The organism is Streptomyces mesophilus (assembly GCF_040300965.1).
GTDB lineage: Bacteria > Actinomycetota > Actinomycetes > Streptomycetales > Streptomycetaceae > Streptomyces > Streptomyces mesophilus_A.
In genome coordinates this window covers 1-49,713 of record NZ_JBEPEW010000052.1, presented here as the reverse complement: position 1 = coordinate 49,713, position 49,713 = coordinate 1, and the positions used below count along the sequence as shown (strand labels likewise).

The following is a 49,713-nucleotide window of genomic DNA, read 5'->3' as shown; positions in this document are numbered from 1 at the left end:
GCTCCGCCCCTGCGCCCCGGCGGGGGCTGCGCCCCCTGCACCCCGCTAGTGCGCTCGCGTGTCCCGTTCACCCGTCGCGGTCCGTTGGCGGTCCCGCGCGTTCGCCGCACCCCGTTGGTGGCCCCACGTGCCTGGCGCGCTCGCCGCACCCAATCGCCGGCCCCGCCTATCCCGCGCGCTCGCCGCACCCAATCGGCGGCCCCACCTACCTCGCGCGCTCGTCGCGCCCCGTCCATAGCCCCTTCCCCGCGTGGCCGACACCGCGGGTGGCGGGCTTATCCCCTTACGAACATCACTGAGGAGCACGGAAGATGAGCACCCCCAAGCACAGGCCCGCACCCGTCGGAGCCGCCCGATGAGGGTGTTGCTGCTCGGCGCCAATGGATATCTGGGCCGTTTCGTCGCCGACCGGCTGCTCGCCGATCCGGCCGTCCAGCTCACGGCGCTCGGCCGCGGTGATGACGCGGATGTGCGGTTCGACCTCGCGAACGGCAGCCCCGGCGCCCTGACCAGGTTCCTGGACGCGGTGCACCCCGGCGTGGTGATCAACTGCGCGGGGGCGACCCGGGGCGGAGCCCGCGACCTCGTGCGGCACAACACGATCGCCGTCGCCACGGTCTGCGAGGCGCTCAGAAGGAGCGGCTGCGGAGCCCGGCTCGTGCAGCTCGGCTGCGGGGCGGAGTACGGACCCAGCCAGCCCGGCTCGTCCACGTCGGAGGACGCGGTGCCGAGGCCCGGCGGCCCGTACGGAGTGAGCAAGCTCGCCGCGACCGAGCTCGTGCTCGGATCGGGGCTCGACGCCGTCGTGCTGCGGGTGTTCTCGCCCGCGGGCCCGGGCACCCCGGCCGGCTCCCCGCTCGGCCGCCTCGCCGAGGCGATGCGCCGCGCGATGCAGGCGGGCGACGGCGAGCTCAAGCTCGGCGGACTCGGCGTACAGCGGGACTTCGTGGATGTGAGGGATGTCGCGCGTGCTGTGCATGCCGCCTCTCTGTCCGCCGCTCAGGGCGTGGTCAACATCGGCTCGGGTCGCGCGGTGAAGCTCCGCGACGCCGCCGCCGTGCTCGCCCGCGTCGCCGGATACGGGGGCGCGCTCCACGAGTTGGACGGCGGTGGACGGCCATCCATCGGCCACCCTCGTACCGAATCCGACGCAGCACCCGCCGCCTACCCCTACCCGGACGGCTGCGGCAGCTGGCAGCAGGCCGATGTGCGCACCGCGCGCGACCGGCTCGGCTGGCGGCCCCGGATCAACCTCGAAGAGTCCCTCGCCGACATCTGGATGGAGGCGGCATGCCGCATCTGATCACCCCCACCGGAGCACAGCAGCAAGCGGCAGAGGCCACCATGGGCCTCGGCGTGCCCGGATACGCCCACCCCTTGGTCGCCCCCATGGAGTGGGCGGAGCTGACGCGACCCGGTGCACCTTTGCACTGGACTGTCCTGAATGTCGCGAACGGGCCCGGCGCCCGCCCCGACCCGCACTGCCTCGAAGCGTCCGGAAAGCTGCGCAACGCAGGCACCCGTGTCCTCGGTCACCTCGACCTCGCGTACGGGGCCCGGAGCTTCGGCGAGCTGGTCTCGGACGCGCACCGCTATCTGGACTGGTATCAGGTCGACGGCTTCTACGCGGACCGCGCCCCCACCGAGCGCGAAGCCCTCCCCGAGGTGCGGCGGATCTCCGCCACCCTCAAAGCGCTGCTCCCCGACGGCCATCTGGTCTTCGGGCACGGCACCCACCCCTACCCCGGATACGCCGAATCCGCCGACCAGTTGGTGACGTTCAGCGGCGCGTGGAGCGACTACCGCTGGTCGCAGGTGGCGGAGTGGACCGCCGACTATCCGCCCGAGAAGTTCTGCCATCTGGTCCACGGCGTACCGCTCGGCCACCTCGAAGAGGCCCTGCGCATCGCCCGCTGGCAGGGCGCGGCCACGATCTGGTTCACGGACCGTACGGACAAGCACCGCACGGTCGATCCTTTCGAGGCGCTGCCCGGTTACTGGGACGAAATCGTCTCGCGTATCGGACGGGGTGTCTCGGAATGAAGAAGGCTGTGGCAGCGTTACGGGAAGAACCACTGTTCGTATACCGATCTACGGAGTTCCCGTGTCGCTGCCACCCCTGGTCGAGCCTGCCGCAGAGCTCACCGTCGACGAGGTCCGCAGGTACTCCCGCCACCTGATCATCCCGGACGTCGGGATGGACGGGCAGAAGCGGCTGAAGAACGCCAAGGTGCTGTGTGTCGGCGCCGGCGGACTCGGGTCCCCGGCGCTGATGTACCTGGCCGCGGCCGGTGTCGGCACGCTCGGCATCGTGGAGTTCGACGAGGTCGACGAGTCGAATCTGCAGCGCCAGATCATCCACAGCCAGGCGGACATCGGCCGCTCGAAGGCGGAGTCCGCGAAGGACTCGGTCCTCGGCATCAACCCGTACGTGAACGTGGTCCTGCACGAAGAGCGGCTCGAAGCCGAGAACGTGATGGACATCTTCAGCCAGTACGACCTGATCGTGGACGGCACGGACAACTTCGCCACCCGCTACCTGGTCAACGACGCGTGCGTGCTGCTCAACAAGCCGTACGTCTGGGGCTCCATCTACCGCTTCGACGGTCAGGCGAGCGTGTTCTGGTCCGAGCACGGTCCCTGCTACCGCTGCCTCTACCCGGAGCCCCCGCCGCCGGGCATGGTCCCCTCCTGCGCCGAGGGCGGCGTGCTCGGTGTGCTGTGCGCCTCGATCGGTTCGATCCAGGTCACCGAGGCCATCAAGGTCCTGACCGGGGTCGGCGACCCGCTGGTCGGCCGCCTGATGATCTACGACGCCCTGGAGATGCAGTACCGCCAGGTCAAGGTCCGCAAGGACCCCAACTGCGCGGTCTGCGGCGAGAACCCGACCGTCACCGAGCTCATCGACTACGAGGCCTTCTGCGGTGTCGTGTCGGACGAGGCCCAGGAGGCGGCGCTCGGCTCGACGATCACTCCCAAGCAGCTCAAGGAGTGGATCGACGCGGACGAGAAGATCGAGATCATCGACGTCCGCGAGCAGAACGAGTACGAGATCGTCTCGATCCCCGGCGCGAAGCTGATCCCCAAGAACGAGTTCCTGATGGGCACCGCCCTCCAGGACCTGCCCCAGGACAAGCGCATCGTCCTGCACTGCAAGACGGGTGTCCGCAGTGCGGAGGTCCTCGCGGTCCTCAAGTCCGCGGGCTTCGCGGACGCGGTCCACGTGGGCGGCGGCGTGATCGGCTGGGTCAACCAGATCGAGCCCGAGAAGCCGGTCTACTAGGCCGGGAATCCGGTCCATCAGGCCGAGTCGGCCGTACGGCTCCGAGTGCCGCGCTCCCCGTCGGGGGCGCGGCACTTGTGCGTTGCCGCCCGGGAACGGTCGTGCGGGCGCGGTCCGTTGGACGGGCATGGAGCTGAAGAAGCGAGTGGGGCATCAGGGGACCGGGCCCGGAGCGATCACCCCGGACGGCTGCGCGGTCGAGCTGTACACACGGCTGACCGCCGGGACCGAACCCGAGGTCGTGGCGGCGGCCGTACCGGCGGGTGCGCACATCCTGGAGCTGGGCTGCGGCGCGGGGCGCGTCACCCACCCGCTCCTGGAGCGCGGGTTCACCGTGACCGCCGTGGACGAGTCCCCCGAGATGCTCGAGCGCGTCCGCGGGGCGCGCACGGTGTGCAGCCCGATCGAGGACCTCGACCTCGGCGAGACGTACGACGTGGTGATGCTCGCGTCGTTCCTCGTGCACACCGCGGACGTGGACGTGCGGCGGGGACTGCTGCGGACCTGCGTCCGGCATCTCTCCGCGGACGGCTGTGTGCTGATCCAGCGGGAAGGCGGTGACTGGCACCGGGACCTGCCGCGCGAGCGGATCGACCCCGGCGGCTACACCGTGCGGATCGTGTCGGCGGAGCCGGTCGGGGACGGGGTGAACTCGGTCTACGCGGAGTACGAGTTCCCCGACGCCACCTGGACCCAGACGTTCCGGTCCCGGCCGCTGACGAAGGAACAGTTCGAGGAGGCGCTCGCGGGGGTGGGCCTGCGGGTGGACAAGTACCTGACGGAGGACGGGATCTGGGTGCGGGCCCGCTGGGCGGCGTGACGGAGCAGGTGCTGCCAGGGCGGCGTGCGGGCCCGGGCGGCCCGGCTGCCCGGCGGTCCGACGGCGGGGCAGCCGGCTCAGCCCTTCGTCCGGCACAGAGCGCGGTCGATGAGCTCGCGCATCCTGTCCTCCTGGCGGGCCGCCGTGCCGGGGTCGCCCGGGCGGCTGTGCGCGGTCACGGTGATCGTGCTGCCGCCGTCCGCCGTGGTCGCCCCGCGGATGACGTAGCCGAAGCCGCTCCCGCCGTGCCCGAGGTACTCACCGCCGCAGGACAAGGGCGTGGTGAACAGCCCGAGCCCGTCTCCCGTGCCCGCGGGATGATCCCCGCCCGCCGGTACCGGCACGGTGGTGCGCATCGCGTCCAGGGTGGCCGGTTCCAGGAGCCGGCCGCGGACCAGGGCGGCGAGGAAACGGTTGAGGTCCTGCGCCGTGCCGGTCATCGATCCGTCGGCTCCGGTGTCGAAGGGGCGGTAGGGGATCGTGGTGTCGATCAGCGGTCCCCGCGGCGCGAACTGCTGGTAGTTGAGGGCGTGCGGCCGAGGCAGGTACGGCCGGGTGCCGGGCGTATCGGTGCGGCGCAGGCCGAGGGGCCGCAGGATGCGCTCGTGGACCTGCTGCTCCCACGGCCGGCCGGTCACCTTCTCGATGACCATCCCCGCGAGCACGTAATTCGTGTTGGAGTACGCCCAGTCGGTGCCCGGCGCGAAGTCGGGCTCGTGCCGCATGGCCAGGGCGACCAGCTGCTCCGGGCGGTAGGCGTCCCAGCGCCTGTCGAAGTACGTCCGGGCGCTCGGGTCGGGGAACACCTCGGCCGTGTAGTCGTACAGACCGCTGGTGTGCTGCAGCAGATCGCGCAGGGTGATGCGGTGCCCGTCGTTGCCGTGGCCGGCGACGACCCCGGGCAGCAGTTCCGCCACGGTCCGGTCCAGTGAAAGCCGTCCCTCGTCCACGAGTTGCAGCACCACGGTGGCCCCGTACGTCTTGGTGATGCTGCCGAGCCGCAGATAGCCGTGCTCGGGGACCGGGCGGCCGGTGGCGCGGTCCGCGAGGCCCGAACGGGCCGTGACCGTGCCCCGCGGAGTCTCCAGCCTGACCGATACGCCGGTGACTCCGGCGTCCCGCAGCGCATCGGCGTCCTGCTGCAGAGAGCCGTCCGCGCGCGGCGCCGCCGGCGCGCCCGGCCCCGCCACCGCGGACGGCAGCCCCGCCGCGGCCAACGTCAGCACACCGGCAGCCAACAGCAGACGACGACCGGGGTTCATGCGTCGAAAGAGGTTCATGCGCCGACGCTAGAAAACCTCCCCGCCGCCTGCCCATCCGACGAACCCCCGGCTCTGCAGGGGGATTTCCCCCGATGCACGGAACGGCACGGCACGGCATGACACGGCACGGATCGGAACGGGTCGCGGGTCCGCAGCGGCAGTCGGGTGCGGTTCGCTCAAGCGGGTGGAGCCGCCACCCGGAAGCCGACTCCGATCGCCGTCAGATCCTGCTCGTACGCGCCGTGACGGCGGGCGCAGCGGGCCAGGTCGCGGTCGTGGCGGTAGGCGCCGCCGCGAGTGACGTGGGGGTCGAAGGCCCAGCTCTCGGTGGGGGAGACGTCGGCGGGGGCGCCGGGGTAGGGGGCGTAGAGCGTGGAGGTCCACTCGTCCGCGTTGCCCGCCATGTCAAGGACGCCGAACGGACTGGCTCCGTCCGGGAAGGAGCCGACGGGTGTGGTGGTGCCGACGCCGAGGTCGACCAGATTGGCCAGGCCCGTCCGGTACGTGGAGCCCCAAGGGAACTCACGTGCGTCGTCGCCCCGAGCGGCACGTTCCCACTCGTCCTCGCTGGGCAGGCGCACCTCGATGCCGCCGAGTTGCCGTACGAGCCACTCGCAGTACGCGTTCGCGTCGGCCCAGCTGACGCCGATGACCGGATGGTTGGACGGACCCTGCGGGTCGGGGCGTCCGGTCGACCGGGCGAAGAGCGTCCACTGGCCGGCCGTGACCAGGGTCCGGGCGATCCGGAACGCAGGGACGCGTACCTCCGCACGCGGGGCCTCCTTGCGGTACCACTCCGCCGGAACTCCCGTGTCCGCATAGCGCCCGGCCACCTCGGCGAGTTCCTCGACCGGTGTACCCCGCCGCAGCACACCGGCCGGGACTTCGGCCCAGTCCACCTCTTCCAGCCGCATCCGCCGCCCCTTCGTCCGGTCGACCACCGAGCACCCATGATCGCCTCGGCGGACGACCGTCAGCCTCGGCCAACAGGCCCACCTCACCTGCCCTGTTGGGCCTAGGACCCACCAGGCCGGTGCCTACACCTCCCGCCCGATCCGCCCCCTGCGCCCCCCTGCCTACAGTCCTGCCATGGATACGTCAGGAACGCTGGACGAAGCGCTGGAGCGGCTGCACGGTTCGGGGCCCGAGCGGCTCGGGCGGCTCACCAATCACGCGCCGATGGCGGTCGAGTCGCTCGCCGCCCGTGGTCAGGCGCGGTCGGTGCACCGCTGGCTCGACCTGTACGCGCCCAAACTGGAGGAGTTCCCTGCACGGGTCGAGCCCGTCACGGACGCCGGCTGGCCCGAAGCGCTGGGCGATCCGCGGCGCGTGGCCGACTGGATCGGGTACTTCGAGGCGGAGGTCGCCGAACGTCCGTGGCGCGAGGTGCTCGCCCAGTGGTGGCCCCGGCTGCTCCCCGGCATGTACGGCGGCTCGACACATCCGGTGATCCGGGTGGGCCATGCCGTGCGGACGCTCCTGTCGGCGCAGGGCGAGCCCACAGCCCCGCGCCTCGCCGAACTCGCGCACGGCCTCGGCTACTGGGCCGCCCGCCACCATCCCGTATCGGTCCGGCCGTCGCTGCCCGGTGCGCGGACCGCGGCCGGGGCCCTGGACGCCGTGCCCCGTATCGCCGACCAAAGCGGCGGCTTCCCCACGCTGCTCGGCCGGGTGAGCGCCCTGCCGGTCTGGGCGTACGAGGCAGAGCAACCGGCCGACGTCCACGCCCGCCTCACCGAACTGGTCCGCGCCGCCACCCACCGCTACGCCACCCACGGCCACGGCGAGGAGACGATGCTCGTCCACGCCGCCACCGCACCCAACGCCGTCCTGCGCACCCTGCCCGCACTTCCGCACGAGCTGTGGCCGGAGAGCCTGCGCGCGGCCTGGACGGCCTCCGCCGCGGTCACCGCGATGTACGCACCGCCGACCGGGATCACCTACACCCCGCCCGGCACCTTCACCCCCGAAGAGGTCGCCGAACGGGCCCTGGCCCACGGCGACGAGCACGTCATCAAACTGACGGATACGGCCCTGGACGTCGGAGACGAGCAGGCGCTGGCGGCAGCGCTGCGGGCGATCGAGCTGAGCGCGCCCCTGGTGTGAGGCACCTTCGCGGAAGGGCGGGCCGCGGTGGAGTGTCAGGCCCCAACGGCCCTCCTCCTGCTGCCGGTTCGTCGCGCTCCGGCCCCTGTGCGTCACTCGCGCCGATGCGCATCCCTCCAGGCTTCTCGTACGGCTGCGGGGATGCGTCCCCGCAGTGGGAGCGCGAAGCCGTGGGCGCGGGCCCACTGCCTGATGGCCTCCGTCGGCTCAGGGCCGTCCAGACCGACCAGCACGCGGTGGCACGCATCCTGGAGCTTCTCGTCCGCGGCGACCCCATGGAACGTGACGCTGCGGCGCGGCAGTTCGAGCGCCGCCTCGATACGGGCTCTGGCCGGGGCGGCGGCCGGGCCCATCCGGTCGAGGCAGGACAGGACGAACGGAGCGGTCGCGTCGTTCCCGTCCCAGGCGGTCAGCAAGGTGTGCAGCACCGCTTCCGCCTCCGGCTCGCCCGCGATGTCCCAGATGGCCGCCGCGGCATGCACCCGCGTCCAGTCGTAGCCGGCCTCCAGAAGAGGGCGCAGCTGCGTCAGGGCCGGCGCGGCCGCTGCGCCGATCCGTCCGAGGGCGTCGGCGGCCTCCGCGTTCCGATAGGTGCCGAGCAGGGCCGACAGGTGCGGTACGGCTTCGGCCGCGTCCCGGCCGATGTCCCACAGCGCCGCCGCCGCGGCCGCCCGCAGATCGAGGTCTTCCGTGTCCGTCAGCGGGCGGATCACCGCCGACGCGGGTGCGGCACGGGGACCGAAGGACGCGAGGGCGTCCACGGCGGAGGCGGCTGTACGCCACTGCTCGTGGCGGACCGCCGTGCCGACGGCCTCGGTGAGCGCGGGCGCGGCGGCAGGATCGCCCAGAGCGGCCAGGGCGGATATGACGGCGCCGGTGCTCATGTCCGGGCCCGGCGCGGAGAAGTCGGCCTCGCTGAGGATGCGGCACAGCCTCGGCGTCAACTCGCCTGCGGCAGCAGGGAGATGACCGCAGACCCCAACGGCACGCCAGACGTCGCGGCCGGAGTCGAGACCGGTCAGCAGATCCGGCAGCGCACGCGGATCGCCGAGCCGGGCCAGCGCCATGACGGCTTCCTGGTGGGCCCGCCGCAGCAGCGGCCGCGGCGCCGCCCATACGCCGGGTCCGTGCGCGGCGCGCTGTCCGGCGACGTAGGAGGCGAGAGCTTCGCGGGCCGGTTCGCACAGGGGTGTCAGACGCCCGAGGCTCTCGGCCGCCGCGGCGGCGGTGTACGGGTCGTCGGGCAGCAGACAGCCCGCGAGGAGCGTGACGAGCCCGGTGTGGTCGCCCCGCCACGTGGTGATCAGGTCCTGGGCCGTGCGGATCGCGTCGTACCGCGTACCGGCGTCGGGGCTGCGCAACTGTTCGGCGAGGAGCAGCCGGCGCTCCGGCAGCCGCCCGTCGAGCACGGCGTGGAACGTGCGCAGCAGTGAAGTGGTGGGCGCGTGCACCCGGTTGTACCGGTCGAGGTCGGCGAACGCGGCGGCGATCTGCGGCGGGACGTCCGTCGCCTCGCCTTCGTCCGTGCAGGTGCAGGTCCCGGAGCAGCCCGTGTCCGCCGGGGCCGTCGCCGTTGCGGGGGTGAGGTCGCGCAGCAGGCCGATCGCCGTGGTGACGGTCCCCTCGTCGATCTCCTCGGGCGCACAGCGGGCGCGGTGCACCAGGGCCGCGAGGCGGATGCCGGGGTCCTCGGCGTCCTCGGCCCAGGCGTACAGGAGCGTTCTGGCCGCGTCGCCCCCGTACGGCAGCCGGAGCGCCAGGTCGGCCGTCGTACGGACGATCAGGAGCCGTTCCGTGATGCCGTCCTCGGCCGCGAGCCGCTCCCGCAGCAGCCTGACCGCCCGCTCGGCGTCGTCCAGGAAGAGCCCGACCCCCTCGATGCCCGCCCTGCGGACGCGCGGATCGGGGTCCGTGGTGAAGGCGGCCAGGGCGTCGACGCGCTCACGCATCAGCGCGCAACTGTCCCTGCCGGCCGTCGACTCGGTGCCGTCCGGATCCACGAAGACCTGGTCGCCGCGCTCGGCGGCCTCGCGTCCGATGCTCAGGAGCAGCTCGGCGACCGCCGCGCGGTCCGGCGTGGCGCTGTCCGTCGCCAAGGCGAACAGGTACGGCACGCACAGCGCCGTACAGGGGTAGACATCACCTTGGTGATGGGCAGCCCCGTAGAAGTCCCCGAACGCCCGCTCCCGCACCTGCGGATCGGGCGAGGACATGGCCCGCAGCCATCCGGGGACGTCGTCCGCCGGACCGTAGGCATGGCTCATGGCTGCCCAGTCGATGCCGTCCAAGTCGTCGATCATGCCCGCACTATGCCGCAGGGCACTGACAACCGGTCCCGGCAGCGGAGCGGAGCCGCCCGGCAGCCGAGCGGAGCGCCCGGCCCCCGAGCGGAGCCGCCCGCGCCGCGAACCGGACTCCCGTCCTGCGAGCGGAACTCCCGCACTGCGCGAGCGGAACTCCCGCCCTACGAACAGGTCTTCCCGTCCTGCGGCACCTTCCCGTCCAGGAGATACGCGTCCACCGTCTCGGTCGCGCAGTCGTTCACGCCGTACGTGCCGTGGCCCTCGCCGTCCACCGTGACGTTCACGCCGACACCGTCGCCCAGCGCCTCGGCCATCTTCTTGGCGCCCTCGACCGGGGTGGCCGGGTCGCCCGTGTTGCCGATGACCAGGATCGGGGAGGCGCCGGGGGCAGAGACCTCAGGGGTCTTGCGTTCGCCGTCGACCGGCCAGTCCGTACAGGCCATCAGGCCCCAGACCATGGACTCGCCGAAGACCGGGGAGGCCTTCTTGTACGCGGGGAGCTGGCGCTTGACGTCGGCGTAGCCGAAGCGTTCGGTGGAGTCGGCGCAGCGGATCGCGGCGTTGGCCTGGGACATGTTGTTGTAGCGGCCTGTCTGCGGGTCGCGGCCGCTGTAGGCGTCGGCCATGAGGAGCAGGATCGAGCCCGAGCCGGCGTTCTCGACCTCCTGGAGGCCCTGGGTGAGGTACGGCCAGGTCTCCTCGCTGTACAGGGCCGCCGCGATCCCCGTCTCCGCCAGGCCCCGGGTGAGCTTGCGCGGGCCGGAGGTCGGCAGCGGGGAGGCTTCGGCGCGCTCCAGCAGCGCCGTGATCTCCGCCGAACCCTCGGCGGGGTCCTTGCCGACGTCCTTCAGGTAGTTCTCCAGAGCCAGTTGGAAGCCCTCGGCCTGCGCGAGGCCGCCCTCGATCTGGCCCTCCGTCGGATCGACCACCGCGTCGAAGACGGTCCGCCCGACGTTCTTCGGGAACAAGTGGGCGTAGACACCGCCCAGTTCCGTGCCGTACGAGATGCCGAAGTAGTTGAGCTTCTTCTCGCCCAGCGCCTCGCGGATCAGGTCCATGTCGCGAGCCGTGTCGGAGGTGCCCACGTGGGGCAGCAGCCTGCCCGCCTTCGTCTCGCAGGCCTCGATCTGCCGGCGCGACTCGGCCGTGTCCTCGGCCTGTTCGGCCGGGGTCTCGGGCGGACCGTCGTCCTCCTGCGACAGCCGGTCCATCTCCTTGTCGTCCACACAGCGCACCGTGGCCGTCTCGCCCACCGCGCGCGGGTCGAAACTCACCAGGTCGTAGCGCTCGTTGAGGTCCTCGTAGTCCACGGCCGCCTGCGGCAGCGTGGAGACACCCGAGCCGCCGGGGCCGCCGAAGTTGTAGAGCAGGGAGCCGATGCGGCGGTCCGGTTCGGTGGCCGGCTTGCGGATCAACGCGATCTTGATCTTCTCGCCGTCGGGCTTGTCATGGTCGAGCGGCGCTTCGAGCGTGCCGCACTGCCACTTGCCGCCCGGCGCCTTGCCCGTCCCCTGGTTCGCGGTGGGCGCCTTGCAGCGGGTCCAGTCGACGGTGCTCGTGTCCGGTACGCCCTTGCCGCTCCCCTTCGACGAGGAGGAGTCGGAGCCCTTCGTACCGGAACCCTTCGTATCGGAGGGAGAAGACGAAGAGGTGCAGCCGGCGATGAGCAGGGCGGCCGCCAGGAGGGAGGGCGCGAGAGCCGCGGAAGGGACGGATATGGAACGGGACTTGCGGGGCATTACGAGCAGACCTTTCCGTCTTCCGGAACCTTGTGGTCGAGCAGATAGTCCTCGACGGTCGAGTCGACGCACGCGTTGCCGCCGCCGTACGCGCCATGGCCCTCGCCCTTGAAGGTGAGGTGCACCCCGACGCCCTTGCCGAGTTCGTCGGCCATCTTGCGGGCGCCCTCGAACGGCGTGGCCGAGTCGCCGGTCGTGCCGATCACGAGGATCGGCTCCGCGCCCGGCGCGCTCACCTCGGGGGTCTTGTGCTCACCGGCCACCGGCCACTGGTGGCACCAGCCGGCCGCGTCCCAGCCGAGGTAGCCGCCGAACACCGGAGAGATCTTCAGGAACTGCGGCAGCAGCTTCCTGGCCTCGGCGGGCGTCGGCCTGACCGAGGTGTCGGCGCAGGAGATCGAACGCTGGGAGTGCATCGCCGTGCTGTAACGCCCGGACGCGTCACGGTTGTTGTACTCGTCCGCGAGCGCGAGTAGCGGCGAACCGTCACCGTCCTCGGCGGCCGCCAGCGCGGCCGTCAGCTGCGGCCAGCTGCTCTCCGAGTACAGGGCCTGAGTGATCCCGGTCGTGCCGAGCGTCTCGTTCAGCTCGCGGCCGCCCGCCGCCGGCAGCGGCTTCCTGTCGAGCGCCTTCAGGAGCGCGGCGATCTTCGCCGTGCCGTCCTTCGGATCCTCGCCCGTCGACTTCAGATAGTTCTCCAGGGCCCGCTGGAAGCCCCGGGTCTGGTTCTTCGCGTGCCCGACCATGTCCGCGCTCGGGTCGACCACCGCGTCGAGGACGAGCCGGCCGACCTTAGACGGGAACAAGTGGGCGTAGGTGCCGCCCAGTTCGGTGCCGTACGAGTAGCCGAGATAGTGCAGCTTCTCGTCGCCGAGCACGATGCGCATCAGATCCATGTCGCGCGCGGCATTCGACGTCGAGACATACGGCAGGATGTCGCCGGACTGCTGCTTGCAGCCCGCGCCGAAGTCCGCGGCGTCCTCGAAGTACGCCTTCTCCTCGGCGGCCGTGTCCGGGGTGAGGTCGATCGTGGTGAAGGCCTGCTCGGTCTCCTCGTCGCTGCGGCACTCCACACCGCCACTGCGCTCGACCCCGCGCGGATCGAAACCGACCAGGTCGTAGCGCTCCTGCAGGGCCTGGTAGCCGGGGGCGAAGGAGGGCAGCGCGCTGACACCGGAGCCGCCCGGGCCACCGAAGTTGAAGAGCAGCGAGCCGATCCGCTTGCCGTCGTCGCGTGCCTCGCTGCGGATCAGCGCGACGCCGATGGTCTTGCCGTCCGGGTCCTTGTAGTCGAGCGGCACTTTGAGGGTGGCGCACTTCCAGGCGCTGTCCGAGGCCCCCGAACCGCCGCCCTCGCACTCGCCCCAGCTCAGCTTCTGCTCCGTGAGCTTGGCGGGGAGTCCCGAATCGTCGGCCTTGCCGGGCGACTCGGTGGGCTTGCTCTGCGAGGTGGAGGCCTTGCCGCCCTTGTCCGCCGAGCCGCCGTCGTCGCTGCACCCGGCGAGCAGCGAACCGGCGAGGAGTGCGGCCACCGCGAGGGCCGTGGGCCGTGCGTGGGACGGGGCTGTGCGTATCCGGCCGGCTCCCCGGTCCCCTGACGTGCTTGCCATGTACGACGTCCCCCCTAGAGCATCAATCCCGACATCCTAAAGGCGCCGGTGCGGGGGTGAACGGTTGCGGTCCGCGCTCACAGACAGGACACGAATCACGCCGTACGCGCTACGAGCACACCGTCCGCGCCTTCGGCTCCTTGCCGTCGAGCAGATAGCCGTCCACGGCCTCGCGCACGCACTTGTTCTTGCTGTCGTACGCGCCGTGCCCCTCGCCCTTGTACGTCAGCTCGATCCCGACCCCGTCACCCAGTGACTCGACCATCTTGCGCGCCCCTTCGTACGGGGTCGCCGGATCGCCCGTGTTGCCGATGACCAGGATCGGGGCGGAGCCCTCGGCGCTCACGTCGGGATGGTCGGCCGCGCCGTCCACCGCCCAGTCGGAGCAGCCGAGCATGCCCCAGGCGAGATAGTCGCCGAACAGCGGCGAGGTCTCACGGAACTCCGGCAGCTTCGCCTTCACGTCCTCGAGCGAGTAACGCGGCTTGTCGTCGGCGCAGTTGATGGCCACGTTGGCCGCCTGGATATTGCTGTACGTGCCGTCCGGATTGCGGCCGTTCATCGCGTCCGAGAGCGCCATCAGGATCCGTCCGTCACCGTCGTACGCGTTCTCCAGGCCCTCGGTCAGGTACTCCCAGAAGTCCTTCGAGTACAGGGACTGCGCGATCCCGTTGGTCGCGGCGGTCTGGGTGAGCTTGCGCTGCCCGAGCCCGGGCAGCGGCTTCGCGTCCAGGTCCTTCAGGAGTTTCGCGATCCGCGCCTGTACGTCCTCGGCGGTGTCGCCGACCGGGCAGTCCTCGACCTTCGACGTGCAGTCCTTGGCGTAGTTCTCCAGGGCGAGCTGGAAGCCGCCGGCCTGCCCGAGCGACCCCTGCTCGGGGCTCTCGGTCGGGTCGACCACCGCGTCGAAGACCGCGCGCCCGACGTTCTTCGGGAACAAGTGGGCGTACACACCGCCCAGTTCGGTTCCGTACGAGATCCCGAAGTAGTGCAGCTTGTCGTCGCCGAGCACCTGGCGCATCAGATCCATGTCCCGCGCGGCGTCCGTGGTCGCGACATGCGGCAGGACCTTGCCGGCCTTGTCCTCGCAGGCACCGTTGAAGGACTTCACGTTGTCGAGGAGCGTCTGCTCCTCCTCGGCGTCGTCCGGGGTCGCGTCCTGCTGGTAGTACGCGTCCAGCTGGACGTCGTCCTCACAGGTCACCGGCTCGCTGCGGCCGACCCCGCGGGGGTCGAAGCTCACCAGGTCGTAGCGGGTGCGCAGCTTGGCGTACTCCTCGCCGAAGGCGGGCAGCGAGGTGATGCCGGAGCCGCCGGGGCCGCCGAAGTTGAAGACGAGCGAACCGATCCGCTTGTCCTTGTCGCCGCTCGCCTCGGCACGGATCAGCTCGATCCCGATGGTGTCGCCCTCGGGCTCGTCCCAGTCGAGGGGCGCCTTCATCGTGGCGCACTGCCACTCCGCTCCGGCCGGCAGCGGGCTCGGCGCCTCGCCGCCGCCCTGGGCCGCGCTGGGTGCGGGGCAGTCCTTCCACTTCAGCTGCTGTGCGGTGAGATCGCCCTTCTCGTTTCCGTCGGAGTCACCGCCGCAGCCGGTGGCCAAGGCGGTGGTCAGGGCGAGGACGGCGGGCAGGGCGAGACGCACAGCGCGGGGCTTCGGCATGCCCCCCATCCTGCGGGCGGGTGGGCGGGGTCGCCTTTGGCGCGGGCCGTACGTGTGATCATGCACGGCGTGCGGTGCGGGCGGCGACCGGTCCGCGACGGGCTCCGTACGGAAGGGGCTCTGCCCTCGACCCGGCCCTCGGCTCAGTCCTCGACCCGGCCCTCGGCGCAGTCCTCGACCCGGCCCTCGGCTCAGTCCTCGACCCGACCGGCTCAGCCCTCGAACACCTGGCGTGCGGCCTTGCGCCCGGTCGCCACGCACGCGGCCACCCCGACGCCCTCGTACGCGGCGCCGGACAGTTCGATGCCCGGCAGCTTGGCGACGGCCTCGCGGATCCGCTCGACCCGGTCGGCATGGCCCACGCCGTACTGCGGCAGGCTCCGGTCCCAGCGCGTGACGCGGGCCGAGGTGGGCTCGCCCATGCGGCCGGCCGCGAGATGCAGTTCGGACACGGCGGTACGGATCAAGTGCCGGTCGGGCACGTCGAGTTCCTTGTCCTCTCCCGCGCGCCCGATGGAGACCCGCAGGACGAAGGAGCCCGGCGCGGACTCCTGGAGCCAGCTCCACTTGTTGGTAAGGAACGAGGTGGCCTTGATGACATGACCGTCGACCGGCGGCACCAGGAAGCCGTTGCCCTCGGGCAGCGAGGCGGTACGGGCCCGGTCGAAGGCCATGGTGATCACGGCGGAGTTGGCGTGCTGGATCGCGGAGAGGTCCTCGTGGGCCGCGGGGGAGTGGCCGCGAAGCAGCTCGGCGGCCGCGTAGGCGGGCAGCGCGAGGATCACCGCGTCGGCCTCCATGACCAGCGGGCCGTCCGCGGTCTGGGCGCACACCCGCCAGCGTCCGGACGGGGTGGGCGCCAGCTCGCGGGCGCGGGTCGCGGTGAGGATACGGGCGCCGGAGGCCTGGGCGACGGCGATCGGGAGCCGGCCCGTACCGCCGCGTACGCCCTGGACCGCCGCCACCTTCGGGGCGCCCGCCGCACGCACGCGGCGCAGCGCGCCGATGATCGAGCCGCCGTGCTCGGCGACCGCGGCCAGGCGGGGCATGGCCGCGCGCAGCGAGAGACGGTCGGCGCGGCCCGCGTAGACGCCGCCGAGCAGGGGCTCGACGAGACGGTCCACGGCCTCCTGCCCGATGCGCTCGGAGAGGTAGCCGGCGACGGAGATATCGGTGTCGCGGGGCAGCGGGCCCGCCGGGAGTTCCTCTTCGCGGCAGAGCCGCTCGAGGCCCTCGTCGGAGAGCAGACCGGTGCCGGCAAGGGCGCGGGGCTCGGTGGGGATGCCGAGGACGTGTCCTGCGGGCATGGGCCGCAGCTGACCGCGGGTCCAGACGGTGGTGGGGGCGGTGGCCGGGTCGCACAGCTCGGTGCCGAGGCCGACTTCCTGGGCGAGCTCCACCGCCTCGGGGCGCAGCGCCATGATGGATTCGGCGCCGGTGTCGACGGGGATGCCGCCGATGGTGCTGGTGTGCAGTTTGCCGCCGATGCGCTGGTCGCTTTCCAGGACGGTGACGTCGGCCTTTCCGCGCAGCTGCCAGGCTGCCGCAAGGCCGCTGATGCCGCCGCCGATGACGATCACTGAGCGCATGGGTTGCTCCCGCGTTGGGGGGTGGGTCCGCGTTTCGACGCTACGTTCCGTGGGGGTGCCGGCGGCTCGTGCTTTTGGCTGTTGTCGGGCGTCAGGTGGCCATTTCTGGTTTGGGGCCGGGTTTGCCGGGTGAGGGCGGGGCGCCTGCGGGGCTGGGTGTGCCGGCGGGGTTGGGTGTGCCTGCGGGGCTGGGCGGCTCGTAAGCGCACCAGGGGTCCTCCGCCAGCGTCCGCCCCGTCACCGCATAAGCCCGCGACCGCGACCCCCCGCACACCGTGTTGTACTCGCAGCGGCCGCACTTGCCCTCGAGCAGGGACGGGTCGCGGAGGGAGTTGAACAGGGCCGAGTCCCGGTAGATGTCCGGGAGAGGGTGGTTCTTGACGTTGCCCGCCGACAGGGGCAGGAAGCCGCTGGGGTGTACCTCGCCGGTGTGCGAGACGAAGACGAAGCCGCGGCCCGAGCCCACGTCCATCGGAGGGCGGCGCACCGCCCGCCGTGCACCGTCGAAGACACCGAGCTCGCGGGCGCGCGCGACGAGGGAGGCGTACAGGGGGCCCGTCACCGGCTGTTCCCCGCGCTCGGCCAGCGCCGTGCGCTGGAGTGCGATCCGGCGGAAGTGATGGCCCTCCGTCGTCTTCGTCGCCATGACCGCGCCGCAGTCGTAGAGGAAGTGCATGACGTCCTCGACCTCCGCGGGCGTGAGGGAGTCCAGCTGTTCGCCGCGTCCCGTCGGGACCAGGATGAAGCCGCTCCAGATCATCGCGCCCTCGCGCTTCACGACCGCCGCGATATCGGCGAGGTCGTGCAGGCTGTCCCGGGTGACCGTGGTGTTGATCTGCACCTTGAGGCCGAGGTCGCGGGCCATCCGCCAGCCGTCGAGCGTCCAGTCGTAGACCCCGGGAACGCCGCGGAACGCGTCGTGCCGCGCGGCCGTCGAGCCGTCCAGGGACAGCGACAGGGCCACGGCGCCCGCTTCCCGTACCGCCGCGAGGTTCTCGTGCGTGAGGGTCGGGGTGCCCGAGGGGGAGACCGCGATACGGAGACCGAGCGAGGTCCCGTACGCGATGAGCTCGCACAGGTCCGCGCGCTGGAACGGGTCGCCGCCCGTGATCACGAACAGCGGGCTCGGTTTGCCGAAGGACGCGATCTGGTCCATGAGGGCGCGCGCGTCAGCGCCGTCCAACTCCCCGGGGTCGCGGGCGAGTTGGGCCTCGGCGCGGCAGTGCAGGCACGCCAGGGGGCAGGCGCGGGTCGCTTCCCAGATGACGATGAACGGCCGCTCGCCGACCGAGTGGCGCGGGGTGCGGACGACGCCCTTCACGAGCCGACCTTCTCCCAGCCGCGCCGCGACGGACGGTGCGCGAGCTGCTGCGGGTCGCGGCTGCGGTAGACCACGTACGGGCGGAAGAGGTACTTCAGCGGTGCGCTGAACATGTGGACCAGGCGCGAGAACGGGATGAGGAGGAAGAGCCCGAGGCCGAAGAGCACATGCAGCTGGAAGGCGACGGGCGCCTGGCCCATCAGCGCGTAGTCCGGCTGGAAGGTGAACAGCGAGCGGAACCACAGCGAGACGCCCTCGCGGTAGTTGTAATCCCCGGTCGCTCCGGTCGAGTTGAGCAGCGTGGCCACGATCCCGAGCGCCATCGCGCCGAGCAGGAACGTGTACATCAGGTGGTCGCTCCTGAGCGTCGCCTGCCGCACGGCGGGGACCTTGAAGCGGCGGTAGACGAGGATGCCGATGCCCACGGCGGCCGCGACGCCCGCGACCGAGCCGGTGGAGACGGCGAGCAGGTGGTACGTGTGGTCGCTGAGCCCGACCGCGTCGGTCCAGGTCTTGGGGATCAGGAGCCCGACCACATGCCCCACGACCACGAACGCCATCCCGAAGTGGAACAGCGGCGAGCCGATCCGCAGCAGACGCGACTCGTGCACCTGCGTGGAGTGCGTGGTCCAGCCGAACTTGTCGTAGCGCGCCCGCCAGATCAGCCCGGAGACCAGCAGCACCACGACGACATAGGGGAACGCTCCCCACAGGATCAGGTCCATCAGGCCGGCGTCCTTTCCGCGGTTTCCAGGCGGGTGGTGGGCCAGGGGAGTTCGACTCCCGGCCCGAAGGGTTCGAGGGGGTCGGAGAGCCCGACGCTCTCGTGCTTCGGCCCGCGCTTGGCGAGCGCCTTCGCCTCGGCCTTGGTCTCGGGCGAGGGCCCGGGCAGCGTGGCGCAGACGGCTTCGAGGACCCGCGCGTACGGGGTGTCCGCGGCGGTCACGGCGAGGCGGAGCAGTTCGAGCCCGGCCCGGTGCTCCTCGAGGAGCAGGGTGCCGGCCTCGGGGTGCAGGGCCGCGAACTCCAGGGCCACGGGCAGGAAGTCGGGCAGTTCCTCGCTCGCGAACTCCAGGCCGAAGTCCCGGTAGATCCGCTTCATGCGGACCAGGGACAGACCGCGGTTGCGGGTGTCGCCGTCCGTCCACCACGTGAGGTAGAGGCAGCGGCGGTTACGGGTGTCGAAGACGTCGCTGTAGTGCGCGGCGAGTTCCAGCTCCGGCGTCACACGTGCGTACGCGAGGAACTCGGCGAGGAGTCCGGCCGGTTCGGGGGCCGCCCCGGTGAGGGCCGCCTCGAACTGCGGGAGCTCCTCGTGCAGCCTCGCGTCGGGGTACTGGAGCAGTCGGCCGGCGACCAGGCGTACCAGCGCATCGGGGGTCATGCACTCCTCCGCGTCGGGGAGAGGTTGAGCAGGGGGCGGCTGCCGCCCAGCGCTTGGGCGGAGACGGGGCACGAGTCATCGATCGGGTGCGAGTCGGCCAGCGCCTCCGCGTCGGCGCGCGCGGCCGTCGGAATCACGTACCGGTCCTCGTACTTGGCGATCGCGAGCAGCCGGAACATGTCCTCGATCTCCTCGCCGGTCAGCCCGACGGCGGCCGCGATCGACTCGTCGCGCGGCTGCTTCAGATTGACCCGGCGCATGTACGCGCGCATCGCGGCCATCCGGCGCAGCACGGAGTCGACGACGTACGTGTCCCCGGCGGCGAGCAGCTCGGCGAGGTACTCGACCGGGATGCGCATGGCGTCGATGGCGCCGAACAGATTGCCCGCGTCCTCACCGTCGCTGCCCGTCGCGGCGACCGCGTCGACGACCGGGGAGAGCGGCGGGACGTACCAGACCATGGGCATGGTGCGGTACTCCGGGTGGAGCGGGAGCGCGACCTGGTAGGTGCAGATCAGGTCGTAGATGGGAGAGCGGCGGGCGGCGTCGAGCCACTCGTCGGTGATGCCGTTCGCGCGGGCGGCGGCGATCACGGCCGGGTCGTGCGGGTCGAGGAAGGCGCCCAACTGGGCCGGGTACAGGTCCTGTTCGTCCTCGACCGCCGCGGCCTCGGTGACCTTGTCCGCGTCGTACAGCATCACGCCGAGATAGCGCATCCGCCCGACACAGGTCTCCGAGCACACGGTCGGCAGCCCGACCTCGACGCGCGGGAAGCAGAAGGTGCACTTCTCGGCCTTGCCGGTGGAGTGGTTGAAATAGACCTTCTTGTACGGGCAGGAGGAGACGCACATCCGCCAGCCGCGGCACTGGTCCTGGTCGACCAGGACGATCCCGTCCTCGACGCGCTTGTACATCGCGCCGGACGGACAGGCCGACACGCAGGCCGGGTTGAGGCAGTGCTCGCACACGCGCGGCAGATAGAACATGAAGCTCTGCTCGAACTCCATGCGGATCTGTTCGCCGACCTGGTCGCGGATCGCGTTGACCTTCTCGACGAGCGGGTCCTTGACGGCGTGCTCGGGCCCGCCGCCCAGGTTGTCCTCCCAGTTGGGGCCCCACTCGATCTTGTCGATCGGCTCACCGGTGACCTGCGAGACGGGCCGGGCGACGGGCATGTCGTCGCCGGCCGGGGCCTCGGTGAGGTTCTTGTACTCGTACGTCCAGGGCTGGTAGTAGTCCTCGATCTGAGGCATCTCCGGGTTGGCGAAGATCTGCCCGAGGCGCTTCGCCTTGCCGCCGGCCTTGAGCCGCAGCCGTCCCGAACGGGTGCGCTCCCAGCCGCCCTTCCACTTCTCCTGGTCCTCCCAGCGCCGGGGGTAGCCCTGGCCGGGCAGCGTCTCGACGTTGTTGAACCAGACGTACTCGGTGCCCTTGCGGTTGGTCCACGCCTGCTTGCAGGTGACCGAGCAGGTGTGGCAGCCGATGCACTTGTCGAGGTTCATGACCATCGCGACCTGTGCCATGACGCGCATGTCAGTACTCCACATCCTGGTTGCGGCGGCGGATGACGGTGACCTCGTCACGCTGGTTGCCGGTCGGGCCGAGGTAGTTGAAGGCCCAGGTCAACTGGGCGTAGCCGCCCACGAGATGGGTGGGCTTGAGCATGATCCGGGTCAGCGAGTTGTGGATACCGCCGCGCCTGCCGGTCTTCTCGGTCTTCGGGACGCCGACCGTGCGCTCCTGCGCGTGGTTCATGTAGACCGTGCCGGGCGGCATCTTGTGCGAGACGATCGCGCGGGCGGTGACCACACCGTTGCGGTTGACCGCCTCGATCCAGTCGTTGTCCGCGACCCCGATCGACTCGGCGTCCTGCGGCGACATCCACACCGTCTGACCGCCGCGGCCGAGCGTCATCATGTACAGGTTGTCCTGGTACTGGCTGTGGATCGCCCACTTGTTGTGCGGGGTCAGGTACCGGACGGCGACGGACTTCTCCTCCACGGTGCCGAGCTTCGGCTCCCCGTACAGCTTGTTCATGTCCAGCGGCGGCTTGTAGACCGGCATGGACTCGCCGACCTCGTGGATCCAGTCGTGGTCGAGGAAGAAGTGCTGGCGCCCGGTGAGGGTGTGCCAGGGCTTGAGGTGCTCGGTGTTCACGGTGAACGCCGTGTAGCGCCGGCCCCCGGACTCGCTGCCGGACCACTCGGGGCTGGTGATGACCGGCACCGGCCGGGCCTGGGTGTCGGCGAACGTGATCCGCTTGCCCTCGGCCTCGGCCGCGAGATGCGCCATCTCCTGCCCGGTGGACTTCTCCAGGGTGTGGAAACCCTGGGTGGCCAGGCGCCCGTTGGAGGTCCCGGAGAGCTGGAGGATCGCCTCGCAGGCCCGCTGCGCGGTGTCGAGACGCGGGCGTCCCGCGGCCACTCCGCCGCGTACGACCCCGTTCTTCTCCTTCAGATACGCGACTTCCTCGCCGACCTCGTACGTGACCGCCTTCGTGGTCACGCCCAGGGTGTCGACCAGCGGACCGAGCGCGGCGAACTTCTCACCGACGGCGCCGTAATCCCGCTCGACGACCGTCAGGTTGTACATGGTCCGGCCCGGTACGGGCTCGCACTCGCCCTTCGACCAGTCGAGCGCCACACCGCCGGGCTGGGCCATCTCGCCGCCGGGGGTGTCGTGCTGGAGCGCGGTCGCGACGAGGTCCTTGCGGACACCCAGGTGGTCCTTGGCCAGTTCACCGAAGCGCTTGGCTATCGCGTGGAACGCGTCGTAGTCCGAACGCGCCTGCCACGGCGGGTCCACGGCCGGCGTGAACGCGTGCAGGAAGGGGTGCATGTCGGTGGACGACAGATCGTGCTTCTCGTACCAGGTGGCCGCGGGCAGCACGACATCGGCGAGCAGCGTCGTCGAGGTCATCCGGAAGTCCATGGTGAGCAGCAGATCGAGCTTGCCCTCGACGTCCTCCTCGTGCCAGGTGACGTCCCGCGGCGCACAACGCGGCCCGTCCTCGGGCAGGTTGGAGTGGGTGCCGAGCAGGTGCTTGAGGAAGTACTCGTTGCCCTTGGACGAGGACCCCAGGAGATTCGCCCGCCATACGTTGAGCACGCGCGGCCAGTTGCCCGGCGCGTCGGGATCCTCGCCGGCGAAGCCGAGCTCGCCGTCCTTGAGCAGCTGCACCGCGTGCTGGACCGGGTCCTCGGCCGCCTCGCCCAGCTCCAGGGGGTTGCGGTCGAAGGTCGGATACGAGGGCATCCAGCCCATGCGCGCGGAGGCGGCCAGGCAGTCGGCGCCGGTCATGCCCGCGAAGCGGCCGTCACCGAGCGGCGAGGCGAGCGCGTCGGCGGGCAGGCTGTCGTAACGCCACTGGTCGGTGTGCAGGTAGAACCAGCCCGCGCCGATCATGTGCCGGGGCGGCCGGCCCCAGTCGCTCGCGCTCGCGAGCGTCGCCCAGCCGGTCACCGGACGGCACTTCTCCTGGCCGACGTAGTGGCCCCAGCCGCCGCCGTTGCGGCCCTGGCAGCCGGTCATCGTGAGCAGGGCGAGGAAGGCGCGGTAGATCGTCTCGGAGTGGAACCAGTGGTTGGTGCCCGCACCCATGAGGATCATGCAGCGGCCCTCGGAGTCCACGGCGGTCTGCGCGAACTCCCTTGCCACGCGGGTGGCCTGGGCGGCGGGTACGGAGGTCAGGGTCTCCTGCCAGCCGGGGGTGCCGGGGATTTCCGTGTCCTCGTACGACGTCGGCCACTCGCCGGGCAGACCGGGGCGCTCGACGCCGTACTGGGCGAGCAGCAGGTCGAAGACGGTGGTGACGAGACGGTCGCCGACGCGGCGCACGGGGACGCCCCGGCGCAGCACGCCGTCCTCGTCGAACCGGGGCAGCGTGACGGTCGCCGTGTCGTCGGCGTGGTCGACGAGGGAGAGCCGGGGCACGGTGTCGCCGAGGTCGAGATTCCACTCGGGGGTCTCGTTCTTGCCCCAGCGGTGGCCCAAGGTGCCGTTGGGGACGGTGAGTTCACCGGTCACGTCATCCACGAGAACGGTCTTCCACGCGGCGTTCTCGGTCTCCAGGCCGAGATCCTCGGCATTGAGGAACTTGCCGGGTACGAGGCCTTGTTCGCTCTCCTTGAGGGAGACGAGGAAGGGAAGGTCGGTGTACTTCCGTACGTAATTCTCGAAGAATTCCGTCTTCTTCTCGACGAAGAACTCCTTGAGGATGACGTGCCCCATGGCCAGCGCGAGCGCTCCGTCCGTGCCGGGGTGCGGATGCATCCACTCGTCGGCGAACTTGGTGTTGTCCGCGAAATCCGGCGATACGGTGACGACCTTCTGCCCGCGGTAGCGCGCCTCGGCCATCCAGTGGGCGTCCGGGGTGCGGGTCACCGGCACATTGGAGCCCCACATCATCAGATACGCGGCGTCCCACCAGTCACCCGATTCGGGAACGTCCGTCTGGTCGCCGAAAACCTGCGGGGAGGCGACCGGGAGATCCGCGTACCAGTCGTAGAAGCTGAGCATCGGCGCACCGATCAGCGAATGGAACCGCGCACCGGCCGCATGCGAGGCCATCGACATCGCGGGAATCGGTGAGAAACCTGCGACGCGATCGGGCCCGTAATTCTTGATGGTGTGCACATGGGCCGCCGCGGCGATCTCCGTGGCCTCTTCCCAAGTGGCCCGCACCAGGCCGCCCTTGCCGCGCGCCTTCTGGTACTTACGGCGGCGCTCGTCGTCCTTTTGGATGTCGGCCCAGGCCAGGACCGGGTCCTTGAGGCGCTTCCTGGCCTCGCGGTACATCTCCAGGAGCGTGCCGCGGACCAGCGGATAGCGCACGCGGGTCGGCGAATACGAGTACCAGGAGAAGGAAGCGCCTCGCGGGCAGCCGCGCGGCTCGTACTCGGGACGGTCGGGACCGGTCGACGGATAGTCCGTGGCCTGGGTCTCCCAGGTGATGATGCCGTCCTTGACGTACACCTTCCAGCGGCACGATCCGGTGCAGTTCACGCCGTGCGTCGAATGGACGACCTTGTCGTGGCTCCAGCGGTCTCGGTAGAAGACCTCGGCGGCGCGGCCGCCGGTATGCGTGATGGTGCGCAGGTCCTCCGACACCTTGGACACGTCGGAGCGGCGGAAGAAACCACCGGCCTTGATCAATGCTTCGGCAGCGCTCTTGCTGTCCTGCTGCACGCCTCGTCCCTCCGGACACCTGTGGAATTGGCTTGATCCGAGGCTATGCCCGCATTTCGGGCACTTGCGGTGACAGAGGTCCCCTACGGCCGGGACCTCTTCCCTGACTTCCCCAGGACCCGCCCTGCGATGGTGGAGAGGGTCAACATTCCGGAGTCGGGAGGGTTTTGTGAGCCGCAGTCGCAGCCGCAGTAGCTGGCTGCCGGATCAGCACGGGGCGTGGGCGATGCTCGCGGTGCCGTTTGCCGCCGGTACGTTCCTCGGCTCACCGCGGTGGGCGCATCTGCCGCTCCTGGCGGCCTGGCTGCTCGGCTACATGGCGACGTACCACGCCCAGCAGTGGCTCCGTCTGTCGCGCGTCTCCCGCAACCCGAAGGCGCCCCGCCGCCATATCCGTCCGGCGCTCGTCTTCGGCGCCGCGTTCGCCGTGCTCGGCCTCCCGCTGGCGTACCTCCACCCGTGGCTCCTGGCGGCCTGCGTGTTCGCCGCCCCCTTCGTCGCGGCCAACACCTGGTACGCCCGGCGCAACAAGGAGCGCGCGCTGGTGAACGGCCTGCTCGCGGTGGTCCCGGCCTGCGGGATGCTCCTGGTCACCTACCGCCTGGGGGAGGGCAGTTGGGGCGCGCTCGGACCGGCGCTCGCCTGTCTCCTCTACTTCGCGGGCACGGTCCCGTACGTGAAGACGATGATCCGCGAGCGCAACTCCCGGACGTACTACCGGGGTTCGGTGACCTGCCACGCGCTCGCGATCCCCGCGGCCGCCCTCCTGAACCCCTGGCTCACGCTCCCGTTCGCCGCCTATCTCGTACGGGCGGTCGTGCTGCCGGGCCGCGGTGTGAAGGTGCCGGTGGTGGGCGCGATCGAGGTCATGGGGTCGCTGGCGCTGCTGGTGACATTGCTCCTGGCGTACTAGAGCGCGCCCTTGCGGGTCAGGTGATTGAACGCGAGCCATCCCGGAAGGACCGGCAGCCAGAGCGTCAGCAACCGGTAGAGCAGCACCGCGGGAGTGGCGATCTCGATGGGCACCCCGGCGAGCGGCACCAGCAGACCGGAGATCGCGAGCTCCACCGCCCCCACACCACCGGGCGTGGGCGCCGCCGACCCGGCGGCGTTGCCCACGAGGAACGCCACCGCGACCCCCGCCAGACTGACCGAGGTCGCGTCCGCTCCGAAGGCCACCAGACACGCGTACAGGCACATCACGAAGGACGCCGTCAGAAGCAGCATCCCGCCGATCCCCGTGAGCAGCTTCTGCGGTCGCTGCAGCACATCCAGCATGCGCGGCACGACCCCCGCGAACAGCGACCGCACCCGCGTGGACAGGAACTTCCGCATGAACGGCACCGCGGTCACCACGAGAACAAGCACGGCGACGGTGAGCAGTCCGGCGATCACCGCACGGGACGGTGTGAAATCCGCCTTGTTCTCCGTGCCCGTCAGATAGCCGAACGTCAGGAGCAGCAGAATGTGCGCCCCGAGGCCGAACAGCTGCGAGGCTCCGACGCTCGCCACCGCGAGACCGGAGCGCACCCCGGCCCGCTGCAGGAAGCGCGTGTTGAGCGCCACTCCGCCGACCGCGGCCGGCGCCACGATCTTCACGAAGGACCCGGCCACCTGTGCCGCGATGGTCCTCAGGAAGGGCACCCGCTCCGGTACGAAACCGAGCAGGCTCATGGCCGCGGCCACATAGCTGAGTGCGGAGAACGCGACCGCGGCCGCTACCCAACCCCACTCGGCGTTCTCGAGCCGCGCGAACTCGAACTCCGTCAGCTGCCCCATCAGGAAGTAGGCCGCGATCGCCCCCGCGATCCAGCTGATCAGCGTGCGCGGCTTGATCCGCTCCAACTGGGCCGGCTCGACCGGCGCCTGCGGACGGATGCTGAGCACCTGGTGGCGGATCTGGGTGAGCAGGTCGTCCTCACGGGTCTCCTCGACGGCCTCGTCGATCGCCCGCTTCTCCGCCTGCCGCTCGGCCTTGCTGGCCTTGTGCAGCAAGGCGTCGGCGTCGCCCTCGGCAGAGGCCCGCGCCTCCTTCGCGAGCCGCGAAGCATCCAGCACCGCCTCCCGCTCCCGCTCCGCCCGCTCACGGCCGAGCTTGCGCAGCATCGCCCGCGTCGAGCGCGACAGCGCGATCGGCTGCAGCAGCGGCAGACAGTCCGCGACCGTGTCCCCGCCGAGCACCTCGACCGCCCCGCCGACGGCCCGCTCGGCCCCGACCCGCAGACCGAACGTCGTCAGGAGCTGCGCGATATCCATACGGAGCAGCAGGTCCCCGGCCGCGATCTCGCCGCCCCGGAGATCCGTGATGATCACCTTGCCGGAACGATCCACCAAGATCGCGTCGCCGGCCAGGCGCCTGTGCGCGATCCGCCGCGACTGCAGCGCCTGCACCTGCCGCCATGTGTCCCGCATCAGGCCGTCGGTGATCGCGTCGTCGTCCAGCGAGTCGAGTCTGCGCCCGCCGGTGTGCTCGTACACGAGCATCACGGCGTCCGGGCCCAGCTCGGATGTGGCGATCAGCTTGGGCGCGTTGGCACCCGCGGCGATCGCCGCGTACGCGAGCAGCGCCTCCTGCTCGAGGGCCTGCCGCAGCGACAGGAGCGAGCGGCGGGTGGTCAGCGAGCGCAGCGTCAGGCGCCGCCACACCCGGTAGAAGAAGCCGTGCGCCTGCTGCTCGCGGTCGACCACCGTGATGTCGAGCGGCGGCCCGTCCTCAAGCGTCACGAAGTAGTGCCGGCCGCGGTCGCCGCTGTCCGGCGCGTCCGAGGTCTCCTCGGCGCGCGCCGCGCTCACCGGCTTGAAGCCGACATGGCGCAGACCGCTCAGAAGGTTCTGCGCGGTGGGCCGCACGTTGGGAGAACCGACCGCGTACAGCGTTCCGTACGCGACGGACCAGCCGATGAGTACGGTCAGGATGATCGAGAACGGCGTGGTGTACCCGGCCACCAGCATCGACACCGCGTCGAGCAGCAGCACCGCCCACAGCAGCACGCGCCAGCGCGGTCGGCGCGACAGACCGACCGCCGTCATGTACGCGATCACCGGCGCCAGATAGCCGTGCACCGGATCGGTCAGCTGCCCCGCGTCGTTGAGTCGGGTCAGCGCGTCCCGTACGGATTCGGGCGCGGCCTCCGCGACCCAGAGGTCGGTGGCCAGGGTGACGCCGTGGGCGAGCACGGCCGCGAGCACACCGTCGGCGATCCGCAGTCCGTCCCGTTTGATCAGCCGCTCGATGGCGAACGCCACGGGGACGAGCAGCACCGCGATGCTGGACGCCAGACCCGCGAACTTGATCAGCAGATCGGGGGCCGTCCCGGTCCGCTTGTAGATGTCGTCCTCGAGGCCGCTCGTGGTGCCGTGCGCGAACGCGGCGATGGCGAGCAGCAGCGCGATCGCCAGGATCCCGACGAGCAGCCGCATCAGGTCCGATGGCCGGTGCACACGGGCGGGCAGCAGCGGCTCGTCGCCCTCGACCCGGTCGACGTTCCCCTCGGCCGGCGCGTGCTCGTGGTGATCGTCGTGGTCCGCGTCGGCGGGGGCGGCGCCGTTGCTCTCGTACGGGCGCGGGCGCGGCGATACGTCGTCAGGGCGCGGCGAAGCGGCAGCGGAGCCGTCGCCCTTTATGGGGTCCGCTCCCTGCGTACCTTCGGAATCCGTCGCTTTTTGATCTCGTATCACCAGTCACCGCCCGGATGATGGTGGCATGAGCCACCGACGTCAGGGGGCATCAGGGTGCAATCAGGAGACACCGCGTGCCGGTGTTGTGAGAGTTTGCCCGGCCCGTTCCGCCCGGCATCCGTTTCCACGGACCCGTCGCACTGTCGGTGGCGTACGGCACCATGGAGCGGATGAGCGAGCAGCGGCCCCCTGAGATCCACGCGATCGATGAGATCCCTGAGATCCCCGAGTACGCCGAGCGCGTGCTCGAGGTCGCCGAGCAGATCCCGCCCGGCCGGGTCATGACCTACGGCGATGTCGCCGAGTGGCTCGGCGATGGCGGTCCCCGGCAGGTCGGCCGCGCGATGGCGCTCTACGGCGGCGCGGTCCCGTGGTGGCGTGTGGTGCGCTCGGACGGGGTGCTGCTGCCCGGGCACGAGCGGCGCGCGCTCGAGCAGTACCGGGTGGAGGCCACACCGCTGCGCACGGCCGCGGACGGCGGCCAACGGCTCGACATGCGGCGGGCGCGCTGGGACGGCGCGCTGCCTGAGGGGCCCACTCACACATGACAGCTTCCGACATCCGCGCGCCTCAGGGGCGATGGCGGGCCCGTCCGGGGGAAGCGGGGCCAGGATACGGCGTTCGCGCAGGCCAAGGGCAACAACCACGGGAAGCGGCGAGACCCGCCTCCGCACTCGCGTAGCGTCGGGCGCGGCAATCACCGCGCTGCCACCACACCCGGCAGCCCCGATACCCACCCTTGGGCACAGCCACTGCTTTCCACCCCGTACACCCACCAGGACCGGCGATCCACGTGAGCTCCTCCACTTCCGAACGGCGCACTCCGGACGCTGCGACGCGTCCGGGGACCCACGGTGCGTACCGCCTGGTGCGTACCCGGCCGCCGCGTGTGGATCCCCCTCGTCTGGACGCAGCTCAGCGCGCGGTGGTTGACCATGAGGGCGGACCGCTTCTCGTTCTCGCCGGCCCCGGCACCGGCAAGACCACCACGCTGGTCGAGGCCGTCACGCGGCGTGTGGAGGACGGCACGGACCCCGAGCGGATCCTGGTCCTCACCTTCAGCCGCAAGGCCGCCGTCGAGCTGCGCGACCGGATGGCGCTCAGGATCGGCGGCGTGCGGGCGCCGCAGGCTTCGACCTTCCACTCGTTCTGTTACGCCCTGGTCCGCGCCCACCAGGACGTCGACCTGTTCGTCAACCCGCTGCGGCTGCTGTCCGGTCCCGAGCAGGACGTGATGGTCCGCGAACTGCTCGAAGGTGAGCTGGAACTGGCCGCCGAGGGCCACGCCCGGATCCGCTGGCCCGAGGACCTGCGCGCCTGTCTGACCACCCGCGGCTTCGCCGACGAGGTCCGCGCGGTGCTCGCCCGCAGCCGCGAGCTGGGCCTCGGCCCGGACGCCCTCGCCGACTTCGCCCGCCGTATCGGCCGCCCCGACTGGGACGCGGCGGCCGGCTTCCTCGCCGAGTACCTCGACGTGCTCGACGCGCAGGGCGTCCTCGACTACGCGGAACTCGTCCACCGCGCGGTCCTGCTCGCCCGCCGCCCGGACGTCGCCGCGCAGCTGGCGCTGCGCTACGACGCGGTGTTCGTCGACGAGTACCAGGACACCGACCCCTCCCAGGTCCGGCTCCTGGAGGCGCTCGCGGGCGACGGCCGCACCCTGGTCACGTTCGGCGACCCGGACCAGTCGATCTACGCGTTCCGCGGCTCGGACGTGAACGGCATCCTCGACTTCCCGGACGCCTTTCCCCGTAAAGACGGACGCCCGGCGCCCGTCGAGGTCCTGACGACCTCCCGCCGCTCGGGCGCCGCGCTCCTGGCCGCGACCCGGCTGATCACCCGCCGGATGCCCCTGCCGAGGCTGCCCGTCGAGAAGGTCCGCCGCCACCGCGAGCTCGCGGCCGTACACGAGGGCGGCGGCGTCGAGGTCTACACGTATCCGACCCCCGGCACCGAACTCGACAACATCGCCGACCTGTTGCGCCGCGCGCACCTGGAGGACGGCATCCCTTGGTCGGAGATGGCGGTTCTGGTGCGTGCGGGTGCCCGCACCATCCCGGGCGTCCGACGGACGCTCACCGCGGCCGGCGTCCCCTTGGAGATAGACGGCGACGACCTGGCCCTGCGCCACGAACCGGCGGTCGCGACGCTGCTGCTCGCGCTGCGGGCGGTGGCGGAGGGGGTGTTGGCGGAGCGCGAGGGCGAGGGGACCCCTTCGGTACGGGAGGGCGAGGGGAGCCCTTCGGTACGGGAAGGCGAGGGGACCCCTTCGGTACGGCAGGACGAGGGGACTCCTTCGGTACGGGAGGACGGTGAGGCGGCCGGCGGTGAAGCCCGCGCCGACGGCGACCTCGCGCCCTCCTGGCTCTCCACCGAGACCGCCCTCACCCTGCTCACCTCCCCGCTCGCCGGCATGGACCCCGCCGACCTGCGCCGGCTCGGCCGCGCCCTGCGCGACGAGGAGCGGGCGGGCGGCAACCGCACGCCGCGGCCCTCCGACGAGCTGCTCGCCCGTGCGCTCGCCGAGCCCGAGCGGCTCGCCGCGCACGACCCCGCGTATGCGAAGGGAGCCCAGCGGCTCGGCGCGCTGCTGCTCAAGACGCGTGAGCTGCTGGCCGGCGGAGGCACTGCCGAGGACGCGCTGTGGGAGCTGTGGGACGGGACCCCGTGGCCCGCCCGCCTGGAGCGCGCCGCGTACCGGGGCGGCGCCGCCGGGCGGAACGCGGACCGTGATCTCGACGCCGTGTGCGCCCTGTTCGCGACCGCGGCGCGCGCCGAGGAGCGCACAGGCGGGCGCGGTGCGCTCAACTTCCTGGAGGAGGCCGAGGCCGAGGACATCGCCGCGGACACCCTCACCAAGCGGACGGTCAGGCCCGATGCCGTACGCCTGATGACCGCGCACCGTTCCAAGGGCCTTCAGTGGCGGCTCGTCGTGGTCGCCGGGGTGCAGGAGGGGCTCTGGCCCGATCTGCGGCGGCGCGGCTCGCTGCTCGAAGCGGACCGGATCGGCCGCGACGGACTCGCCGAACCGCTCACGCCGGGCGCCCTGCTCGCCGAGGAGCGCCGCCTCTTCTACGTGGCCGCGACCCGAGCCCGCGAGCGCCTGGTCGTCACGGCGGTGAAGGCCCCCGCGGAGGACGGCGACCAGCCCTCCCGCTTCCTCACCGAACTCGGCGTCGAGGCCAAGGACATCACGTCCCGCCCCCGCCGCCCCCTGTCCGTCGCCTCCCTGGTCGCCGAGCTGCGTGCCACGACCGTGGACCCGCGCGCCTCCGAGGAGCTGCGCGAGGCCGCCGCCCTGCGCCTGGCCAGGCTCGCCGCGCTCAGCGACGAGGACGGCCGTCCCCTCGTCCCGTCGGCGCACCCGTACCGCTGGTGGGGCATGTACGAGCCGACGCACAGCAAGGTCCCGCTGCGCGACCGCGACCACCCGGTCGCGCTCTCCGGCAGCGCGCTCGACCAGCTGGCCAACACCTGCTCGCTCCAGTGGTTCCTGGGCCGCGAGGTCAAGGCCGACGCCCCCGCGACCGCGGCGCAGGGCTTCGGCAACGTGGTGCACGTCCTCGCCGACGAGGTCGCCTCCGGCCGTACACCCGCCGACCTCGACGTCCTGATGGCCCGGCTCGACTCCGTATGGGACGGGCTCTCCTTCGACGCACCGTGGAAGTCCGCGCAGGAGAAGCAGAACGCGCGTGTGGCCCTGGAGCGCTTCCTGCGCTGGCACGTCGACTCCAACGCGACGCGTACGCCGGTCGCGAGCGAGCACGGCTTCGACGTGACCCTGGAGACGGGCGACGTGGAGGTCCGTATCCGCGGTTCGATGGACCGCGTCGAGACCGACGCGCAGGGCCGCGCGTACGTGGTCGACTTCAAGACCGGCAAGAACGCACCCACCGCGGCCGAGGTGGAGCGCCATCCGCAGCTCGCCGTCTACCAGTTGGCGGTCCGCGAGGGCGCCCTCGACGAGGTCTTCGACGGGGAGCGGCCGCTGCCCGGCGGCGCGGAGCTCGTCCATCTGCGCCAGCCCGCGCCCAAGAAGGACGGCGGCGAGGCGCTCCCGAGAGTCCAGGCACAGGGCCCGCTCAACGAAGGCGAATGGGTCGGCGACCTGCTCGCGAACGCGGCGGGCAAGGTCCTCGACGAACGCTTCAGGCCGTCGTCAGGACAGCACTGCACCCACTGCTCGTTCCAGGCGTCGTGCAGCGCACGTCCGGAGGGGCGGCACATCGTCGAGTGAGCGTGTGCGCCCGTTATGTCCGCTCTGCGCCCGTTAGGGTCCGGGTGTCTTGGATCACATAACGGGAGGAATGACGCAATGCGCTTGTACGGGAAGTCGCTCGCCGTGGTCGGCATCGTCGGGGTCGCCCTGGCCGGCTGTTCGAGCGGTGGCGGTGAGCAGAGCTTCGACGGCAAGAGCGCCGGCACCATCGCGGACGAGGCGACCGCGGCCATGAAGTCCGCGAAGTCGTTCCGCCTCGCCACCGACGGCGAGGAGCGGGGCCAGCGCACCAAGGTGACCATGGAGGTCGCCGAGAGCGGGAAGTGCCGGACGAAGATGGACCTCCCGATGGTGGGGCAGGTCGAGTCGGTCACCGTCGACGGGACGTCGTACTCGAAGGGCGGGCCCGAGTTCATGAAGATGGTGCTCGGCGGCGAGGCGGCGGCGAAGGCGGCTCAGGGCCGCTGGGTGAAGTCCCCCGACAAGGCGAAGGACACGACCTGCCGGATCGAGTCGCTGTTCACACCGGAGGCGCTCAAGGGGTCTTCGCGCGGTGCGGACTCCTCGGTCGACGGCCACCGGACGGCGACGCTGACGAAGTCGGAGCAGGGCAACCAGGTCACGGTGCATGTGGCGGCGGAGGGCAAGCCGTACGTCCTGCGGATCGAGGCGCAGGGTGCCGCGAAGAACACGGCGACGTTCTCGTCCTTCGACGAGCGCATCGAGGTCCAGGCGCCGCCGGCGTCCCAGGTGGTGGAGGGCAAGCGCCCGGCCGGGCAGGCAGGGCAGTCGGAGCAGTCCGGGCAGCAGTGAGCTCCGCTCCCGGGGGCTCTGCTCCCGGGAGCCGGCCCGTCCCGGTCCGCACCCCGCTTGTCAGAGCGCCCCAGTAGCCTCGGAGCGTGCCCGCACGACTCACTCACCCCGATCAGCTCAAGGAGCTGCTCGGCATCCCGTTCACCCCGGAGCAGACGGCCTGCATCACGGCGCCGCCCGCGCCGCAGGTGATCGTGGCCGGAGCCGGGTCCGGGAAGACCACGGTGATGGCGGCACGCGTGGTGTGGCTGGTGGGTACGGGACAGGTGGCCCCGGAGCAGGTGCTCGGTCTCACATTCACGAACAAGGCGGCCGGCGAGCTCGCCGAACGCGTACGGACCGCCCTGATCAAGGCGGGCATCACCGACCCGGAGACCCTCGACCCGGACGACCCGCCGGGCGAGCCGGTGATCTCCACGTACCACGCCTTCGCCGGACGCCTCCTCACCGACCACGGCCTGCGCATCGGCATAGAGCCGACCGTGCGTCTGCTCGCCGACGCGACCCGCTTCCAGCTCGCCGCCCGCACCCTGCGCGAGGCGCCGGGCCCGTACCCCTCGCTGACCCGTTCCTTCGCGGACCTCGTCAGCGATCTGCTCGCGCTCGACTCGGAGCTCGCCGAGCACCTCGTGCAGCCGGGCACCCTGCGCGCGTACGACCGGGAGCTGCTCCACACCCTGGAGAGCGCCAAGCTCAGCAACGCGGAGCTGCGCAAGGTCCCCGAAGCGGCGGCCGCCCGCCTCGAGCTGGCCGAACTTGTCGGCCGTTACCGCGAAGCCAAGCGCGCCAAGGACGTGCTCGACTTCGGCGACCAGATCGCGCTCTCCGCGACCCTCGCCGACACCCGGCCCGAGGTCGGGGCGATCCTGCGGGACGAGTTCCGGGTCGTGCTGCTCGACGAGTACCAGGACACGAGCGTGGCCCAGCGGATCCTGCTCTCCGGCCTGTTCGGCGCCGGCACCGGTCACCCCGTGACCGCGGTGGGCGACCCCTGCCAGGCGATCTACGGCTGGCGCGGCGCCTCGGTCGCCAACCTCGACGACTTCCCCGAGCACTTCGCGTACGCCGACGGCCGCCCCGCGAACCGCTTCGCGCTGAGCGAGAACCGTCGCAGCGGCGGCCGCCTGCTCGACCTCGCCAACACCCTGGCCGAGCCCCTGCGTGCCCTGCACGCCGGAGTCGAGGCGCTGCGACCCGCCCCCGGCGCCGAGCGGGACGGTGTCGTACGGATCGCGCTCACCGAGACCCACGCCGAAGAGCTGGAGTGGCTCGCGGACTCGATCGCCCATCTCGTCCGTACGGGAAAGGAACCCGCGGACATCGCGGTCCTGTGCCGTACGGCGGGAGACTTCGCCGAGATCCAAGGGGCCCTGGTCGCCCGGGACATCCCGGTCGAGGTGGTCGGTCTGTCCGGACTCCTGCACCTGCCCGAGGTCGCCGATCTGGTGGCGGTGTGCGAGGTGCTGCAGGATCCGGGCGCCAACGCCTCGCTCGTACGGCTGCTCACCGGGCCGCGGTGGCGGATCGGGCCGCGCGACCTCGCGCTGCTCGGGCGGCGGGCGCGGATGCTCGTGCACCGCGAGCAGGACCCCGAAGGGGACCCGGACGCCCGCCTCGCCCAGGCCGTCGAGGGCGTCGACCCGGCCGAGGTGATCTCGCTCGCCGACGCGCTCGACACCTTCCTCGAAGCGGAGCCGGCCGAGACCGACCTGCCGTTCTCGCCGGACGCCCGGGTGCGCTTCGCCCGGCTCGCCACCGAGCTGCGCGAACTGCGCCGCTCGCTCGCCGACCCGCTGATGGACGTCCTGCACCGCGTCCTCGCCGTCACCGGCCTCGACGTCGAACTCTCCGCGTCCCCGCACGCGCTCGCCGCCCGCCGCCGCGAGACGCTCTCCAACTTCCTCGACATAGCGGCCTCGTTCGCGTCCAACGACCCCTCCGCCTCGCTGCTCGCCTTCCTCGGCTTCCTGCGCACCGCCGCGCAGTACGAGAAGGGCCTGGACAATGCGCTGCCCGGCGGCGAGAACACGGTCAAGGTGCTCACCGCCCACAAGTCCAAGGGCCTGGAGTGGGACGTCGTGGTCGTCCCCGGCCTGGTCACGGGCACCTTCCCGAGCGGCCAGGGCCGCGAGAAGTGGACCGCGCAGGCCAAGGTCCTGCCGCACGCCCTGCGCGGCGACGCGGCCACGCTGCCCGAGGTCCCCGGCTGGGACAGCCGGGGGCTCAAGGCCTTCCAGGAGGACATGAAGGACCACCAGCGCACCGAGGAACTCCGTCTGGGATACGTGACGTTCACGCGCCCCCGCTCGCTCCTCCTCGGCTCCGGGCACTGGTGGGGACCCACGCAGAAGAAGAAGCGCGGCCCGTCGGACTTCCTGACCGCGCTGTACGAGCACTGCGCCGCCGGTCATGGCGAGATCGAGATGTGGGCCGAGGAGCCGGAGGACGAGGCGGAGAACCCGGCGTTGGCGGAGGCCTCAGCCGAGCACGCCTGGCCGCTGCCGCTCGACGACGCCTCGCTGGCGCGCCGGCGTGCCGCGGCGGCCACCGTCCTCGCCCACCTCGACGCCCTGCGCACCGCGCAGGCGTACGGTCACGACGGGACCCACCCGTCCGCGTACGGCGACGTGCCGAGCGACGAGGCCCACGAGGAGGCCTACGACCCGGAGTGGCCGCCGGAACCCGAGGACTTCGAGGAGCCCGAAGGGCCGTACGGGGAGGGCGAGGAGCTGCCGGACGACTGGGAGGACCTGCCGCACCAGCGCCCGGAGGGCCCGGGCCCGGGTCCGGTCCCGCACAGCCCGGACGGCCTGGATCCGCACCGCCCGGCCGCCCCCCACCCGCGCTCCCGCTCCCAGGAGCGCGACCCGCACCCCACCCCCGTGCCGCGCGCCCGTACCCCCCGTACCCCCGAGGACCTGCGCACCGTCGCCTCCTGGGACCGCGACCTCGAAGCGCTCGCCACCGAGCTGCAGCGCTCGCGCCGCGCCTCGCACGACGTGCCGCTGCCCGCCTCGCTCAGCGCCTCGCAGGTGCTGCGCCTGTCCACCGACCCCGACGGTCTCGCCCGCGAGCTGGCCCGCCCGATGCCACGGCCGCCGGCGCCGGCGGCACGCCGCGGCACCCGGTTCCACGCCTGGGTCGAGTCCCGCTTCGAGGCGCTCGAACTCCCTCTCCTGGACCCGGACGAACTGCCCGGCGGCGACGCCGAGATCGCCGACGAGCACGACCTCGCCGCCCTGAAGGACGCCTTCGAGCGCACGGCGTACGCCCACCGCACCCCGTACGCGATCGAGGCGCCCTTCCAGCTGGCGATCGCGGGCCGGGTGATCCGCGGCCGGATCGACGCGGTCTACCGCACGCGGACCGCGGACGGCATCACGTACGAGATCGTCGACTGGAAGACGGGCCACGGCGGCACCGCCGACCCCCTCCAGCTGGCGATCTACCGCCTCGCCTGGGCCGAGCAGCACGGGGTCCCGCCGGAAACGGTCACGGCGGCCTTCGTCTTCGTCCGCACGGGCAAGGTCACGATCCCGGAGCGGTTGCCCACGCGCGAGCAGCTGGAGGAGTTGCTGAACCCTCGGTCTGCCTAGCGGGCCTGGGGGAGGCATCCCGGCGCCCCGGCACCCCCACCCACCCGCACCAGAAGGCGACCCCCGACCCCGGTTACGCTCGACACATGAGCCAGACCCCGGACAACGCCGTCCGCCAGTACATCGACCAGCACAGCGACACGTTCCTCGACGACCTCAAGGAATGGCTGCGCATCCCCTCCGTCTCGGCCCAGCCCGAGCACGCCGACGATGTGCGGCGCAGCGCCGACTGGCTCACCGCCAAACTCAAGGAGACCGGCTTCCCGGTCACCGAGGTCTGGGAGACCGCGGGCGCCCCCGCCGTCTTCGCCGAGTGGCCGAGCGACGACCCGGCCGCCCCCACCGTCCTGGTCTACGGCCACCACGACGTCCAGCCCGCCACCCTCGCGGACGGCTGGGACACCGAGCCCTTCGAGCCGATGATCAAGGGCAGGCAGCTCTACGCACGCGGCGCCGCCGACGACAAGGGCCAGGTCTTCTTCCACACGCTCGGCGTACGGGCGCACCTGGCGGCCACAGGGCGCACCACCCCGGCCGTGAACCTGAAGCTCCTCATCGAGGGCGAGGAGGAGTCGGGCTCCCCGCACTTCCGCACCCTGATCGAGCAGCACCGCGGGCGCCTCGCCGCCGACGCGGTGATCGTCTCCGACACCGGGATGTGGTCCGAGACCACCCCGACCGTATGCACCGGGATGCGCGGACTTGTCGAGTGCGAGCTGTCGGTGTGCGGTCCCGACCAGGACATCCACTCAGGGTCGTTCGGCGGTGCGGTGCCCAACCCGGCCACCGTCGTCGGCCGCATCGTCGCCGCCCTGCACGACGAGCGGGGGCGCGTGGCGATCCCCGGGTTCTACGACGGGATCGTCGAGCTCACGGACCGCGAGCGGAAGCTCTTCGCCGAGCTGCCCTTCGACGAGCAGGAGTGGCTGCGTACGGCCAAGTCCTATGCCGCACACGGCGAGCAGGGCTACTCGACCCTTGAGCGCATCTGGGCCCGCCCCACCGCCGAGGTCAACGGCATCGGCGGCGGCTACCAGGGCGCCGGCGGCAAGACGGTCGTGCCGGCCTCGGCCTTCGTGAAGCTCTCGTTCCGTATCGTCGCGGGACAGGACCCGGCCCGTGTCGAGGCCGCCATCACGCAGTGGGTCGAGGCCCGGCTGCCCGCCGGCGTCCGGCACACCCTCACCTTCAGCGGTGCCACGCGCCCCTGCCTCACCCCGCTCGACCACCCGGCCCTCGAAGCCGTCGCGCGTGCGATGGGCCGCGCCTTCGAGCAGCCGGTCCGCTTCACGCGTGAGGGCGGCTCGGGACCGGCCGCCGACCTCCAGGACGTCCTGGAGTCGCCGGTGCTCTTCCTGGGCATCTCCGTACCGTCGGACGGCTGGCACGCGCCGAATGAGAAGGTCGAACTCGATCTCCTCACCAAGGGCGTCGAGACCGCCGCGTATCTCTGGACCGAACTGGCCGGGTCGCTGCGCACCTGACGCACCGGACGGGATCACCTGCCGAGCCCGCAGCCGCAACGATGTACCGATGTATCGCCGTATCCGTAAGTGCCCTTTCCATCGGGGGAGTTGGAAGTTCCTGTGACCACCTGGACCGACCGCACCGCTGACCGGCCCATCCCGCTGACCGCGCCGAGCGGGATCGACCGCGAGGCCCACCACCGACTCGACGAGGCCTGGCTCGCCGCGGCCTGGAGCCACCCCACGACCCGGGTGTTCGTCGTCTCCGGCGGCCAGGTGCTGATCGACGACACGGCCGACGGCGGTACGGAGATCGTCATGACGCCGACCTTCGAGGCGCCCGACACGGAGGTGCACCGCTACTTCCTGGGCACCGACGAGGACGGCGTGCGCTACTTCGCGCTGCAGAAGGACACCCTGCCCGGCCGCATGGACCAGTCCGCGCGCCCGGCCGGACTGCGCGAGGCCGGCCTGCTGCTCTCGCCGCGCGACGCGGGCCTGATGGTGCACGCGGTCGCCCTGGAGAACTGGCAGCGGATGCACCGTTTCTGCTCCCGCTGCGCCGAGCGCACCCAGATCGCCGCGGCCGGCCACATCCGCCGCTGCCCGGCCTGCGGCGCCGAGCACTACCCGCGTACGGACCCTGCGGTGATCATGGCCGTCACCGACGAGGAGGACCGCCTCCTTCTCGGCCGCCAGGTGCACTGGCCCGAAGGCCGCTTCTCCACGCTCGCGGGCTTCGTCGAACCGGGTGAGTCCATCGAGCAGTCGGTGCGCCGCGAGGTCTTCGAGGAGGCCGGTGTCACGGTCGGCGAGGTCGAGTACGTGGCCTCGCAGCCCTGGCCCTTCCCGTCCAGCCTGATGCTCGGCTTCATGGCCCGCGCCACCTCGGCCGAGATCAATGTGGACGGCGACGAGATCGAGGAGGCCCGCTGGTTCTCGCGCGACGAACTGCGCGCCGCCTTCGAGTCCGGCGAGGTCATCCCGCCGTACGGCATCTCGATCGCCGCCCGCCTCATCGAGCTCTGGTACGGAAAGCCGCTGCCCAAGCCGCTTCCGGTGAGGGAGTCGTAAGGGCCGTGGCGTCGTAATCTGCCTTACGGGGATCAATCGGGGCGAAAGGCATGGAGTAACCGATGGCCGACTACCGCATCGAAACCACCCGCAACGGCTACCGCGACTGGACCGCCCGCAACGACCGCGGCGCCGAAGTCCGGATGGCCGCGGCCGACGACGACTCCGCCCAGCCCTCCTTCACCCCCGTCGAGCTGCTGCTCGCGGCGATGGGCGGCTGCAGCGGCATGGTCCTGGACCGCACGGCCCGCGCGGTCGAGCACGACGATCTGGCGATCACCATCGAGTCGGTCTCGACGCCCGAGGACGACGGCCGGATCGGCAGGATCCGCGTCACGTACGAACTCGACATCCCCGCGGACGCCAACAATGGCAAGGCGGCCGAGGTCTTCGCCCGCGGCGTCCGCATGACGCACGAGCAGCACTGCACGGTCAGCCGCACGGTCGAACACGGCGCCCGGGTCGAGGCGATCCTGCCGGACGGCACGGTGGGCTTCGAAGGCTAGTTTCCGCCGGGTGCGGTCAACTCGGCCGCGCGGGCCAGCAGTTCGGCCCGGCTGATGGCGTCGGTCCGGGTGGACGGGACCGTACAGGCGTAGGCGCCGGCCACCGCCCCGTACAGGGCGCACCGCCGTACGTCCGCGCCGCCGAGCCGGCCGAACAGGAAGCCGGCGGCGAAGGCGTCGCCCGCGCCGTTGGAGTCCACGACGGGCGCGGGCGGCGTGACGGCGGGCACATGGGTCAGCTCGTCGTCCGCCAGCAGGTACGCACCCTCGGCCCCGGCGGTCGCGACGACCGCCTCGGCCCGGCCGCGCGCCGCGATCTCCCGCATCGTGCGCTCCGGATCGGCCAGCGCGGCGGTGGACAGGAAGACGAGGTCCGCTTCGAGCGCGAACTGCTCGTGGTACGGGTTCTCGCCGTCCCAGTTGTGCAGATCGGTGGAGACGGTCAGGCCCGCTTCCCGCAGCAGGGGCAGCGCGAAGGCGCACGGGTACGTGATCACGACATGGGCGTGCCGGCTCTCGGCGGCCAGCTTCCGTACCGTCGCCTCGGGCAGCCGGTCGGACTCCTGCGAACGCGAGTCGTCGTACAGCGAAAGGCGCCGCCCGTCGGGACCGACCAGATTGACCGCGCGCTTGGTGCCGCCGGGGAGCGGAACGGTGGTGAAGGGGATGCCCCGTTCGTGGTGCAGCGCGCGCACCAGCTCGCCCTCGTGGTCCTCGCCCACCATGTCGAGGTGGTGGGTGCGAAGCCCCAGGGCGCTGACCGAGACGGCGACGAAGTCCCCGCTCTGCCCGGCACGCGTGACGATGCCCGGCCGGATCATGTAGCTGTCGGCGAACGGCAGCGGCAGCTCCGGCACATGGACGATGGTGTCCACGCCGGAACCGCCCAGGACGAGGACATCGGTCTCGGTGCGCATGCGTTCCTCTCGACGACAGGCAGGGAAGCCGCTTCTAGACTCATCTCCTCATACGGGCACGGCGAGTGGGGGCGTAATGACCGACGACGAGGGCGTAACGGTCTATTGGCGCCCGGGCTGCCCGTACTGCATGCGCCTGCGCGTCTCCCTGCGCCTGAAGAAACTCCCGCGCACCGAGATCAACATCTGGGAGCACCCCGACGCGGCCGCTTTCGTCCGCTCGGTCGCCGACGGCAACGAGACGGTCCCCACGGTCGTCGTCGCCGGCCACGCGATGGTCAACCCGTCGCCGGCAAAGGTGATGTCGGAGGTCCGCAGCAGGGCGCCTCATCTGCTGACGTAGACGAAGAGCGGGCCCCGCCGGCAATCCGGCGGGGCCCGCTCCAGCAGGTCATACGGCGATCAGGCGCCGACCTTCTGCTTCACCTGGGCCAGCGAGGGGTTCGTCAGGGTCGAGCCGTCCTCGAAGAGGACCGTCGGGACCGTCTGGTTTCCGCCGTTCGCCTTCTCGACGAACGCCGCGGACTCCGGGTCGTGCTCGATGTTGATCTCCTTGTACGCGATGCCCTCGCGGTCCAGCTGCTTCTTCAGCCGCTGGCAGTAGCCGCACCACGTGGTGCTGTACATCGTCACAGTGCCCGGCATGTCTCTCGCGCTCCTTAACGGTCCCGGTGCGGGGTCGCACTTCGTGCTCGCACCTGTGGAGAACGTACGTCAGGCGTGCGCCATTCCCACAAAGGTCCGCTCATTAGTACGACGGAAGCGGCCCCCTGTGGACAAGCGGCACGGGCTGCTCGTGAGACCTGGCAGCATGGCGGGGTGACAGCTGCAACGCCTTCCCCGCTGTTCCCGGAAGCCCCGGGAAGCGCAGACGCCGTGCTCGAAGGGCTCGACCCCGAACAGCGCGAGGTCGCCACCGCCTTGCACGGCCCGGTGTGCGTGCTCGCGGGAGCCGGCACGGGCAAGACGCGCGCCATCACGCACCGCATCGCGTACGGGGTCAGGGCCGGGATCCTGCAGCCGGCCAGCGTGCTCGCCGTCACGTTCACCAACCGCGCGGCGGGCGAGATGCGCGGGCGTCTGCGGCAGCTCGGCGCGACCGGGGTGCAGGCCCGGACCTTCCACTCGGCGGCGCTCAGGCAGCTCCAGTACTTCTGGCCGAAAGCCGTCGGTGGCGGTATGCCGCGCCTGGTCGAGCGCAAGGCGCAGCTGGTCGCGGAGGCCGCGGCCCGCTGCCGTATCCGCCTGGACCGGGGCGAGCTGCGCGATGTCACCAGCGAGATCGAGTGGTGCAAGGTCACCCAGACCGTCGCCGAGGACTACCCGGCCGCCGTGGTGAAGGCGGGCCGCGAGGCCCCGCGCGATCCGGCCGAGATCTCCCGTATCTACACGCACTACGAGCAGCTCAAGCAGGAGCGCGGGGTCATCGACTTCGAGGACGTGCTGCTGCTCACCGTCGCGATCCTGCAGGACCGCTACGACATCGCCGAGCAGGTCCGCTCGCAGTACCAGCACTTCGTCGTGGACGAGTACCAGGACGTCAGCCCGCTCCAGCAGCGGCTGCTCGATCTGTGGCTCGGCGAGCGGGACACCCTGTGCGTGGTGGGCGACGCCAGCCAGACGATTTACTCGTTCACCGGCGCGACCCCCGATCACCTCCTCAACTTCCGTACGCGCCACCCGAGCGCCACCGTCGTCAAGCTCATCCGCGACTACCGCTCGACCCCCCAGGTCGTCCACCTCGCCAACGGACTGCTTGCCGCCGCGAAGGGCCGGGCCGCCGAGCACCGGCTCGAACTGGTCTCGCAGCGCGAGGGCGGCCCCGAGCCCGTCTATGCCGAGTACGGGGACGAGCCCACCGAGGCCGAGCACACCGCCCGCCGGATCCGCGACCTCATGAACGCGGGCACGCCGGCGAGCGAGATCGCCATCCTCTTCCGTACGAACGGGCAGTCCGAGCTCTACGAACAAGCCCTCGCGGACGCCGGCATCGCCTACCAGCTGCGTGGCGCCGAGCGCTTCTTCGAGCGCCAGGAGGTACGGGAAGCGGGCGCCGCCCTGCGCGGTGCGGCCCGCTTCGGCGGCAACGACGCGCTGCTCGACGACGCCGTCGGCCTGCCCTCGCAGGTGCGGGCCGTCCTGTCCACCAAGGGCTGGACCAGCCAGGCCCCGGCGGGTTCGGGCGCCGTCCGCGACCGCTGGGAGTCCCTCGCGGCCCTGGTGCGCCTGGCCGAGGACTTCGCCGCCGCCAAGCCCGGGGCCACCCTCGCCGATCTCGTCGCCGAGCTCGACGAGCGGGCCGCCGCCCAGCACGCGCCCACCGTCCAGGGCGTCACGCTCGCCTCGCTGCACGCGGCCAAGGGCCTGGAGTGGGACGCGGTGTTCCTGGTCGGACTGACCGAGGGCATGCTGCCGATCGCGTACGCGACGACCGACGAACAGGTCGAGGAGGAGCGCCGCCTTCTGTACGTGGGCGTCACCCGCGCCCGGCGCCATCTCTCCTTGTCATGGGCCCTTTCGCGCTCGCCCGGCGGCCGGGCGAGCAGGCGGCCGAGCTCCTTCCTTGACGGACTGCGCCCCGGCTCGGTGGGCGCGGGACTGCGGCGGGCCGGCGGGGCGGCGGGCGGCTCGTCCGTCGAGCGCGGCACCCGCGGCCCCGCGCGCAAGCCCCGCGCACCCGTGCCCTGCCGGGTCTGCGGACGCACCCTCACCGACGCCGGCGAGCTGAAGCTGATGCGCTGCGAGGACTGCCCGTCCGACATGGACGAGGGGCTGTACGAGCGGTTGCGCGAGTGGCGTGCGGACCGGGCGCAGGAGATCGGTCAGCCCGCATACTGCGTGTTCACGGACAAGACGCTCATAGCGATCGCGGAGAACGTCCCGGACGACGCACAGGACCTCGCGCGCATCCCCGGGGTCGGCAGAAGGAAACTTGATCGCTTCGGAGCCGACGTCCTTGCCATCTGCGCAGGTGAGACGCCTGTGACCGCAGTTGTGGAGGAGGGCGGGAGCGACTGAGGAAAACTCGTCGAAAAAATAGTTTGCGCGCGCCCGACGAAGACCCATAGGTTCTTCAAGCACGGAGACGGACGCTTCATGAGGTCCTGAAACGGACGCTTCCTGAAGCCCGGATTCCGTGTTGTACTTGAAGACCTTGAACATCAGCGACCGTCGGCTGTGGAGACACAGCATGACCGGTCCCGAGACGCCGAGAGGAGGCGAGTCCAGTGATCAGCATCATCAACCGCACCAAAATGACCGACGTTGACCGCTCGGTCGTCGCCACCTGCCCGCTCGGTATCTCGCTCCTGGGCACCGGTCTGTCCGGCGTTCGCGCCGGCCGCCTGGCCGCCCCGGCTCCCATTGCCGCCTCCGTGGATTCCGTCTCGCTGCTCGCCAGTGAGCGCAACCTCGGCGGCAATGAGCGACCGACCAAGGCACCGGAAGCAGCAGTAGTGGCACAGGCGCAGGCCTATGCCTTTGCAGCGGCCGGTGCCGGATCCCGGAAGCAGACGACGACGCAGCACCAGCACATGTGGGCCTTCCGCGGGCTCGAACCCTGGAGTGATCCAGCCTGATCGACGATCAGGCCGGCGCCTTCAGGGCCGCGGAACCCCATCCGGGATCCGCGGCCCTTTTGTTTGTCCCGAACAGGGATGGACGAAGCCGAAGGGGCCACCGGACAAGCAGTAACTGGTACCAAGCCGCCACCCGGCCGACCGGCCGGAACGACCAGACGAGGACGACACACACCGTGCCTACCGAAACGCACGCCCCGTCAGTACCGCCTTCAGAGACGAACCCCCCGCCCGGCCTTCAGGAGAACACCTTGACTCCCCTCACCGCGCTCACCGCGCTCGACGACGCCATCGAGAACCTCGGCGTGCCCGTCCCCTGCCGTTCTTTCGACCCGGAGGTCTTCTTCGCCGAGTCGCCGGCCGATGTCGAGTACGCCAAGTCCCTCTGCCGTACCTGCCCGCTGGTCGAGGCCTGCCTCGCCGGTGCGAAGGAGCGGCGTGAGCCCTGGGGTGTCTGGGGTGGCGAGCTGTTCGTCCAGGGTGTGGTCGTCGCCCGCAAGCGGCCGCGTGGCCGCCCGCGCAAGAACCCGGTCGTCGCATGAGCACCGCCGGAACCATCGACCGTCCCGAGACGCACGACCCCATGAAGCAGGCCCCCATGCTGCACCGATTCAAGTCGGCCACTGCCGACCGCGAGCCGCTCGGCTCCGCAACCACTGACTTCTCCCACACCGGTGTGACCGCGTCACGCCAGAACAGGACCCGCGAAATGCAACTCCAACCTGAAGCCCTGGCCCGTGCACACATGCACGAGCGCATGCGCGAGGCCGACGCCGAGCGCGAGGCCGTGCGCCTCGTGTCCGCGCGCCGGATGCAGCGCCGTGCGGAGCGAGCCTCGCTCCGTGCGCGCCGCGCCCTCGCGATGGCGGTCATGAACTGACCGCCGAAGCAGGCTTGAACCTTCTTCCGTGAACCGCGGGGGCCGTCCGAACCGGGCGGCCCCCGCGGTGCGTTGCGCCCGGGCCGCCGCGGATACGGGGCTATCGTCACGGTGTGGACCAGCACCCCCGAGACGTGCACGACGCCGACCGCACGCAGGCCGGAGAGCAACTCGTCTGCGCCGGCTGCGGCATCACGGCCGACTCACCCCGGCCGACCTGGACCTGCTCCGTGGAGAACGGCAGCCGCCGCTACTTCTGCGACGACTGCTCGCGCGAGCATCTGCGGGCGATCGAGGGGCGGTTGGACTCGTCCTGGTGGTGAGACCGCAGGGCCGCCGTACGGATCAGGCCTCCGCCGCCTCGTCCGGCTCCTCCTCGTCGTACTCCGCGGCCACGAACCCCGGCACCCATTCCTCGAGTTCATCCCGCATCCGCACCGTCGCGCCCAGCTGGCAGAGCACCCCGATGGTGCTCAGCGTGACGCGGTGGATCAGCAGATACGCGGGCGGCAGATTGAGCCGCTTGCCCAACTGGTAGGCGGGGGAGCGGGGATCGCCGATCCGGGCGGCCTGTGAACGCATCCAGCCGCGTGTGAAGGTGAACTCGTCGGCGAGCGCCGGTTCGATGATCGGCAGCAGATAGTCGAGCACCGCCTCGGGATCGAGGTCGATGCTCTCCTTGACGAAACCCTCTTCGCAGAGCATCCCGTAGACCTCGTCGGCCTCGCCCTCGAGCGCCATCCGCAGCGCAAGACCGATGGTCTCGGGCAGTCCGCCGGGCAGCCGGTCCACGGTGCCGAAGTCGAGGACGCCCAGCCGCCACGTGGCGGCGTCGGAGCCGTCCGCGTCCTCGGAGCCGTCCGCGGTGTCCGGCACGAGGCGGAAGTTGCCCGGATGCGGGTCGGCGTGCAGCAGTCCGGTACGGGCGGGGCCCGAGAAGAGGAAGCGGGTGAGCAGCTGGCCGGCGCGGTCGCGCTGCTCCTCGGTGCCGTCCGCGATCACCTCCGAGAGCGGGATGCCGTCCATCCACTCGGTGATCAGCACCTGCTCGGCCTGGTGCACCACCGCCGGCACCAGGACATCGGGATCCCCGGCGAACTCCTCGGCCGTGGTGCGCTGCGCGGCCGCTTCGAGCCCGTAGTCCAGCTCCTCCGAGACCCGGTCGCGCAACTCAGCGATCAGCGGCTTGATGTCCATGCCGGGGATGAGCGGACCGAGAAGACGGGCGAACCGGCTCAGCTGATTGAGGTCGGAGAGCAGCGCCTCGCCCGCACCCGGGTACTGCACCTTCACGGCGACCTCACGGCCGTCGTGCCACACGGCCCGGTGCACCTGGCCGATCGACGCGGCGGCCGAGGGCTTGTCCTCGAACTCCTCGAAGAGACCGCGCCAGTCCGCACCGAGCCGTTCGGCGAGCACCGCGTGCACGGTGCGCGTCGGCATCGGGGGCGCGGCTTCCTGCAACTTCGTGAGCGCCGCGCGATAGGGGCCGGCTATCTCCTCGGGCAGCGCCGACTCGAAGACGGACAGCGCCTGCCCGAACTTCATCGCCCCGCCCTTGAGCTCACCGAGCACCTTGAACAGCTGCTCCGCGGTGCGCTGCTGCAGCTCCTTGCCGACGAGCTCGGCCGATTTGCCGCCGATCCGCTTGCCGAGCCCCCAGGCCGAGCGCCCGGCGAAGCCGAGCGGCAGCGCGGCCAGTTTGGCGGTTCGGGTGACCGCCTTGCGAGGAAGATCAGACATGCGCCCCTCCTGCTCCGGAAACCGGACTCCCAGTCCGGGGACCGGACTGCCGCGCCTTGACGGGCGGTTGATCACCGACGCGTCCTGTCACGCGGCGGGTCTGCTCGGTCATTGTCCCTTGTGGCGCTGGATCTTCCGAGGGCGCGTCGGAGTTGTGACGTACGGGTGGCCGCACCCAGCTGTTTTGTGCCCCGCACGGGCAGCCGGGATGCGGACGCAGAGGCACGGACTGCCAGGCGAGGTGGGGGAGGGCGAGCTCCCAGCGGTGTCCCGCGGCGGCCGGTGTCTCCCCGTCGAGGTGGGCCAGGGCGTGGGCGGCCGTGAGCCCGGCGACGGCAGCCGAGAGCGTGAGCGCTCCCGCGGGTACGGGGGCGGTCCGCCCGGCACGCGCGGCGCCGCCCGACCGCCACTGGGTGAGCAGCAGCGGCCAGACGGGATCCTCCGCGATCCGCCGGCGCTCCATACAGCCGGCGCAGGCGGAGCGTCCGGGAAGGACGAGCGGTCCGGTGAAACCGGTGGCTTCGAGGACGCCCGCGTACAGATGCGGGATGCCGCGCGTGGTCAGGTGCTCGACCTCGGCGGGGTCCGGTGCGTACGCGGCGAGGGCGTCGCGGGGCGTGAGGACGACGAGGGAGTGGACGCGACCGGGGCGCGTGGCGCAGCCGGCTGCGCACTGACGCACAAGCCGTCGCGCGGCATCCACTCTGCGCTCCCCGACGGACGTACCGGACAACCCGCCCGGGGTGACATCCCACGGCTCCACCGTCCCGCTGTCGACCAGGTCGACCCGCCCGACCCCGGCGGCGGAGAGCAGCGCGGCCACCTGGGCGCCGACCCGTCCCGCACCGCGCACCTGCACGCTCGTGCGTCCGCGCGCGGCAAGACGCCTGACGCCCGCGCCGGGTTCGCCGTCGGTCAAGGAGAGCGCGGCCAGCTCCGGGGCGAGGCGCTCGGCGAGGCCGGGCCCGGCACGTAAGCGGTCGACGGCCGGATCGCCCGCACCGGCGGTCGCGTCGTCGAGCAGTCCCGCCGCCGTGAGGCGCTCGAGCAGGGCGTCCACTTGGCCTTCCGGCAGCCCCGCGTCGCGCGCCTCGGCCCGCAGCAAGGGCACCCCGCGTGTCCCGTCGAGCTTGCGGAGCAGGCCGAGCATGCCGACCGCGATCGGGCCGAGCGTGCGGGCGTGCGCGGGTGTGACACCGAGCTGAAGGGTCGTGAGATCACGCCAGGCGTGGCGCAGCGAGGTCTTGAGTCGCGGGTGCATGTGCACACGGTGCACCAGGCCCCGCTCACCCTGCCGAAAGTTGTCCACAGGCGGCCTGATAAGTCGTACAAACGAGACCCGTCCGCGGGCCGCCAGGCCGGAACCCGCCCGGAGACGGGACTTCCGGCGGCGACAGCCGGTAACGTCGGGGCGTGCCCGCCGACCCACTGCACCGCGCCGGAAGTCCACAGCGCAGCACGAAGCACCAGCCGCCACGCGGCCCGGCGGCGAGCGCGGACCAGGGCGGTCCGGACCAGTCGGGCCTGGACCAGGGCCCGGTCGAGGTCCGCAGAAGTGCCCGCCGGCGGCGCACGGTCTCCGCGTACCGCGAAGGCGACCGCACCATCGTGCTGATCCCCGCCCGGATGTCCGAGGCGGAAGAGCGGCGCTGGGTCGGTGTGATGCTCGACAAACTCGCAGCTCAGGAAAGCAAACGGCTGCTCGGTGACGCGGAACTCGCCGAGCGGGCCGAGCTGTTGTCCGAGCAGTACTTCGAGGGCCGCGCCCGGCCCACCTCCGTACGCTGGGTCACCAATCAGAACACCCGCTGGGGTTCCTGCACCCCGGCCGAGGGCAGCATCCGGCTCTCCCACCGCCTCCAGGGAATGCCCGAGTACGTGGTCGACTACGTGCTCCTGCACGAGCTCGCCCATCTCCTCGTCCCCGGTCACGGGCCCCGCTTCTGGCGGCTTCTGGAGGCGTACCCCCGTACCGAAAGAGCCCGCGGCTACCTCGAAGGAGTGGTAGCCGCCGAGCGTCTGCCGCACCTGCCGGCCGCCCGCACGGAATAGTCACAACCCGGTGGCGGTGAAGCCGCTGTGTACCGAGTCTGTCCCGGCTTGGCCCATGCCCAGGATTTGCGGTTAGCCTGACGCGCGACGCACACATCATCGGGATGGGGGACGGTCGTTACGCATGGCCAGGGAATTCCAACGCGGCCACAAGGCCAAGATCAGTGATCTCACTCCGGGCACGGATCTGTACGTAGGTGTGCAGATCGCGGCTCCTGGACTGAGCTTCGACATCAGCTGCTTCGGGCTCGACGCCAATGAGCAGCTCTCCGACGACCGCTATTTCATCTTCTTCAACCAGCCGAAGTCGCCCGAGGAGTCCTTGCAGCTGCTCGGCGCGCAGGCCGGTGACACGGAGTCGTTCCGGGTCACGCTCGACCGCATTCCGCCGCAGATCCACCGGCTCTCGTTCACCGCCACGATCGACGGCAACGGACAGATGTCGCAGATCGGACCCGGCTACATCCGGATCGTGGCCGGCGGCGAGGAGGTGTGCCGGTACGCCTTCGACGGCTCCGAGTTCACCACCGAGCGCGCCGTGATGCTCGGCGACTTCTATCTGAAGGACGTCTGGCGGTTCGCGGCCATCGGCCAGGGCTTCGACGGCGGGCTCGACGCCCTCCTGAAGAACTTCGGCGGCGAGGTCGCCGAGGAGCAGCCCCAGGCTCCGCAGCAGGGTGCGCCCTCTTTCGGTGCGCCCGGCGGCCCCGCGGCTCCCGCTCCGTCCTTCGGCGCGCCCGCGGCACCCGCTCCGGCCCCGGCACCGAACTTCGGCGCCCCGGCCCCGCAGCAGACGCCGCCGCAGCCCCAGCCCCAGGCGCCGAGCGTCCACACGGCCCCCACCGTCGTCGCCCCGATGCCCACCGGCACCGTCCCGCCGCCGGCCCCGGCCCCCGGCCAGCCCGCGCCGCCGCCCGGATACGGGCA

38 protein-coding genes are annotated in these 49,713 nt (G+C 71.4%); 21 read left to right on the top strand and 17 right to left on the bottom strand.

Annotated elements, in window-relative coordinates; all coding sequences use genetic code 11:
* Positions 1–355: 355 nt before the first annotated feature.
* From ABT367_RS19785 to ABT367_RS19770, 4 genes are all read left to right on the top strand, one after another.
* Positions 356–1,303 (top strand): NAD-dependent epimerase/dehydratase family protein, encoded by a 948-nt coding sequence (locus ABT367_RS19785; RefSeq protein WP_165336411.1) that lies wholly within the window; start codon positions 356–358, stop codon positions 1,301–1,303.
* Positions 1,291–2,043 carry a spherulation-specific family 4 protein gene (locus ABT367_RS19780; protein ID WP_352254379.1) on the top strand — a complete coding sequence of 251 codons (753 nt, stop codon included), beginning with the start codon at positions 1,291–1,293 and terminating at the stop codon, positions 2,041–2,043. The genes ABT367_RS19785 and ABT367_RS19780 overlap by 13 nt, the downstream gene beginning before the upstream one ends.
* Before the next feature lie 61 nt (positions 2,044–2,104).
* A complete protein-coding gene (moeZ, locus tag ABT367_RS19775; RefSeq protein WP_352254378.1) occupies positions 2,105–3,283 on the top strand; it encodes an adenylyltransferase/sulfurtransferase MoeZ in 1,179 nt (392 codons plus the stop codon).
* 127 nt (positions 3,284–3,410) lie between these two features.
* Complete coding sequence (locus ABT367_RS19770; protein ID WP_352254377.1) at positions 3,411–4,103, top strand: class I SAM-dependent methyltransferase; 693 nt, start codon at positions 3,411–3,413, stop codon at positions 4,101–4,103.
* Positions 4,104–4,180: 77 nt separating this feature from the next.
* On the opposite strand, the gene ABT367_RS19765 is transcribed toward ABT367_RS19770, so the two are convergent.
* Together ABT367_RS19765 and ABT367_RS19760 are read right to left on the bottom strand one after the other, a co-directional pair.
* On the bottom strand, positions 4,181–5,383 hold the full coding sequence (locus ABT367_RS19765) for a serine hydrolase domain-containing protein (protein WP_352254376.1): 1,203 nt from the start codon (positions 5,381–5,383) through the stop codon (positions 4,181–4,183).
* A gap of 158 nt (positions 5,384–5,541) precedes the next feature.
* Complete coding sequence (locus tag ABT367_RS19760) at positions 5,542–6,279, bottom strand: formylglycine-generating enzyme family protein (RefSeq protein ID WP_352254375.1); 738 nt, start codon at positions 6,277–6,279, stop codon at positions 5,542–5,544.
* Positions 6,280–6,454: 175 nt separating this feature from the next.
* Between ABT367_RS19760 and ABT367_RS19755 the strand changes: the two genes are divergently transcribed.
* Positions 6,455–7,471, top strand: a complete 1,017-nt coding sequence (locus ABT367_RS19755) for a questin oxidase family protein (RefSeq protein ID WP_352254374.1) — start codon at positions 6,455–6,457, stop codon at positions 7,469–7,471.
* Positions 7,472–7,563: 92 nt separating this feature from the next.
* Here ABT367_RS19755 and ABT367_RS19750 read toward each other — a convergent pair whose 3' ends face one another.
* From ABT367_RS19750 to ABT367_RS19705, 10 genes are all read right to left on the bottom strand, one after another.
* A complete protein-coding gene (locus ABT367_RS19750; protein ID WP_352254373.1) occupies positions 7,564–9,771 on the bottom strand; it encodes an Lsr2 family DNA-binding protein in 2,208 nt (735 codons plus the stop codon).
* A gap of 164 nt (positions 9,772–9,935) precedes the next feature.
* On the bottom strand, positions 9,936–11,513 hold the full coding sequence (locus ABT367_RS19745; RefSeq protein ID WP_352254372.1) for an alpha/beta hydrolase: 1,578 nt from the start codon (positions 11,511–11,513) through the stop codon (positions 9,936–9,938).
* Positions 11,513–13,123: an alpha/beta hydrolase gene (locus ABT367_RS19740; protein WP_352254371.1), complete on the bottom strand. Its 1,611-nt coding sequence runs from the start codon at positions 13,121–13,123 to the stop codon at positions 11,513–11,515. The genes ABT367_RS19745 and ABT367_RS19740 overlap by 1 nt, the downstream gene beginning before the upstream one ends.
* Before the next feature lie 109 nt (positions 13,124–13,232).
* Positions 13,233–14,783, bottom strand: coding sequence for an alpha/beta hydrolase (locus ABT367_RS19735; RefSeq protein ID WP_352254370.1), 1,551 nt, complete (start codon positions 14,781–14,783; stop codon positions 13,233–13,235).
* 212 nt (positions 14,784–14,995) lie between these two features.
* A complete protein-coding gene (hemG, locus tag ABT367_RS19730; protein WP_352254369.1) occupies positions 14,996–16,372 on the bottom strand; it encodes a protoporphyrinogen oxidase in 1,377 nt (458 codons plus the stop codon).
* Between the two features lie 91 nt (positions 16,373–16,463).
* Positions 16,464–17,693 (bottom strand): TIGR04053 family radical SAM/SPASM domain-containing protein, encoded by a 1,230-nt coding sequence (locus ABT367_RS19725; protein WP_352254368.1) that lies wholly within the window; start codon positions 17,691–17,693, stop codon positions 16,464–16,466.
* Positions 17,690–18,418: a respiratory nitrate reductase subunit gamma gene (gene narI, locus ABT367_RS19720; RefSeq protein WP_352254367.1), complete on the bottom strand. Its 729-nt coding sequence runs from the start codon at positions 18,416–18,418 to the stop codon at positions 17,690–17,692. Before narI ends, ABT367_RS19725 begins: the two co-directional genes overlap by 4 nt.
* Positions 18,418–19,077: a nitrate reductase molybdenum cofactor assembly chaperone gene (narJ, locus tag ABT367_RS19715; protein WP_352254366.1), complete on the bottom strand. Its 660-nt coding sequence runs from the start codon at positions 19,075–19,077 to the stop codon at positions 18,418–18,420. Before narJ ends, narI begins: the two co-directional genes overlap by 1 nt.
* Positions 19,074–20,609 (bottom strand): nitrate reductase subunit beta, encoded by a 1,536-nt coding sequence (narH, locus tag ABT367_RS19710; protein ID WP_352254365.1) that lies wholly within the window; start codon positions 20,607–20,609, stop codon positions 19,074–19,076. The genes narJ and narH overlap by 4 nt, the downstream gene beginning before the upstream one ends.
* 1 nt (position 20,610) lies before the next feature.
* On the bottom strand, positions 20,611–24,264 hold the full coding sequence (locus ABT367_RS19705; RefSeq protein ID WP_352254364.1) for a nitrate reductase subunit alpha: 3,654 nt from the start codon (positions 24,262–24,264) through the stop codon (positions 20,611–20,613).
* Positions 24,265–24,433: 169 nt separating this feature from the next.
* Between ABT367_RS19705 and ABT367_RS19700 the strand changes: the two genes are divergently transcribed.
* Positions 24,434–25,177, top strand: coding sequence for a YwiC-like family protein (locus ABT367_RS19700; RefSeq protein ID WP_352254363.1), 744 nt, complete (start codon positions 24,434–24,436; stop codon positions 25,175–25,177).
* Here the strand turns inward: ABT367_RS19700 and ABT367_RS19695 are convergent.
* A complete protein-coding gene (locus ABT367_RS19695) occupies positions 25,174–27,942 on the bottom strand; it encodes a lysylphosphatidylglycerol synthase transmembrane domain-containing protein (RefSeq protein WP_352254362.1) in 2,769 nt (922 codons plus the stop codon). The genes ABT367_RS19700 and ABT367_RS19695 overlap by 4 nt on opposite strands.
* A 170-nt stretch (positions 27,943–28,112) precedes the next feature.
* Between ABT367_RS19695 and ABT367_RS19690 the strand changes: the two genes are divergently transcribed.
* The 7 genes from ABT367_RS19690 (at position 28,113) to ABT367_RS19660 (ending at position 39,616) form a co-directional block, all read left to right on the top strand.
* Entirely contained in the window at positions 28,113–28,490 is a 378-nt protein-coding gene (locus tag ABT367_RS19690; protein WP_434975498.1) for an MGMT family protein, read from the top strand.
* 245 nt (positions 28,491–28,735) lie between these two features.
* Positions 28,736–32,179, top strand: a complete 3,444-nt coding sequence (locus ABT367_RS19685) for an ATP-dependent helicase (RefSeq protein ID WP_352254361.1) — start codon at positions 28,736–28,738, stop codon at positions 32,177–32,179.
* Between the two features lie 78 nt (positions 32,180–32,257).
* Positions 32,258–32,974: a hypothetical protein gene (locus ABT367_RS19680; protein WP_352254360.1), complete on the top strand. Its 717-nt coding sequence runs from the start codon at positions 32,258–32,260 to the stop codon at positions 32,972–32,974.
* A gap of 86 nt (positions 32,975–33,060) precedes the next feature.
* Positions 33,061–36,570, top strand: coding sequence for an ATP-dependent DNA helicase (locus ABT367_RS19675; RefSeq protein WP_352254359.1), 3,510 nt, complete (start codon positions 33,061–33,063; stop codon positions 36,568–36,570).
* A gap of 86 nt (positions 36,571–36,656) precedes the next feature.
* Positions 36,657–38,054 carry a dipeptidase gene (locus tag ABT367_RS19670; RefSeq protein ID WP_352254358.1) on the top strand — a complete coding sequence of 466 codons (1,398 nt, stop codon included), beginning with the start codon at positions 36,657–36,659 and terminating at the stop codon, positions 38,052–38,054.
* Positions 38,055–38,156: 102 nt separating this feature from the next.
* Positions 38,157–39,110 carry an NAD(+) diphosphatase gene (gene nudC / locus ABT367_RS19665; RefSeq protein WP_199549603.1) on the top strand — a complete coding sequence of 318 codons (954 nt, stop codon included), beginning with the start codon at positions 38,157–38,159 and terminating at the stop codon, positions 39,108–39,110.
* Between the two features lie 62 nt (positions 39,111–39,172).
* On the top strand, positions 39,173–39,616 hold the full coding sequence (locus tag ABT367_RS19660) for an OsmC family protein (RefSeq protein WP_352254357.1): 444 nt from the start codon (positions 39,173–39,175) through the stop codon (positions 39,614–39,616).
* On the opposite strand, the gene ABT367_RS19655 is transcribed toward ABT367_RS19660, so the two are convergent.
* On the bottom strand, positions 39,613–40,533 hold the full coding sequence (locus tag ABT367_RS19655) for an adenosine kinase (protein WP_352254356.1): 921 nt from the start codon (positions 40,531–40,533) through the stop codon (positions 39,613–39,615). The genes ABT367_RS19660 and ABT367_RS19655 overlap by 4 nt on opposite strands.
* Positions 40,534–40,609: 76 nt before the next feature.
* On the opposite strand from ABT367_RS19655, the gene ABT367_RS19650 reads away from it, so the two are divergent.
* Positions 40,610–40,876, top strand: coding sequence for a glutaredoxin domain-containing protein (locus ABT367_RS19650; protein ID WP_352254355.1), 267 nt, complete (start codon positions 40,610–40,612; stop codon positions 40,874–40,876).
* A gap of 59 nt (positions 40,877–40,935) precedes the next feature.
* Here ABT367_RS19650 and ABT367_RS19645 read toward each other — a convergent pair whose 3' ends face one another.
* Positions 40,936–41,178: a mycoredoxin gene (locus ABT367_RS19645; protein ID WP_165332969.1), complete on the bottom strand. Its 243-nt coding sequence runs from the start codon at positions 41,176–41,178 to the stop codon at positions 40,936–40,938.
* Positions 41,179–41,280: 102 nt separating this feature from the next.
* On the opposite strand from ABT367_RS19645, the gene ABT367_RS19640 reads away from it, so the two are divergent.
* The 5 genes from ABT367_RS19640 (at position 41,281) to ABT367_RS19620 (ending at position 45,314) form a co-directional block, all read left to right on the top strand.
* A complete protein-coding gene (locus ABT367_RS19640; protein WP_352254381.1) occupies positions 41,281–43,551 on the top strand; it encodes an ATP-dependent DNA helicase UvrD2 in 2,271 nt (756 codons plus the stop codon).
* Between the two features lie 236 nt (positions 43,552–43,787).
* Entirely contained in the window at positions 43,788–44,111 is a 324-nt protein-coding gene (locus ABT367_RS19635) for a hypothetical protein (protein WP_165332994.1), read from the top strand.
* A gap of 176 nt (positions 44,112–44,287) precedes the next feature.
* Positions 44,288–44,653, top strand: coding sequence for a WhiB family transcriptional regulator (locus ABT367_RS19630; RefSeq protein WP_165332970.1), 366 nt, complete (start codon positions 44,288–44,290; stop codon positions 44,651–44,653).
* Complete coding sequence (locus ABT367_RS19625; protein ID WP_165332971.1) at positions 44,650–44,991, top strand: hypothetical protein; 342 nt, start codon at positions 44,650–44,652, stop codon at positions 44,989–44,991. The genes ABT367_RS19630 and ABT367_RS19625 overlap by 4 nt, the downstream gene beginning before the upstream one ends.
* A gap of 134 nt (positions 44,992–45,125) precedes the next feature.
* Positions 45,126–45,314, top strand: a complete 189-nt coding sequence (locus ABT367_RS19620) for a hypothetical protein (protein WP_352254380.1) — start codon at positions 45,126–45,128, stop codon at positions 45,312–45,314.
* Between the two features lie 22 nt (positions 45,315–45,336).
* On the opposite strand, the gene ABT367_RS19615 is transcribed toward ABT367_RS19620, so the two are convergent.
* Together ABT367_RS19615 and ABT367_RS19610 are read right to left on the bottom strand one after the other, a co-directional pair.
* The gene (locus tag ABT367_RS19615) at positions 45,337–46,734 is read right to left on the bottom strand and encodes an ABC1 kinase family protein (RefSeq protein ID WP_352254354.1); all 1,398 of its coding nucleotides are present in this window, start codon (positions 46,732–46,734) and stop codon (positions 45,337–45,339) included.
* Positions 46,727–47,995, bottom strand: coding sequence for a TOMM precursor leader peptide-binding protein (locus ABT367_RS19610; RefSeq protein WP_352254353.1), 1,269 nt, complete (start codon positions 47,993–47,995; stop codon positions 46,727–46,729). Before ABT367_RS19610 ends, ABT367_RS19615 begins: the two co-directional genes overlap by 8 nt.
* Before the next feature lie 152 nt (positions 47,996–48,147).
* Between ABT367_RS19610 and ABT367_RS19605 the strand changes: the two genes are divergently transcribed.
* Together ABT367_RS19605 and ABT367_RS19600 are read left to right on the top strand one after the other, a co-directional pair.
* Complete coding sequence (locus tag ABT367_RS19605; protein ID WP_352254352.1) at positions 48,148–48,786, top strand: M48 metallopeptidase family protein; 639 nt, start codon at positions 48,148–48,150, stop codon at positions 48,784–48,786.
* A 124-nt stretch (positions 48,787–48,910) separates the two neighbouring features.
* Positions 48,911–49,713, top strand: an 803-nt coding sequence (locus ABT367_RS19600; RefSeq protein ID WP_352254351.1) for a TerD family protein, incomplete at its 3' end; no start/stop codon positions are given.

Bases quoted from the DNA above. Each gene is read 5' to 3' on its own strand.
- ABT367_RS19785 (WP_165336411.1), top strand. From the start codon at position 356: ATGAGGGTGTTGCTGCTCGGCGCCAATGGATATCTGGGCCGTTTCGTC.
- ABT367_RS19780 (WP_352254379.1), top strand. From the start codon at position 1,291: ATGCCGCATCTGATCACCCCCACCGGAGCACAGCAGCAAGCGGCAGAG.
- ABT367_RS19770 (WP_352254377.1), top strand. From the start codon at position 3,411: ATGGAGCTGAAGAAGCGAGTGGGGCATCAGGGGACCGGGCCCGGAGCG.
- ABT367_RS19765 (WP_352254376.1), bottom strand. From the start codon at position 5,383: ATGAACCTCTTTCGACGCATGAACCCCGGTCGTCGTCTGCTGTTGGCT.
- ABT367_RS19760 (WP_352254375.1), bottom strand. From the start codon at position 6,279: ATGCGGCTGGAAGAGGTGGACTGGGCCGAAGTCCCGGCCGGTGTGCTG.
- ABT367_RS19755 (WP_352254374.1), top strand. From the start codon at position 6,455: ATGGATACGTCAGGAACGCTGGACGAAGCGCTGGAGCGGCTGCACGGT.
- ABT367_RS19750 (WP_352254373.1), bottom strand. From the start codon at position 9,771: ATGATCGACGACTTGGACGGCATCGACTGGGCAGCCATGAGCCATGCC.
- ABT367_RS19745 (WP_352254372.1), bottom strand. From the start codon at position 11,513: ATGCCCCGCAAGTCCCGTTCCATATCCGTCCCTTCCGCGGCTCTCGCG.
- ABT367_RS19740 (WP_352254371.1), bottom strand. From the start codon at position 13,123: ATGGCAAGCACGTCAGGGGACCGGGGAGCCGGCCGGATACGCACAGCC.
- ABT367_RS19735 (WP_352254370.1), bottom strand. From the start codon at position 14,783: ATGCCGAAGCCCCGCGCTGTGCGTCTCGCCCTGCCCGCCGTCCTCGCC.
- hemG (WP_352254369.1), bottom strand. From the start codon at position 16,372: ATGCGCTCAGTGATCGTCATCGGCGGCGGCATCAGCGGCCTTGCGGCA.
- narI (WP_352254367.1), bottom strand. From the start codon at position 18,418: ATGGACCTGATCCTGTGGGGAGCGTTCCCCTATGTCGTCGTGGTGCTG.
- narJ (WP_352254366.1), bottom strand. From the start codon at position 19,077: ATGACCCCCGATGCGCTGGTACGCCTGGTCGCCGGCCGACTGCTCCAG.
- narH (WP_352254365.1), bottom strand. From the start codon at position 20,609: ATGCGCGTCATGGCACAGGTCGCGATGGTCATGAACCTCGACAAGTGC.
- ABT367_RS19690 (WP_434975498.1), top strand. From the start codon at position 28,113: ATGAGCGAGCAGCGGCCCCCTGAGATCCACGCGATCGATGAGATCCCT.
- ABT367_RS19680 (WP_352254360.1), top strand. From the start codon at position 32,258: ATGCGCTTGTACGGGAAGTCGCTCGCCGTGGTCGGCATCGTCGGGGTC.
- ABT367_RS19670 (WP_352254358.1), top strand. From the start codon at position 36,657: ATGAGCCAGACCCCGGACAACGCCGTCCGCCAGTACATCGACCAGCAC.
- ABT367_RS19660 (WP_352254357.1), top strand. From the start codon at position 39,173: ATGGCCGACTACCGCATCGAAACCACCCGCAACGGCTACCGCGACTGG.
- ABT367_RS19655 (WP_352254356.1), bottom strand. From the start codon at position 40,533: ATGCGCACCGAGACCGATGTCCTCGTCCTGGGCGGTTCCGGCGTGGAC.
- ABT367_RS19650 (WP_352254355.1), top strand. From the start codon at position 40,610: ATGACCGACGACGAGGGCGTAACGGTCTATTGGCGCCCGGGCTGCCCG.
- ABT367_RS19645 (WP_165332969.1), bottom strand. From the start codon at position 41,178: ATGCCGGGCACTGTGACGATGTACAGCACCACGTGGTGCGGCTACTGC.
- ABT367_RS19635 (WP_165332994.1), top strand. From the start codon at position 43,788: ATGACCGACGTTGACCGCTCGGTCGTCGCCACCTGCCCGCTCGGTATC.
- ABT367_RS19625 (WP_165332971.1), top strand. From the start codon at position 44,650: ATGAGCACCGCCGGAACCATCGACCGTCCCGAGACGCACGACCCCATG.
- ABT367_RS19615 (WP_352254354.1), bottom strand. From the start codon at position 46,734: ATGTCTGATCTTCCTCGCAAGGCGGTCACCCGAACCGCCAAACTGGCC.
- ABT367_RS19610 (WP_352254353.1), bottom strand. From the start codon at position 47,995: ATGCACCCGCGACTCAAGACCTCGCTGCGCCACGCCTGGCGTGATCTC.